We start from the raw sequence: 57,671 nt of genomic DNA, 5'->3' as shown, positions 1-57,671 counted from the left end.
CCGAAGGCCCCAAAACTAGGTGCACCTGTTCCAGGTGCAACGCCGACATTGGGGACAGGGCCTTGATTTGACATTGTGTTGTCGCTAGCTGTGGAAACAGGGCTTGTTGAAGCCATGGTGGGAACCGAAGCCATGGTGGCGTTGTTGAAATCTTGCGGAGGCACGTTCGCTGGGGGAGGCAGAGCCACTCGTTGGCCCTGAATGATAAGCCTTCCCGCCAGTGATGCTGACGGCGGACCAGCCGCATAATTCAGCGCAGTTCCTTCCATCAGTTGGTCAACAACTTCGCTCCAAGTTCCACGAAGCGTTGACGAGGCGACATTATAACCGGCGGTTTGTTCAATGCCACTACATTCCGCCTGCGTCTGCTGGCACAGCTCTTTTAAAACAGATTGCAACGAGGAAGATTGGCTTACGACTACTGTTAATTTTGGGAAAACGTAATGAACGCTAATATCGGATGATTTGGCAACTTGTGTCTGCCCCATGAGCATGCTGCAGCTTGCAAAACCACAAAGAAATATCTTCAGAACCACTTTTCGCCATCTCATTAGCGCCATAATATTTTTTTCTCACACCCTTCCGGGTATTGCGCGAGGAAAAGTCAATTCCTCGCGCAATCTCCCAGAAATTTACGGAGACCTTACTAGCCCTTGCTTAGTGGGCGGATTGCCGCACTGGTGAAATCGTGGACGGTACAACAATTGTGGCAGTGCCGTTTATGAAATAGCAGTCAGGCAGTACCGCTCCCGGAGGTCCGTCCGTAGTTGCAAAAGCAGGACCTCCGTGCTGCGCTGGAGCAGCGACGGTAGACGGCGTAAGCTGAAATACTTCGCTGCCGGCGGCCACACTGAACGAGACAACTATGGGGTTAGGGTTCATCAGGGGACTCCCCAACGTATCGATAACTGTCAAGGTGACGGCAACAGGCTGCGAACTTGTGTTCTGGTATGCCCACTGCGTCGAAAAGCCGCTGAAGGTGCTCCAGCGACTGTAGAAAATAGTCGTCTCGGCCACCGTGATAGAAACGTAGCGGCCAGTAGAGGCATTGGAGTTTGTAACCGCCAGATATACGGTTCCTGAAGCAGTTGGGGTAAAGCTGAAACGCTGCGAGTTAGCAGGAAGCGCCGGGTCGTTGTTTTCAGTGTGGTGCACGTTATTGTTAGCAGCGAGGGTATTTGCATTTCCCAAGGCCACAGAGCAGGCGCTGTCTGTAAACGCCGCTGTGGTGAGATCCGGCGTCCCCGACTGCAGGTCGTCGTAATCCTGACGCACTTCGACAGAATACGAGTGGTTCGCAGACACATTGAACTGATAATAGTTAGCACTCGTGGGAGCGACAAAATCAAAGTCCAGGATTCTGCCATCTCCATTGAGCACGGTCGCCTTATTGCATGCGCTACCTGCAAAGGCGAACACCGAGAGCGATACTACAAAAAGAGTAAGTAACAACCCACGTACGTTCATTCTAAGCCTCCGTAAATTTTCGAAATTGGGACAGAATATACTTATTGACATTCTGTGAGGGGAGAGTAGGCTCCCCTTTTATACTCAATTATGAGCCGGATTGTCAAGCAGAATTCTCGATGCCTTTAGTACATGCCCAGTTAGCGCGGTGAGGATCGAACTTGTAGACAGATAGAGTCTGCTAGCAAGATTGCGAATCATAGTGCCCCGTCAATAATTGTATTTGTGAAGAAGTGGTGCTTACCAGGGAGCAGAGGTATTTTACTACATCACTTCCTAACTCTGCATTCGAACGATTGCACGTCCTCCGTTTACAACCTTCCTCTGCACCACGAAGTTGCACGTTTCCAACATTGCCGTAAGGTACCTAAGGTTGGGTGCCCACCATTTGCAGTGGAACGTTCCAGGAAGCGCAGGTGTTCAACTACAGGATTGCTTCCAACTTTACATTCGACGATTGCACGTCCTCCGTTTACAACCTTCCTCTGCACCACGAAGTTGCACGTTTCCAACATGGCCGTAAGACACGCAAGGTTGGGTGCCCACCAGTTGCTCCCGTCTTTGTTAAGCTCGTCTTTGGGATAAAACTGCATGATCGGCATTTCTTTCATTAAGGGGGCAATCTTATCGAGGGCCATCATTTCACCGGTTGACATGTTAAGAAATGCGTTGTCTATGACCTGTGATTCCAGCCACAGGCGATCTCGGCAGACGTTCCAGATCCGGTCCAACGCAAGAAGTGGATTCCGTAAGTGATACAGGACCCCCAGAAACAGCACAATATCGAACTTCCCGTGAGTTGCAGGAGATAAATCATACACGTTAAGAACCTCGTACCGTACGCGGGAGTGCAACAACTCACTTGCGATCGCAAAGCCTGTTATAGTTGGACCAAAGTAGTCTATCGCTAACACTTTTGCTCCACGGCGCTCAAGCTCGAAAGAAAAGAACCCGTCGCGCGCTCCGATGTCGAGGACCCGCATCCCCCTGCAGTCCTGGGGGAGTTGCAGCAATTGCAACGCTTCCGCGCTGGCGTGAGTACCGGGGGTGCTAATTCCTGGTTCGATTTCGATCTGATGATACCAATAGGGAAAGCTATTGATTTTTTGTCTTATAGATTCCTGCTTCGCCGTGGTTGCTTGCTCTTTCATCTTTCAGATTCCTCAAGATATTCGTAATTCTGCTACAAAACACTCTTCCATGAATCTTATTCTAACCAGCGCCCTCTTCCAGACTCATGGCAACTTGCTGAATTTCACATATGAAGTGGCCGCTGAACGAATTGACGCAACGCAGCACTATTGTAAGACCTTAGGATAGGCGGGACTCAATCAGCATTTTAAGAAATACGCGATTTGTTCCGTTTCGGGCCATTCAAAAATGGGCATCGGCTTTATTTCTCAACGCTGCCGATCCTGGATAATTCCACCCCCCCTCGCCAAACTCAATGTTTGAAACAAAGTAACATTTTGTATTGGTTGTACCAATGCGAGGGCAGCCATGACTGGCGATGGGGGATTTCTAAAATTGTTGTGAATCCCATGCGCTGAAGACCCAACGTCAAAAGAGGAAACGAAATGGAGTGGTTATCGAAACAAAGCGGGAAGTCATCCTTATAAAATTTGTTAGCGGTTATGTAGTGGATGATATGGTCAGGCGAATCATTGACCAGCGTGAACAAAAACAAACATTTTTTGGTAATAGACCCCAGGAAATGCAGAAAATAAAGCGGATCACTCAGGTGCAACATGATTGCCGAAGCAATCACAATATCGTGCTGAGCGCAGCCTGGAATTTTATGGGTCCAGGAATCATAACTCTGGTGAATAAATTCCACGGATGTTCCCACTAGCTTGTTGATAAATTGAATCGCCTCTGAAGTGTCCAGGCGATCGTATCCAACTGTTTTACGGTGTCCCTTCAAGGCGAAACGGTGGAGGAAGTAACCCGTATTGCAGGCTATATCAGCAACACTGCTTTCGGTGCCGCAAAGACTCGACATTTGATCAATCCAATCATCGTACATTTGGCGCAATTGTGCGTTTGCCGCAACAAACCTCTCCCAAGTTGATTTAGAAACCAATCGACGATTGGCGAGGTAGCGATTTGGATCCTCCGCTGCATACAAAAAGTCATAGGCTATGCCAGTCTGAATATCATCAGAGAGGATATAAGGTTGATAGTCAAACAAATGGGTTGCTCTCTCGATTTGTTCCGGTGTAAGGCTGTAAACTCGTAAATCCATTGCGCCCCCTTGTCTCGATCTTTTGAAAGTCTGACTGCAAGTCTCCACATATTTCTATTTCACAACGACACTGAGATCTGCCATGAGATTGAACGGTGGATCATCGAACCAGCGCACAAATTCTTGTACGAGGGTCATTCGGAGAATATAAGAACCAGGATGAGCGGGTGTCTGGACATTTACCAAATAAGCGCGTGTATGGCCGGGGCGTAAAGCGGGAAACAGATTCGTGCGCAATCCGTCGTAAACAATAGAATTGGAACCCTGGCTGTTCAGCCAGTGATAGCTGATCCGGACGGGATTTGGCATGAAGCTATTCAGGAGCGCCTTAGTTGAATTTTTAAGCGTTACCTTGACGTGAAAATCGGAATTAGCATGAACCTGCCCAGGAACCTGCTCGGCGGCAAGGCTCAGACCGTTCAACTTGAGATCGTGCAATGGATGGGTTTGTAAAAGTGCGGCAATTTGTTCCGGTTTGACCCTGGATTGCGAGACAACCGCAAACAGATCGGGCGTAGCACGCAATTCCTGTTTCGTGAATTTGCGAAGCAAATTACTTACCGGATCTTCCGGCTTCGCAAACCACAGTAGCACGTGCGCGAAATGGCGGTGCAGGCTTTTCTTCATGATCCGCGGCGACTGCTCATTGATATGCATGAGCTGTTCATACCGGCTCCGCGGCTGCGGAGACAAATATGCTCCCACCGATGCAGCTACTCTTCTTTTGCGCGCGTACTCATACTGGTAATACCAGCGGTTCGGGAAGGTGTGCAGCACAAAAAACCCATCGTGAGCAAGATGCGCGGAAATCCTGGAGTAAAGCTTTTCCAACTCTTCTGGCGAAAGATGCTCAATCAAATCAGAGGCCACTGCCAGATCATATTTGCCTGACAGCTTGACGGTGCACACGTCGCCGCAGATAAACTCTACTTTGCGTTTTAAGTCCTCATCGCCATCGAAACACTTTTCCGCCAGTTTGATTGCATCAGCGGAGTAGTCAATTGCGGTCACCTCAAAGCCTTCTTGAGCGAAATAGTAGGAAAGCTCTCCGCGACCGCATCCCAGGTCGAGGACCCTGCCTCCTCCTTTCAGACCGGCAACCGCCGCTACATCAATAAGACGGACATCTTCTAAATTCTTGCCTTGGTTTTGTCGGTACTGAAGATATCCCCCACAATCATGCAAGTAGTAATCACTTGTATATGTACCCTGCAACGCAAGGCTGTTGGCGCTCTGGGCGTCTTGGTTGCTTTCTTGCCTGGCAAGAGAGGAGTCTCTCACTCGAATGAGCAACTCGCCGGCATACCCAGGAATCACGCCGTAATATTCAATTTGCTCCCGAAACTGGTACAGGAACTCACTGAGGGCTGCAAAGTTCTGCCGGGTCCAGAAATAGCCATCCGCTAGAATGTACCGTCCTTGTTTGGCGGCAAGTTGCATGTCGTGATAGGTGCCATCCCCATCCTGCTGGCCGTCAACATGAATCAGGTCGTAAACATCTCCCGGGAAGCGCTCCATTTGTTGACTGTCTTCAACCAAAAAGTTAGCGCGAAAAGAAGACGTAATCTTTTTGGCCCACTCGATTGCGCCCGAAGTTCCACCAAAAGTATCGATATCCAGGTCAATACCCAGGTACTCTGCGGATGGAAAGCCGTTCAGGAAAGCCGCGGCGGAATATCCGAAACGAACGCCGATTTCAAGAATTGATTTTGGTTTGAGGACTCGGGTAATCGCCCACTTGGTCTTGTAATAGGGCACCCATTCTTCAAACCGGTAAGCCAAAGGATCGGCCGGTTGTGCACTACTCCGAAAGTCATAATCACTCTCGCGAGCTAAACGACAAATGGAATCAAACATTGTTTTTATGGGTCAGCGAGTTGTGACGAGGTTCCCCTCTTTTTCTCTTTGTAAAACTTCAAGCCGCGCCTTCACCTCTTCGCCCAGGATGCGCGGGTGCAGGTTGGCCATGACATCAGCCCGCCCGCGCGCTGCAATTCTAGCGGCTGCTTCAGGGTTTTCAAAAACATAGCGCATTTGTTCCGCTGCGTGATCCAAATCTGGATCTGCCCAAACCCAGCCGGCTTTATACGGACCGTAACTTTGCTCGATTTCCCGTAGTTTGTATCGGACCAGAAAACTGTTCTGTTCGGTCGTGAAGTCCATGTTGCCGGAATATGCAGTGGCGATGACCGGCTTGCCGAGCATCATCGACTCCGAGAGCGTCAGACCAAATCCCTCAGACCTGTGAAGAGAAACATAGCAATTTGCAGCGGAGATCAGGGAATTGATAGCCTCCCGAGGCAGCACTTCATCTAAAAAGCGCACATTGGCGCCGCGGGCTTCAGCCTGCAGAAGCTTGCGGCCGGTAGGATCGAAGTCAGCGCGCGCGGTCTTGATAAGCAACACTACGTCTTTGCGATTACCAAAAGCCTGTTTAAACGCTCGGATCAATCCCACCGGATTTTTGCGTTCCATATAGCTATGGAAGTCGAAGAGAAACAAGAAGACAAATTCATCGGATTTCAGCCCGAATTCGACGCGCCCCCAGGAGGACGAAGGCTTGGTCTCAGGATCAATCGAACAGGGTACACGGTTCACCGGAACGGGAGAAATTGCGCTCAAACAGTCATACATGAACTTGGTCGGGACCCAGAGCTCGTCGATGTAATCAAAACTGCCGTACCACTCCTCCGGGAATTCGGAAAGTTCCCAAAGCCAGTAACCTATGTTGTAGCGCCCGCGAAGGTAATCCTTGTTCTTTTGCGCGAAATACGGTGTCTGATCGGCATTTACGCAGATCAGATTAATGCTGTATGGATTCGTGCTGTGCAGGTTTTTGGGAGGGCTCTCCAGGTTCTTGGAGCCGGTATCTACGAAACTGTTGGCGATGCAAGGTACGCCCACCGACTGTAGAATGCGCACGTTGCTACGGGCAACCTCACCCACTCCTTTTTCCGACGTAACGTAACCTACCACGTTCACCCCAAAGGGCAGTTTCTCGCCGGCTTGCTGCTGTTGCTCATCCGCGTGCTTTTGCAACCCATTGGCATCCGCCGCGGGCGCCTCACTTGTTTCCATGTTCCCCAGCCAGTTGAATGGATTGCCGTAGCGCACGACCTGCTCGCCTAAACCCCAGTAGTATCGTCGGGCAATTTTGGGGATCCGCACGCCATTGTCGAAATACTCGTACGTATATGGCCATTTGGAACTCTGCTTCCAGCCGCTCGCAGCAACTAGGTCACGATATCGCAGGAAAAGCTCTTTGCCATCGCCCAGCCCTGACATCTTATGACGGGTTTGGTGTTTTGAAATCTCTGAAGGTTTGCCTAGATTGAATCCACTGAAGTGAAAGAAGTAACAGGGTTCATCGTTGATGAAAACATCGTCGTTTTTGATTGTGACGCGCCGCTCATGGAGATTCCAATAGGCCACGTTGTAGCCCGGCTCACGCAAAATGGCTACGTCGTCATAGAGTCCGGGAACCAGGTCAATCCACTTTTGGTCGACGAAAAGGCCCCTTTCAGGAAGAGAAACGCAGTTCTGGTAGACCATGCGCTGCCACCAGCCCAGAAATTCTTGGGTCTGATGGTCTTTGTGCAGTCCAATGAAGCCAAGATTAAAACTTCCAGCCACAAGAAGGTGGTACTCATTGGGCCTGGCTTTGTCGGGATAGGGACGCGTGATGTGAGGCGTAAGAACAATCGAAGAGTCGTCCAATACTTTCGAAAGCTCATGCAAGGGGTTGAGAATCAGAATATCAGGATCGAAATACACGAGTTTCCCCAACTCGTGCCGCTTCAAAAGATACTCCAGTAAATAAGGCTTAACCGCAGTACTGGCTTCCATGACATCATACTTGAACAGCAGACCCTCAAGATGAGGAATGGGTAAATGCCTGGCTTCCAAGAGATGGAACGGTTCCAACTCAGGATTAAAGTATCCCTCAACGGGATCCATCAACAGAACAAAAAAAGGGCAGTCAGGATTGTGTCTTTGGAACGATTCCGCCAGAACCCGCGCCATTGCGAGATAGTTCTTGGCGATGATGGTGCACGCGGCCATGTCTGCCTTGATGGGCGGGGGTTCGGGAAGCATTTTCCTGCTGCGAAATTTGTCGTCGAGCGGGGAAGTTACTGAAGTATGGCTTTGCATTAGGTTTGCCTACAGATTGCTACGGGCGCCATCCGACAATTGCGTAATCCTGATATCCAAACAAAAACTGGTTCATGGTAAGAACTGTGTCTCTTATCTTTTGGAGTTCCGGGAATTGATTTGAAACCGGCAGATCTTGCACATATTTGTGTTCTACCGGAGCTGAAGAGCTCAATTCAACATTATTGAAACCCTTGCTTTCCATTGCGAACTGCAGCAGTTCTGGCGGCACGGGGCGAACATGGGTTGGATCAAGGTAGAAGTTACGCACCAGCGCGAAGACGCACTCCGGGTTGATGGTTTCTATAAGGACCGGTGACCCTGATTTGAGCTTGCGATAACACAAATCGAGCAGCCGCAACTGCAATTCCACAGGCAAGTGTTCAATCACCTGGCTGCTAAAGATCCCGCCCAATGAACTATCGGCCCTGGATTCCAGAACTTCGAAGATGTCTCCCTGAATGATTTCTAATCCCTTCTCTTTGCAGAGTAGAACTGCATCATTATTGGTTTCCACACCGGTTCCCGAAACCCCGTGTTCGCGCAACAATTCCAGGAACTCTCCGCGGCCGCAACCGACGTCCATGATCGCAGTACGGCCAAGAAAGTGCTTCAGATAAGCACGTTGCCGGTCTCTAATCAGCGCCTCGCTTCCTCGAAAGCGCTCCTGGAACCAAGCATAGTCAAAACTGAATTTGTGCGGCTTGCCAGTCTGCATCAGTGGCACGGAACCGGTATTTGGATTTTGTTCGACTTTGCCTTCTACGGAAGAATGGCTTGCCAACCGATGCTCGAGCCTTCGCAGTGCTGCCTCTTGATGTTGAAGGGTTTCGTAAATATGAGCTCGACGTATCTCTTGCAGTTCGTCGTCGATCTGGTGTTGCCGCGACGCATACTCTTCAAAGTCGGCAGTCAAACTGTTGAGCTTGACGATATGTTGTTGGTGCATCGCAACAAACCTCTGCAGAGTTCCCAGAACAACCACGTTCAATTCCTGGACGGGTCGGATATACCATACCAGGAAGCGCCTCATTACTTTCTTCACGAGCTGAATGATCTTATTGTGCAACCCTTGCGGACGCGGATTAATGCTTCCGACCAACAAACTGCGAGTAATGCCTTCATTGACCAAACTCTCGAGTTCTTGCAAGCTGAGGTCGGCAGCATCGGAATAGAACATGCCATTGGAGTTGGAGAGCGCCACGGCAGGAATACTCCCGCCTTGCCCGCCCTCTTGGACAACATGTTCTTGCATTTTCCTCAGTATCTCTTGATCCGTCATGTCATTCCCGCCCATATAACGTAAAGTTTCCTTAGCTCAGCCGTCAAGTTGAGTTTGGTGTGGACGCGCTGCCGAATTCGCTTGGTAGGCTGCTTGCCGGCAAGCGCGGCAAAAAGGCGGGATCAGATGGGTTTTTGAAGTTCTTTCTTCCAGTGACTGTACAGATCACGAAGCGTGGTCTCAAGAGTATACAGCGGCTTCCAGCCTGTTGCCTCACGCAGCTTGTGGTGGCTGCCGTAGAGCTGCTCGATCTCATGCTTACGTGCTCGTGCCTGATCGATCTTCACTTTCACTGGAAGCGCTGCAAAAGAACGCAATGTTTCCACAATCTGTGCCGTAGATGTCGCCCGGTTCGAGCAGACATTGTATGCCTCTCCAGCATCGGCTTTGCGCAGGAGCAATTCATAGGCCCGCACTACGTCACGGACATCGGTGAAGTCGCGAACAGCATTCAGGTTACCCACGGTGAGGGTAGGCGGCTTCAATCTGAGATCAATTTCCGCGATCTGGCGGGCGAAATCGGAGCAGACAAATTCGGCCGACTGTCCGGGTCCGGTGTGATTGAAGGGCCGCGCGCGAACGACATGCAATCCATAACTGCAAAAGAATTGATAGCCAAGCAGGTCCGCAGCGGCTTTACTTGCAGAGTAGGGATTTTCGGGAAGAAGAATTTCCGATTCGGTGATAGGCAGACGCTTCGGCGCAACACGGCCATAACACTGCCCTGAACCAACCAAGAGGATTCGCGCTCGAGGCGCGGCGTCGCGAATTGCTTCCAGCAGGTTGAGGGTACCTATGAAATTGTTTTCATAGACAGCCTGGGGGTCTTTTAACGAGTCCTTCACAGACGAGAAGGCAGCCAGGTGATAAACGCGTTCAGGACGCAATTGACGTACGATTCTTAATACGCTCTCGCGTTGGCACAAATCGCAATGTAATAGCTTGAGTTTTGCTGGAAATTGGGTGCTGTTTCTGACGAGATATGTGCCAAAGATTTCGTGTTTCCGGCCCATCAGAAGACGCGTCAAATGCTGTCCAACAAATCCGGTGGCGCCCGTTATCAAAACTCGCATCAGAGGCCTGCCACGACACTAGCGTATAGGGGCATTCCTCTTTGGATCCGGTAAACGTCATGGTCAACCATCATAGCAATGAGTTCAGCAAATGACACTTTAGGCTTCCATCCCAGTTTTTGAGTGGCTTTGGTTGTATCTGCCAATAGGTGGTCAACTTCCGCGGGGCGCAACAAGGATTCATCAATTCTCACAAATTCTCGCCACTCTAGCCCGACGCTCTTGAACGCGATTTCCAAAAGCTCGGCTACCGAATGGGAAACCCCTGTTCCGATGACATAATCATCGGGTTGCTCCTGTTGCAACATCTGCCACATCGCTTGCACGAAATCCCCGGCAAACCCCCAGTCTCTGCGCGCCTCGAGATTACCCATGCGGAGTTCTCGTTCGCGTCCCAATTTGATTTTGGCCACTCCTTGCGTAATCTTGCGACTCACAAATTCAATACCACGCCGGGGAGACTCATGATTGAATAAAATTCCGGAACAGGCGAACAGATTGTAGCTTTCGCGGTAATTTACGGTAATGTAATGCCCATACACCTTCGCCACCCCGTAAGGACTTCTAGGGTGGAAGGGAGTGGCTTCGCGCTGAGGGGTCTCGATCGCCTTGCCGAACATTTCACTGCTCGACGCCTGATAGAAACGTACATCCAAATCCACTGTTCGAACGGCCTCCAGCAAACGGGTTACGCCTAAAGCCGTAAATTCGCCGGTCAAAACCGGTTGATGCCATGAAGTGGGAACAAACGATTGTGCTGCCAGGTTATAGACTTCCTGGGCCTTGGCTTGACGCAGCGCATTGATAAGCGAGCTCTGATCCAGCAGGTCTGCCTGCAGAAAAGAAATCTTATCGACAAGGTGCGCGATGCGATCGTAGTTTTCAACACTACTGCGTCGAATCAGTCCGAAGACGGTGTATCCACGTTCCAGCAGGAATTCAGCAAGATACGATCCATCCTGACCCGTGATTCCCGTAATCAATGCCCGCAAGCCCATCCACGCCTCCAGAAACTTTTTTTCGAGATCAGCATTAAGAGTACCAACTCTTGCGAAGAACTTCTTTTGTGTATCAGTCTAACTTAATCTATGTAGCCCAGCGGCTTGTGCTTCAACAATTTCGCAGCATGCCACGTATACCGTGCTGGTATTTCCAGGGAAATGTGCGGGTTTCTCAGTCATTCCCAGCCGTACTGGTGGGGCCGGAAGGCACAGGCAGACAATATTCCGCCGGGGCATGATTGTTCATGCGGGAATAGTATTCCTGAATCACTTGTTCTGCTGGCCCATCTGCAACAACCCGGCCTGCTTCCATCAACAAGACACGATTGCACATGCGTGCCACAGTTTCCAGCTCATGGCTTACTAGCACAATGGTTTTGTTGCGCCGGTGAAAACCCGCGATGGATTCATCGCACTTGGCATGAAACTCAGCATCGCCCACCGAAAGAATTTCATCCACAAGGAGGATGTCCGGATCTACCTGGATGGCGATCGAAAAGGCGAGGCGCATGTACATCCCCGAAGAATATTGCTTGACGGGTGAATTGATAAAATCGCCCAGTTCAGAGTACTCAATAATATTTTGCTCGTACTCGCGGATTTTCTTTCGCGTCAGGCCCAGCAGCAAGCCGTTCAGGACGATGTTTTCGCGGCCCGTCAAATCAGGGTGAAACCCGGCACCCAGTTCGATCAGTGGGGCAATCGAACCATCCACTCGAGCAATGCCCGACGTCGGCTTGAGGACGCCAGCGATGATTTTTAAGAGCGTGCTTTTGCCGCAGCCATTCCGCCCGATGATCCCCAGGATCTCACCGTCGCTCACGTCCAGCGAAACGTGGCTGGCAGCCTCCAATTGCATGACTTGGGAACGTTTGCGAAAGATCTTGGCAAAGGCTTCGCGCAATGAATCGGGGCGCTCGTGAATGAGCCGGTAGCGCAGAACAACGTCATCAAGATGAATACGGTTTTTCACAAATGGCAAAATTTAAACATAAAGCGCAAAGGTGTGTTCCAGTCGCCGAAAAAAACTATACCCCAAAAACAGGGTAATTGCCCCAATTCCGATCGAAGCCGCTACCGACTGCAGCGTGGGCAACTGTCCATAGTAAATCGCCAGGCGGAATCCATTCAGAATGTAGAGCATTGGATTTAAGCGGAAAAACATGCGGTATTGCTGCGGCAGAAGCTCCAGAGAAAACATGATGGGAGAGAAATAAAACCAGCCTTGAAGAATGATCTGCACGATATGGGTCACGTCACGAAAGTATACGTTCACGGCTGAAAGAAAAAACCCGCATCCCAGAACAAACATCAAAAGCCCCATGATTGGGATAGGCAGATAAACCCACGTCCAATGCAGCGGGAAGCGCAATGCCACCAAAATAAGCGCCAGCGGAAGCAAAGAAAGCAAAAAGTTAATTGTATTGGAGAGGATGACCGCCACCGGAAATACTGACTTCGCCACTCTGACTTTTTTCAACAATTCGCCATTGGATACCAGGCATTCTACCGAATAAGTGAGTGCCTGCGCGAAAAAGATCCAGGGCAGCAGCATGCTGATGAGGAAAACGGCGTAATGTTCGACGCGGGAGCCAACAAGAGAAGAAAAAACCACCGTTAGAATAATCATCATGAACAAGGGGTGCAATAAAGCCCACAAAAAACCCAGCACCGAGCGCTTGTAACGTACGTGCAGCTCCTTGAGCGCCAAGGCCCAAATAAGTTCTCGGTTCTGATAAGTTTCGCGTATGAGTTGCAACATCTTAAGAGATTGTGGGTGACGTGTTCCGAACGGAGATTATAAGCTATTTGGTCTCGGAGTGAGCCACTTGCCACCGATAACCAGTCATGAAACATCCACCGTGGAAGAGTGGATACAAAATATTAATATTCAAAAAGATACTGCAAGAAATCCGGGTTCCTATATTTGAACTAGATTTGCTGACTTGGAACGGAGTTTTTGCAGCAACAAGACCAGAGCAAGTATAATTGACCCGTTTCGCACTCAGTGACAATGATTGTTCTGTCTTCGCGCTAACAAAACAAATAAATAAGTGAAGCGGCGACTCGTTCTTTTGGCAGGTTCGACAAAGACTAGATCGGGTTTCGAGATCACTTGATTTGAGTTTGAACTTAGGCACCCTTCAGAATGCGACTTCAAGCAAAATTTATTTTGCCTTTCCTGTCTACGGTTGGACTGATCGTTCTTTTTTTCCTGGGACGGCCAATTTGGATGGCGTTACCGCAGCCTCGAACTGCACGTGCCAGCACAAACCAACAACCTCTAAAATTACAGGTTCCGAAAGACCAGCTTGTCATTGGATCGATTGACACCCACGATGAACATTTGCAGATTCATTCCCGATCAGATTCTCTTTTGGAAGTCACGGGATGGATTACCAGCACAAAGCCCGATGATCCCATTAAGAGAGTCGAACTGCTGCTCAATGGCCGGACTGTGGCGACGGTTCAGGCATTTTTCCCCCGGCCCGATGTTGCCGCCGCTTTCGACCGCCCTGATTTCAACATGACCGGCTGGAGGGAAATGATTTCCCTGGACGGAGTCAAGCCAGAGACGTATGAACTTGGTGTAAAGGGCACGACTACCAGCGGCAAAGAGGGGAACTTGAAGCCACTTCAGCTATTTGTCTCGGAGTAAATCATTTGCCACCAATAACAAATCATGAAACGTCCAAAACGCAGGATAGCGTCTCGCCCTCTGCGAGTTTCAAAGGGCGACCTGTTTACTCGGGCCGCACGGGACTTGGTCGCTTGCTGCATTTCGCCTACTCACGTTTGGATCTGATACTTACAATTGCACTGGGCGCGTTGCTTTGGCGAGAAGTGATGCGTCCAGCGGCCGCTGGGCCACCTGTGCTCCCCCCTCTGGCCTATCTGGACTATTCATGGTTCCTTGAAATGGCCTTCAAAGCCCATCACGGCATTCTATTTGGCCGAGATGTTGTTTTCTCGTACGGCCCGCTCTATCAGTGGTTGTGGAGCCTTCCTTCGCGGGCGCAAGGCTTTTCATTGGGTTCGTTCTTCGCGACCCATGATCTGTTTCAGTATGGGATGATTCTTGCTCTCATCTACGGAGCGACGGCATTCTTGCTGCACGGTTACGCTCCCTGGAAAAGGGCATTTTATATTTTGATGATGTTTGCATTCTGGCCCCCGGAACAAGTGCGCGCGTCGTTCCTGCTGTTTGTGGTGGCGTGTGTGATTTACCAGGTACAACGCACAATTGAAGGGGAAACTGTGCCAATTGTGCGTGCCGCGGTCACGTCCATGGTGGTCGTAGGGAGCTTCCTGATATCTCCGGATTGCGGTACCTATGCCTGCGCAATATTTGCTATTGCGGTGGTCGTAAATCTGTGGTTTCTGCGTGCAAACATGAACAAGATACGGCGAATGGCATGGTTTCTGTCTCTGTCGGCTATTTCCGCAGCCGTATGGGTGTTGCTCATCAACAATTTCATGCGCGCCCCATTTTATTTCGGTTTCTGGCGGGATGAGTTCGCGCTGGTCAGCATGTACCGCTGGACAATGGGGCTCGGTATGAACAGGCAGATGTACCATCGGTTTTTTGCTTTCATCGTCTTTGGCATCTGCACATTCATTTTCGCATGGGTGCGGCGGCGTCCGGGCTCAAGGGAGCTCCTTCAAAATCCGGCATCTCTGCTGGCGGCATTCCTTTGTTGCCTGCTCATACTGCAATCAGGAGCTATACGCGCCGACTGGGGTCACATCATGCTGGGGGCTTCCCCACTGATTACTCTCGGCTTTGCTGTACTGATGGGAAGTGCAAATCAAGAAAATTATAAATGGACAGGTGACTTGCCGGTTCTCCTTGCGGTGATCTTGACTGGAGTTTTTAGTGGACCAAGCTGGTATCTCCAGCCGCATACCATGGCTAGCGCTTTTAAGCCTCTCGGAAAAACCGTTTGCCCAGCCGACAGAATTGAATTCGATCACGCCTGCGTCGTCCAGCAGGACTACGCAAGACTGGCCCCGGTTGCCGATTATTTGACGAAGCACACATCCCAGCAGGACCGCATTCTGACCTTCCCTTACGAGAACATCTACGGAGACGTTACCAGAAGAATGGTGTCAGGCGGTACCTTGCAGCTTAACGCGGCTGCGGGTCCATATCTGACCAAGCGTAACCTGGAAGGCATCGAAGCTGATAACCCGCCAACCGCCATTTATTCCGTAGATAACCTCGCCGAGACCATTGGTGGAGTCCCGAATTTCACTCGCGCCCCTGAGCTATGGTTCTACCTGCAAAGCCATTATCAGCAGGAAACTGAAATTGTGCCTGGCATCATTGCATTGCGCTCCAGCCAGGAGCGCCAACGGAGGTGGAATATGCGCACAACGCCGCTGGCCCTGAATCCCCTTGCCCAAACAATCAGGTTGAACAAGGATCTGGTCGTGGCTAGTTCTCTCCGTTGGCCTGCCGATGCAGATTTTTTGCGGCTCCGGGTCACGGTTCAGTATCCTTTCTGGTGGAAGCTTTCTAAGCCTAGCAACGCTCTCATAGAACTACGAAGAGGTGACGGTTCATACGTGGCCATCCCGGTCCTGATCCCTCCGAATACGCCAAGCGAAATCTGGGTTTTCCCCTGGGATGAGCAACAATTAGCGCGTTACTTTGCGCCTGGTGCGGAAACATGGCGAACCAGCGATCGAGCGCCGATCACGGAAGTACGACTCCGCTTCGAACCGATGGACTTTCTGTCTGTTGCACCTTCGAAGGTAGTGGTTGACAACCTGTCAATAGCCAGCGTGACTTTGAATTAAAGTTCAGATGCCCTTGAATATGGGCCATCTCCCAGGTAGGTGGAGTTTGTTCCAATTGTTTAACAACTTCGTTGCCATACGCCGCAAATCTCTCCCAGATACACTGGAATATGTATATCCCCGACCGGTGTCCGCGAGAGCATTGCGTGACCGAGCGACGCCCCAGGTATCCGATGCTGCTTGAGACGATGTAGAACATAGGAAATGGAAAATAAAGCAGGACGTTGGCGAAAATGCACCCAACGCAATTGGGCCTGTGCTCCACAAAGCTTCAGACTCTCACGATTGAAGTAGTTCAGATGTTCAGGCAGCAGCAAAGGCCAGCGCGAACCTAATATTCGTGCTTGCATGCTGTCCAAATTGGGCACATTGAGGAGAAGATAGCCTCCGGGCTTAAGCAAAACGGCGCAATCGTGAAGGAATTTCACGGGTTCCGGAACATGTTCGAGGACATCCCATAGAGTCACCGCATCGAACGAAGCCGCCGGGAAAGATGCCTTTTGTAAGGTAGTGCAGAATACTTCTGCGCGCCTCGAAAGTTTCTTGCAGGCCTCTTCGTAAAATACCTTCGCCGGCTCAATCCCGGTTACAGCCCAGCCCGCTTCTGCTGCAGCCCACAAAAAAGCACCGGAAGCACATCCAACGTCAAGAAGATGCCCTCCCTTGAGATATTGGTTTAGGATTTTCAAGTGCCGCCGCGCCGTCGCATTTCGGCCTTCGGCTTGCGATTCATAGATTTTGTTATCAAGTTGGCCATAGAGCCGCGCCAATTCGTCGTCACTCAACCGTTCCTCAGAAAACCCGAAACCACAGCTCTGGCAACGCAGAATTCTTCCATGTGACACCTCGATTCTAGACGAACCGAGAGTGTCACCGGATAAACCGTTTCCTTTAGATTGAAGGTGCGTTTGTACTTGCGTGGCTCCGCATATAGTACAGGGTTTCACATTAGTCCCAGTTATGTCAGTTCCTTAAAAATCCTACAGACGGTGTCATTTTTTTTGTAGCATTTCATCCCTAAGATGAGCGGGGCTTACGTTTTCTGCGTAAAAAGCTTTGCCGCGCCACGCCCTCCAGAGTGTTTTCAAAAGCGCCAGAAAATAATGGGGGGCCACGTTCAGTATCCGAAAGGAAGATTTGCCCATCTCAATCGTGCGGTTCACCCAAGACATGGGGACTTCGTGGATATCATAGCCGGCCAGCAAAGGTTTGAGTCCAGTCTCTACGTTGGCGGCAAAATGCGCCTCTTCGATCTTGAGATTCTTGAAAATATGGGCGCGATAAAGCTTTAAGTTGTTGGAAATATCCCGCACTTTGCCCAGCAAGAAGAGCTTGACCAGAAGATGAAATGCCCGGTTACAGATGATCTTGAAGAACGGATAGTTGATCAGCATGGAGTCATGTGAAAAGCGGCTGCCAATAGCGCCGTCATGACCGGCGGCAACGACGTCAAACAAATCGCGGAACTCCGGCAAAATCTGGACAAAATCACAGTCCATGCTGAGGATATATTGACCACTGGCGGCGGCGTATCCATCGCGCAGGGCCCGTCCGACCCCGTTGGGTGGCTTTCGATCAACAAGTTTCACTCGCGGTTCTTGTTGCGCAACTTTCAGAGTAACTTCTGCTGTTCTATCCCGGCTGTTATCGTTCACAATAATGATTTCATAAATATATTTGTCATAGAACCGCACGAGCGAGTGTACAAGATTCGGAATATTCATTTCTTCATTGTGGCAGGGGACCACAACCGAAACCGAGCCAAACAGTTTAGGATGTCGCGCGAGGTTGACGGCTGGACGGCGCGCTGTGTCATCTCCGGGCTTTCGCGCCCAAATGTAGAGGGTACCGCAAAGTTCACGAACTACGGGAGCGTGTTCAAACACGAAGGCGATGGATTGGACAAAACGGATAAGAAAACGCGGAGTCAAAGGATGAATAATATCGTAGGGGATGACATCAATATTCGTAAATCCCTGGTGCGACGCCATTTGCAGAAGATGATATTTCCGCATCCCTATCTGGCAGGGGGCCTCGCCGCTCAGCTTCCTTGTGGATGGAAGCAAAGTCTTTAGAAATACTTGCGGGTTCCAGTAGTTATTTTCAAAAAACAGGATCTGGCCGCCAGGCTTAAGAAGGCGGTTGAGAATCCACAGGTTTTGTGGATATTGGTCATGACAAAGGATCCCCGTACCCACAATGTAGTCAAAGCTCTCTGCCGGCAAGTCCTTTAGCAGATCCTGGACATGTGTAAAACGAGTATTAGCAAGCTGCCGGTCAGCCGCAAACAGCTCTTGATTAAAAACTGCCGCCACGATCGGATTTTCCCCGCCAAAAATGGAGGCGAGGTGCTCGGTCCAAAGTCCGCTTCCAGCACCCAACTCGAGGATGGACTCTTCTGGAAGAACATGAAAACAATGCCGGACGGCCAGGGCGCGCCAACGCAGCTTGACCGGTGATGTTGATGGATAGCGCAGCCAATAAGACTCGCGGCTCCATTCCATTGCCTTTAAGTTCTGCTCGACGGAGATTGTCATACTTTGCCAGCGTAACTCGCCGGTTGCCGAAATTGAGGTTCAACTCCGATTGAGAATGAATGGATCTCACGTGAATTGAATCAAGACCTCATGGCTCAGTTGCTGCAGCTCCTTACTATAAGGAGCAGTGGACCATGGTCCATTCCAGAACTGAGGTTGAGACGTGGGCTCTGCGTGCAAACCGGCTGGCATGAATATAACACGGCATGTTCGCGGTCTTCTATTTCCATCCGTTTGTAGTCCGATTCAGGACTGCATCCTGGCGGTTTGGGCTTCAAAAATATCCTGCAGGATACCGCGCATGTCGTATTTATATTTCCATTCGGGATAGTGAGACTGGAACTTTTTCACATCGGAGATATACCAGATGTGATCTCCGGAGCGGTTGTCTTCGGTGTAGCTGTGCTTCAGCTTCTTGCAGGCGAGCTCTTCGCACATGGTAATGGCTTCTTTCATGGAGCAATTGCTATGGCGCGATCCTCCCATGTTGTAGACCTCGCCGCTCCTGGGATTCTTATAAAAATGGTAGAAAGCGTTGACCATGTCATAGCTATGGATGTTGTCCCGCACCTGTTTCCCTTTGTAACCGAAGACCGTATATGGATTGCCCGAGATGGTGCACTGCATCAGATAAGCCAGAAATCCATGGAGCTGCGCGCCGGAGTGCGAAGGACCGGTCAGGCATCCTCCACGGAAGCTGGCGGTCTTCATGTCGAAATAACGTCCATACTCTTGCACCAAAATATCCGCCGCAACTTTTGATGCGCCAAATAAAGAATGCTTCGAGCTGTCAATGGACATTGACTCGTCAATGCCAATCTCATAGCGATGCCCGGGCTCGATCTCCCAGCGGGTTTCCAGCTCCCGCAAGGGCAGCAAATTCGGCGTGTCGCCATACACTTTATTGGTGGAAGTAAAAATGAATACCGCCTTGGGCGCAAACTCACGGGTCGCCTCCAGCAACACCAGGGTCCCGTTGGCATTGACGGTGAAGTCTTCGTGCGGGTCCTTGGCGGCCCAATCATGCGAAGGCTGGGCAGCGGTGTGAATAATGATTCCCAGATCAGAGGAGTGTTCCCGGAAAATATTCTCGATGGTTTCCCGTTCGCGGATATCCACGTCATAGTGCAGATATTGCCGGCCGTACTTTTCCTTCAACAAATCCCGGTTCCACTTGGTGGAAGCGCCCGGGCCGAAGAAAGAGGCGCGTAAATCGTTGTCTATACCGACGATGGTAAATCCCTTCTCTGCAAAAAAACGGACTGTCTCTGAACCAATCAGACCCGCAGAGCCGGTAACCAACGCTACAGCCATGCAATGCTCCTTGTGAATTTGATCTTGATCTCCCCGGCTTACGTGAGAACCGGGCGCAAGATGGTCTCGTGTTCAACGATCCATTGGTGGATTTGTTGTAGCGCCGCTGCCGGAGAAATAACAGGCTGCCAGCCGGTTCTGCGCATGACCCGCGTCGAATCCGTAATAAATACAGGAACGTCGCCGGGACGCTCTTTCTCCACTTTTTCTATCGTAATACGGCGGCCGGTGATTTGCTCGCAAAGCTGCGTAGTTTCGAGCAATGACAGGGCAAAATCCGCGCCTCCGCCCGCGTTGAAGGTCTCTCCATCCAGTTCGGCGAAATGGTCTAACTGATAAAGAACGAGCTGCAGCAGATCGTGAACATGCAAGGCATCGCGCAACTGCTTGCCGCTGCCGCCGTATCCGATATAGCTGAGCTTTCTTTGAAAATAATGCGCCGCCATCCAGAGGACAAATACGCCTTGATCAATTTTGCCCATTTGCCAGGGCCCGGTCACAACTCCGCAACGGTTGATAATGGCCTGCAATCCGTAGGCCTGGCGATATTCTGCAATCAGCATCTCCGACGCCAGTTTGGTGGCTCCGTAGAGTGTGCGGTAGCCGTGCAGAGGGAATTCTTCCGAAATTCCCGCGCTTGAAACCCCAGGCAGGTCCTGCCGCGAATCCCATGTGAAGCGCGTCTCTTTTTCGATCAACTTCAAAGAGTGCATGGCCGGAATGGGATAGACCCGGCTGGTGGAAAGAAATAGCAATTTGGCGCCGGTTTGGCGCGCCCACTCCAGTATGTGGATTGTCCCGACCAGGTTGGTTTGCAGCACATATTGTGGCGAGCTTACCCCTGCCAGCACAGAAGGTTCTGCAGAACAGTCCAGGATGGTGCTGGGCGGCGCCGTTCCCGTTCCGAGGTCCAGATCGGAAAGGAAACGAATATCGCCATGCACGAAGCCTATGTCTTTGGCCTTGAGACGCGGCAGATTCAGCTCAGAACCGCGCCGCCTTAAATTGTCCAGGCAAGTGACGCGCCAGCCGGGGTGGGCTTCTTTAATTCCGAGCGCCAGGGAGCTGCCTATGAATCCTGCCCCTCCCAGCACCAAAATGTGCTCTGCCATAAACCCTTATTTTGTTCCTTGTAAGCGATTTTAGCGAAGAATATTTTTTGAATCGCTTTCCTGCGAAAGCAGTCCTTCACCAACCTCTTCCGGTTTCCGAGCAGGATTATGACGGCGATCATAGTCACCACGCGAAAGGTGCTTCTCCAACCAAACATAAAGCACGATAAATAAATACCGGCTCCCCATTTCCTTGATTTTGAGCTTGGAAACGCCCTCTTTACGGTTGTACCAGCGTATTGGGATGACACTGTAACTGTAACCGCGGGTGATCGCTTTTAAAGGCAGCTCCACCGTGAGATTGAAGTGATGGCTCAAGAGCGGCTGAATGCCTTGAATTACTTCACGACGATAAATCTTGAATGCGTTGGTCACATCGTTGTAACGCATCCTAAAAATGACACGAATAAACCAGTTGGCCATGCGGTTCAATATGAGCTTGTGCCACGGATAATCAACCGTTTTCCCGCCCTTGGAGAAACGCGAACCGAAGATGCAATCGTAGCCTTCCTGCAATTTCCGGTAGCCTGCAACCAAATCCTCGGGATCGTCAGAGCTGTCCGCCATGATGATGGCTACCGCGTCCCCGCGAAACTCTCCTAATCCCCGCCGGACGGCAAATCCGAAGCCGTTGGGAGGAGCATTGTTGACCCAGCGCACATTGCCATAAGCCGCGGCCAACTTCTGGCAGACCAGCGGCGTCGAATCGCTGCTATTGTCATTCACAATGACAATTTCGTTAGGAATGTGTTCCTTTTCCAGGATATCAACTAGGGCGGCAACCGTGGCTTGCAAACTGCCTTCTTCGTTATGCGCCGGAATGACAACCGAGAGCTTCACTGCGTCTCTACCTTGAATTTTTTTTCGACGCCCGACTCTGCCAGGCGAGTAAACTTTTTCTCTGTCGAATCATACACCCATGCTTTGAGAATGCCTTCTCCCGGGGGCAGGAATTTTGCCGGAAAAGATACCGTCCATCCTGAATGTAAATATCTTGAGTCTCGCCGAAGAGCGGCTAGATCAGGCCGTGCCACCCCTCCCACTATCGCTCCAGTGATGAACGTCTTCTGATTGCCGTAAGAAATCAGGATCAGTTTGGGCACTCCGCGGGATTGAGCATCACTGTGTTTCTACTCTGAACTGTTTTTCCCCGCCCGACTCCGGCAGGCGGAGGAATTTTTTCTCTGCCGGATCATACACCCATGCTTTGAGAATGCCCTCTCCTGCTGGCAGGAATTTTGCGGGAAAAGATACCCTCCATCCCGAATGGAGGTATCGTGGATCTCGCCGCAGAGTGGCTATGTCGGGACGACCTCCCCAACCTACTACGGCCCCAGTAATAAAGGTCTTCTCGTCTCCATAAGAAATCAGGACCACTTTGGGCAGTCCGCGGCCTCCCGGCAGAGAGGCCCACCCCGAAACCGTAACTTGGTCCCTGTGCCGCCGTAAATGCATCAAATCTCCCGATCCGTCGGCAGATTCGAACAATCCATAGTCCGGCGAAGGATGGTCCATAAAAACAACACCTGAAGCCAAATGGAGAAAACCAAGATCGTTCAACAGCTCAGCCGGGGGACGAATGCCTGGCCCCGGAAAAACCGAAGCAAAGCGCCCCTCGGGCGACTCGTCCATCGCAGGATCCATATAACGGACGAGCTCCACAAATAATTTCGTATGAGAAAGATCTTCCTTCAAAAGACGGGCCGCAGTGAGGGAACCTGCTGAGCCAAATATCATGAGAGCCGTGAGAGCGCCCACTAAAAACAAATAAACTTGCATCCCTTTGTGCACGCAGGCCAAGCGGCCTAATTGGATGGTAGCAATCGAGACAAATATAGTTCCGGTGATATACCTGGATTGCATGGCGGCGATCACCCCTTCGCCGCTTCTGCCTGCGGTCACCATGGCTGCAAACAACAGCCCGAAGAGAGCTACCGAGAGCCAAGGAACGATTATGTCTTTCCGTTCGTGGCCGCGAAGCAATGCCAGGCATGCCAGAAGGGCCAGCAGAATAACCCCTCCCATCACGCTCGCCATTGCGATGGAGCTGAAGATTTCACCCCACTGGCAAAATGGGGCCCCGAGCAAAGCAAGATAAAATTTAGCGGCCTCCAGCGGATGAGAAAGAAAATGCAGGGGATTGTCTCTCGTAAACCTGAAGTGATAGGTGTAGAGCACAAGCGATGCCGCAAACAAAAGGCCCCAGATGCAAAATTTCCAGATCTTCGGCTTTCCGGCCCGCAAAAAGACGATGCAGGGGCACAAGGCAAACCATGAGAGCAACCCTTGCGCGCTGGAAAAACTGGCAACCAAGCAAAAGAATGCAACCAGGCCGAAGCGCGTCCAAGGGTGCAATTTTTCTATGAAACAAACACCAATGGCAAGCGAAACCGAAGCTTGAACCAGAAGGAACGCGCCTCCTATTCCCCATAACCAGGTTCCATATTGCACAAAGGAAAAGAGAAAAAGGCTGGTTGTGAAATTTGCTAGATTGAACAAGTTGCTGCTGGTCTGTTTCGCCTGGCGTAAGGCAAGCTGATAAAAAACGGCGAAAACAATCAACGCAGGAACCAGATTTAACATCATTTCAACTCTGAGGTTCCAGTGGGTTGCGAAGGCCAACGGCGTCCAGATTAACCGGGGGAAAAAAAGCCGATGCTCATTATTTAGAGCAAAGAAATCATTGAACGACACAGTCTTGTACCGTACTGCATGAAACAGGTAGGCCTGAAACCACTCGTCCATGATGGGGACGTTTGTGCTGAAACGGGAAACAAACCAGACCAGCAGAAAAAAAGGGCTGAAATTGAGAAGATGCCAGATCCAGGAAATTTTAGGATGATGAGTTTTATCGCTTGCAGCCAGAAACTGTCGTGAATCTGAGGCCAGCGAAACTTTAGGTTCAGCCATAGGAACGATTTTTCTTTGCCGAATCATACACTATGCTTTGAGGACGCCACTCCTCTGCCCGACTTTTTTCGTCGCAGTTTATATGTTTATTTATGTGGTTATAATTAACAGCAATGGTTAAAGTTTCCGTCATTGGATCCGGGTACGTCGGTTTAGTCGCTGCGGCGTGCTTCGCTGAATTGGGCCATGAAGTCATTTGCGTTGATAACGATGCGCGCAAAATTGCCGGGCTGGAGCGGGGCGAAACACCCATCCATGAAAAATTTCTGCCTGAGCTTTTGGCCCGCCATCGCGGCAAGCGGATCCGTTTCTCGGGCTCGGTGAAAGATGCAACCCGCGCCAGCCAGGCCATCTTTATCGCCGTGGGTACGCCGCCGTCGGAAAACGGTGAGGCTGACCTTTCCTATGTGGAGGCTGTTTCCCGCGAGATTGCGCAGGCGATTGCGGCCAATCCTAACGAATACAAGATTGTTGTGGAAAAAAGCACCGTCCCGGTGGATACCAGCCAGGGGGTTCGCCGTGTCATGGAACTGAACGGCGCTCCTAGCCACCTGTTCGATGTGGCCTCCAATCCAGAATTCCTGCGGGAAGGCACCGCAGTGACAGATTTTCTGTATCCCGACCGTATTGTTATTGGGGCAGACAGCGAACGCTGCATCGCCCTGCTGAAGAAAATTTACGAGCCCTTGACCGACGGCAGCTACTACAAAGACAAGAACATTATCCCTGAACCGGATGACGCGCGAATTCCTGCGCGGCTGATTGCCACCAGCGCCAAGAGCGCGGAATTGATCAAACATGCTTCCAACGCTTTTCTGGCGATGAAAATTTCTTTTATCAATGCGGTGGCGGCGGTTTGCGAAAGCGTGGGGGCCGATGTTGGTCAGGTGCGTGAAGGAATGGGGGCTGATATCCGTATTGGCAAACGCTTCCTCTATCCGGGTGTGGGCTACGGCGGCTCGTGTTTCCCCAAAGATGTAAAGGCATTTCGCGCGGTTGCGCAGCACTGCGGATATGACTTCCGCCTGCTCGACGAGGTCATGAAGATCAATGATGACCAGCGGCAACGGTTCATCAAGAAAGTGCGCAATGCTCTTTGGATCCTTAAAGGCAAGCGGCTGGCGGTGCTGGGCCTGGCGTTCAAGGGCGGGACGGATGACATTCGTGATTCCCAGGCCATCGCCATTGTGCAATCGCTGCTCAAGGAAGGTTGCACGATTGCGGCGTATGATCCTGCCGCCATGCCGAAAACACAGGCGAGCGGAGCGTTCTCCAGCGAAGCTGTGTTTTTTGCCGCAAATCCTTACGATGCAGCCAAGGACGCTGACGCTGTGCTGGTGCTGACCGAGTGGGAGGAATTTGCTTCGCTCGATCTTGAGCGGCTGCGGACAGCGCTCAAGCACCCCATCATGGTGGATGGACGCAATCTTTATCAGCCGCAGATCATGGCAGAGCTGGGATTCACCTATATCAGCGTTGGCCGGCCAGATGTTTCTGCCAAGAGAAATGCGGCAGTGCCTGCTCCTGGCGCCGACTAATAGACGAACCATTGAGGAATGCTTTGCAGCCAACCCAAAGAATTTTAGTCACAGGTGCGGCCGGCTTCTTGGGCTCGCATTTGTGTGACGCCTTACTTGGCAGTGGCCATTCGGTCGTTGCTGTAGATAATTTGCTGACGGGACGAAAAGAAAACCTGCAGCACCTTGCGCGCGACTCAAAGTTCGAGTTTGTTGAGCAGGATATCTGCAAGCCCTTCGATCTCGGCCATGTAGATCAGATTTACCACCTTGCCTCTCCCGCCAGCCCGGTGGACTACATGACCCACGGCATCGCCACGCTGAAAGTCGGATCGGAAGGAACTTTTAATGCGTTAGAGCTTGCCAGGAAATATTCGGCGCGGTTCTTTCTGTCTTCCACTTCGGAGTGCTACGGCGATCCGCTTGAGCATCCGCAAAAAGAGAGCTATTGGGGCCATGTGAACCCCATCGGCCCGCGGTCGGTCTATGACGAATCCAAGCGCTTTTCTGAAGCGGCGACCATGGCTGCGCACCGCTACTGGAAGGTGGATGTTCGCATTGTCAGAATTTTCAACACCTACGGGCCCCGGATGCAACTGAACGACGGGCGAGTGGTACCTAACTTCATGAAGCAGGCACTGCGGGGAGAGCCGCTCACGGTTTACGGCGACGGAAGCCAGACGCGCAGCTTTTGCTACGTCTCCGATGAAATTGATGGGTTTGTGCGGCTCATGGCGTCTTCAGAGGTGCTGCCGGTCAATATTGGCAATCCGTCCGAGTTCACGATCCTGGAGTGTGCAAAGCAGGTGCTGAAGATCACCGGCTCCAAGAGCAGCATCAAATACGAGCCGTTACCGCAAGATGACCCCAAGCAGCGCCGTCCCGATATCACCAAAGCGCGTCAGTTGCTGGGCTGGGAGCCCAAAATTGACCTGGAAGCCGGACTTAAGCTTTCACTTCCATATTTCCAGCAGGCAGTCGCCCAGGAGAAGACTCCGGTTCGAACCGCCTGATTCTTTGTTTTAGGTCGTCCCCCCACCCCACTTGCTGGCTTGTGGTTGAAGTGCCCAAAATCACGTCTGACCCGCGTCATTACTGGCTAAGATCGATCGGGGATGGGGGACTTGCTGGCAGTCTGGGGGACGTGATGAAAGCAAATAATGAAGACAGCCCCAAGAGCGCAAAAACTCACCCGTTCGATCTTACTGGCAACGAATTTTCAAAGACCATTTCGTTCATCGGCCTAAGCCACGCATTCTCAAATGCTTTAAGAAATGCCTCAAAGAGAATGATGATCTACAGATCCTCGAAATGCAACGGTTTGATATCACTTCTCAAACCCGGAATTTACTAGAACAAGGGATGCTCAACCCTTGTTCAGATGGGTGGAGAACTACCCCTCTCAGGTACAATGCAGCCATCATATGAAATATTGCCGCTTCAAATTGGGAGACAAGACCCGCCACGGACTTATTGAGACAGTGGATGGCGCGGAGATGATCTCATGCATGTTGGGCGTTCCACCCAGCGAAACCGACCCTTGGGGAACAGTCATCCCGGATTTTATTCCGCCGGAGCGCATCCCGCTCTCGGAGGCCAAGCTGATGGCGCCGGTGCATCCGCACAAGATCGTATGCGTTGGGCGCAACTACCACGACCATGCCAAGGAGCTGGGGAACGAGGTCCCCACCGAGCCTTTGCTCTTCCTGAAGCCGCCTTCGAGCATCATCGGGCCGTTGAATGATATTCGCCTGCCTGAGATTTCCGAACGTGTGGATTACGAGGGCGAGCTGGGCGTCATCATCAAAAAGACCTGCCGCAAACTGCGCGACGACCAGGACGTGCGTCCGTTCATCTTCGGCTACACCTGTGTTAACGACGTTACCGCGCGCGACTTGCAGAAAAAAGACGGCCAATGGACGCGGGCCAAAGGTTTTGACACGTTCTGCCCGGTCGGTCCTATCGTGACCGATGAAATTGATCCGTGGGCGGGAATTAAAGTGGAAACCATCGTCAACGGCGAGCTGCGCCAGAGCGGGAGTACGCGGGACCTGATTTTTTCCCTGGATGTGGTTATCCGCTACATATCGCGGATCATGACGTTGTTCCCCTTCGATCTCATTTGCACCGGTACTCCGGCAGGCGTGGGGCCTTTGAATAAAGGCGATGTTGTAGCGGTGAAGATTGAGGGCATCGGTACGCTCAGTAATCACGTTGTTAGTGATTAGTAATCGCAAAAGCCTTTCGCCGCGGATCAACGCTGATTTTTCTGTAAGGTGTGATTCTCGAGGATCTCAACATGCTCATCAAGATTCTTCGGAGAATGCCTTGAAATAGTATGAACAACCGAAACATTCTCGGGGTCCTTCGACTCGGGCGTTCGCCCTCGCTCAGGATGACAATTTTGGAGAGTGCTGGTTTTTCGCGGGCCTCAACAACGCTAGACAGCTTCTAGCTTTCTATGGCCAGGCAGTTGTAACATCTAATCAGGACAAAACTTATGAAATTTTTTATTGATACCGCCAATATTAACGAGATTCGCGAGGCTGCTGCGCTGGGCATTCTCGACGGGGTCACCACCAATCCTTCCCTGGTATCCAAAGAGGGTAAGCCGTTTAAAGAAACCATTCTCTCTATCTGCGAAGCGGTCAACGGACCGGTGAGCGTAGAAGTTGTGGCCACCGACGCGGGCGCCATGTGCACAGAAGGCCAGGGATACGCCAAATGGCATAAGAATGTAGTGGTCAAGCTACCCACGACCCGCGACGGAGTGAAAGCCTGCAAGTGCCTGAGCGAGCAGGGCATCAAAATCAACATGACGTTGTGTTTCTCGCCCACGCAGGCGCTGCTGGTGGCCAAGGCGGGCGCGACCTACGTCAGTCCTTTTGTCGGGCGGCTGGATGACATCAGCCAGAACGGCATGGACCTGATCCGCCAGATCGTGCAGATCTACAAGAATTACAACTATCCAACCCAGGTGCTCACAGCTTCAGTGCGCCATCCGTTGCACGTGGTGGATGCGGCATTGGCCGGCTCTCACGTGGCCACCATTCCGTTCAAAGTGCTGGACATAATGTTCAATCATCCGCTCACGGATAAAGGGTTGGCACAATTCCTGAAGGATTGGGAAAAGGCCAAAGTTTAGAGCTGGTTTTAGTAAATCAGCACGGTGGCGGGTTTTGAAAAACCTCAGGGGGCTAGTATAAAGCGCGTGTGGGCAAGATGCCCACACGACAGCCGGCTGGACGCCTGCGCTGCTTCAAAGCACAGAGAACCGCACTGGATGGTTGTGCATCCAAGAAAATTGATGGTTCAGCTTGGCCGAGTTCTGTAGTAGTTTAGATATATTGCAAGGTTAGCTCGCAATGACGCAAGCCCTTCAACCCCCCAAAAAGCACGCACGATGAGCGCATTCAGCTTCTATCCCATTGTTATCGCCGTCGCCGTCGCCCTGGCCGCGGGCTCAGTCTATTGGCTCTACAGCCGGCGCAAAACACCGGAGGAGCGTGAGCGCGAACGCCGCCTGTGGCTGGCCAACAATGGACGCATCATTGACGGAACCATCATTGATATCTGCGAGCTGCCGGATGCCCACCATCCTAAAAATAAAACGAAGTCTTCTGCGGGCCTGGCGCAGATGCTGATCTTTCACTATGACGTTGCCGGAGTCACCTATGAAGCCTCGCAGGACGTTACGCACCTGCAGGAATATGTAGACCCCAAGAACTGCCGCATTGGCGTGCCGGCTTCGATCCGATACGATCCGCAAAATCCGGGGAATTCCATCGTCGTGGCTGAAACGTGGACGGGGTTGCGAAAAGCTCCTCCAATTCGTCTAGGGATCATGGAAGATGACCCGACGCTGGAGTCGCGGGAGTGATTGATGCCTTACCCCTCCGCTACTAACGGCCTACACTTGTGCGAAACCGCCATCCACGAACAATTCCGCTCCCGTGACGTAGCTGCTGTCGTCGGACGCGAGAAACACCACGGCCTTGGCACGCGCCGTATCGGATGATGCGCTTTCGCGCGAAATCCTCAAGACCGTGGCAGAGCTTTTGAAGAATCAGGCCGCATAGAGTCACACTGCGACATCACCGCGCTAGCTTCTTAAGACAACTGCCCTGCCCGCCGGTTCAATGAAAAAATATTCCGCCTAGCGCAATAATCCCCAGCAGACAACATGAGACCGACGCGGTAACCCGCAACACGCCCAGGGGAAGCCGGTTGCGCAGGCTTAGGCCAAGCGTCATGGCTAAACCTCCTTTGGTTGCCATTGCCAGTGTTCCACCCAGCCAACTTCCCAGAAGAGAATGGGATTTCATGGTCAAGGCCGCCAACGCAATCTGGCCGGGGTCTCCCCACTCGGTGAAGAAGAGCGCGCCGAAGCAGATTGCGGCCGCTTTCCACCAGCCGGTGTTCACCGGATGCTGCCTGGGCATGGGTTCGGGTTCCTTGAACCAAATGAACAATGCAGAGAAGAAGAAGGCCGCGGCACTCAGGACGTCTACCCACTGCGAATGCAGTTGGACCAGCACTTGGGCGAGCAGTACGGCCGCCAGGGCCTTGGCCGCGAAAGCCGCTGTTATCGCCACGAAGACTACTCTTGGCCGAAAGCGCAGCGCGAGCGAGGCGACACTGTAAATGGATTTGTCGCCTACTAGCTCGGCCACCAGGACCGTCCAGAAAGATAACAGCACGACATAGCCGAACGACAAGTTCAGTCCCATACTCACACCCCGTTTTACCCTCTCGCTGAACCGCTACATGTCAAACCCACTCGATCTTCAGAACGGGATGCAGCTCGATCACGTTGGGCGCGGCGCCGGTCGCTCCGTGGGCCCGATCGAAGAAGCCTACACCTGTGATCCGGGCTTGCGTGGGAGTGATTTGTGTCGCGAACAACGGCTGTATGACTCCCGACCCTGGCTTCGGCGTCGTGAAAGACAGCACTGCCGGCGCGGCTGCTTGCGGCTGGAACGTCAGCGCCCCGTGGGGAACGTACTTGCCGTTCAGCAGCGCAAAGGTCGCGGGGTTAAGTTGTTTCACGAGTTTGTCGTCAATCTGCTGCCGCGCCTCTCCGATGTTGGTTAGCCAAGGGCTGTCGCCCACAAATACGGAAGTCGGAGTCGGGATTTCGCCCACCATGTTCGCGCCGCTGGCGCCCTGGAGTACCAGATGGTAGTCGCCATCCTTCTCGTGCTTCAGCGCGATGATCGTGACCTCGATTCTCCAGATGGTGATTTCCGTGACTCCAGCCCGAACGCTCTTGAATGCCGGCGGGTCCTTGCTTGGATCTTCCAAGCCGGGCGGCCGCGGAAAGGTAATCAGCTCTTCCAAGCTGGTCTCGACAATGCCGGCCCCGAGATTATTTCCATCAATCACGTTCTTGCCTACCTTCGCTCTGTCTGGATCGGTGCCGGTCTTGACCGGCCAACGTTCCGACCCTGGACTATCGAGCGGCGCCGGCGCCGCTACCGCTGCCCACGGAGCTGCTTGGGGCGCGCCGCCAGTAAACCCGCATGCTTGCTTGATCTTGGCTGCCACACTGGGGCTCACGACCGGCAGTGCGTTCACGTCAGTAATCGGTCCGCCATCTGACGGTGGTGTGGGCGGCAAGGGACCCGGCGGCATAGGCGGCGTCGGAGGTGGTGTGGGCGGTCCCGGCTGAATTGGTACAGGGCCTGGGCCCGGCGCAGCCCCGGCATCGCTGGCGCGTCCAAAAACAACATAGCGTGGTGTCGCGTCGCGGTTCGATCCGTCGCCAGCTCCCTTCATGGTGTATCCTGTCGCCGCAAACAGCTTCTGGTCGGGAAACACTGGCCGCACGGTTAAGTAGTCTCCCCACTGCGCGTCCGCTGTTCCCCTCTCACCCGGCGCAGTCAACATGTCTTTACGCGTACCCGTCAAAATACCCACCATGTGCGATGGGAACTGCTGGTCGCCGCCGATCATGTAAGAGATTCCGACTTCCTTCTCAGCGTTGGAAGACAATGCGCCGTAGGCGGTTGCCGCATTGAGATCGAAAACGTTGATGTTGTCGAGCAGCGTCAAGTTGGTAGCATCAATGCGCGCAATCTGCACAAACGCATTCGGACGCTGATTCGAACCTTTGTCAACGGACCAGGCGAACCACACCTCATCACCTGTAAAAGTTGCGCCGGTAATACGCGGATCGGCCCGGTCCAGCCAGCGCTGCCCGTCAGGCGTACGCGACTGATATCCCTGGCCGCCGATCCAGCGGGCCACGCCTATATCGGTAGACATGGGCGAGGCCTGGCTTTCATCCCAGGAGAACACTCTCAGCGTGCTGGTGTCGAAGTGGGCTGCAAAAAACGCAGTCGTACCGGAATTCTGTGCCACGCGAAAGCTGTTTAGATCGTTCGAGAGAAAAACCTGTATCCTCACCTGCCCACTATCAATGCCATCAAAGGGCAGGCGGACTACCGCTGCACCTGCAGACTGTCCCTGAGGGGTAAAGAGATTAGTCGTGACGTAGAGAGCGTTTGCCCCTACCGCGATATCGGGGAAATCCATGAACTGCCCGGCGACGCCCAAGCTTTGCGTGGTGATGTCGAATAAACGCCAACGCCCAGCCACTACGTCAGCTGACTTGGCGAAAGCTAAGCGCTGAATGTTATCTGCCTGAGGGCCGGTTTTGGGGCCGTATTGCAGCAACCATACGAAAGTATCTATCGCGGCGATGTAGTTCACCACCTGGTCGCAGCAATAGCCCAGGTTAGGAGGATCTGGAAACGCAGTGAAAGGATCAATGTATTGAAACGTCTGACCGCCGTCTGCGGAGCGGGCTGCATACCAGTTCCCGGTGTAGACCACCACCTGGCCATTGGCAGCAACACTGGGTTCTCCGACGCTGGAGGCTAAATCCTGCTGTCCGGGCTGGACTAGTTCGGTGTTGGTCACCACCGTCACATCATCGGTCGCAGCTCTTATGGTCGGGGAAAATGCCTGCGATTGCAGGTGGAAGGAAATCTCGCGTGTGGCACTGTGAAACGCCCGTTCCTTGCCTTCCCGCACCCGCGGCAAAATGCGTCGAGGATGAATTCTTTCCCGCTTCACGCGTGGCTGTGGCGGAGCATCGAGATGTTTGACCTTAACTGGCTTTGCCGTCACAGCCTTCAACTGGACACTGGCTTTGATCACGCCCCGCGGCTTCTTTCCAACTGCTCTCTTGGCATCGCGCTTCTTCATTGTGTTCTCCTCTAACCTGGTTGCGGTTGCTCGCTTGTCTGGCCCGGCCGTCGTGCCGGACTCGGAGCGCATACGCAGGAAATTCTGCGGATCGCTTTACTGTTCTAGTGTCATGAATCAGAAGTTCGTTGCATAGAAACAGTCCTGTTTCTACTTACTTCTTCGTTTTCTCTTAAGGTCGCCTCCGGATAACGTCTGCAGTTGGCTGAGCCGACTGCGACAGGACTAAAATGGCTTTAAGAGGTACGCTATGAAGGACCGACCCGCACGCCAAAACGACAAATCCGAAGAGACAGATCAGGTCACTGAAACTCGTTTGGAATCGGCTGGTGAAGTTGTCGTGGAGCACCATGACAGCCCACCCCCAGGACCTCCGGACCAACAGATACATCCTCGCCGTCCCCTACCCTTGGTTCCCATCGCTCGCCCCGAACCGGAAGAGAGTAAGGGCAAAAATACTGATTCGGATAAAGGCACGAGTACCCGGTAGCGTTTTTCCATTCCCGTTCGATGTTGTTCAAGCTAGTGGTTGCTACACCCAGCCGCATGGTTGCGGCACTTGTACGTGACCTAATGAACGAGAATGAGTGAAGATAAAGTATCTGGCTTGCTTCCGGCAAGATTTTTAAAACGTGGAAGCTTGAAGTAATTCCCAAAATAGTCCTCTGTCAATTCGGGACTGGCACCGGAATAATCGTCCAATTACTGGACGTTGGGGGCGCCCCGGGATTCGCAAAGTGTAGAATACCCAAGAAAATATGCGACTGCGCCCTTCATCCAACGAGTGACAGAGGATAGATGATTTCGAGACGCGAGTTCATGGTTGGTTCAGTTGCTCTTGTGGTTTCATCGCGTGCCTCTGGAAGACTGGTGCAAGAACCTGAATCGATCCAGGTCAACGACATTCATTCCCAACTCAATTCCACCCGGGTGCTGCGAACTCTACAGCCACGTTCTCTGGAAGATGTGCAGAGCATAGTTCGTGCTGCCCGCAAAGATCGAAAGGCAATCTCAGTTGCGGGTGGGCGGCACGCGATGGGAGGGCAACAGTTTGGTACTGACACGTTGCTGATTGATATCCGGAAGCTGAGCCAGGTGCTCAATCTGGATTGCAAGCGTGGAATTATTGAAGTTGAAGCGGGGATTGAGTGGCCAGAACTGATTGACGGTTATCTCACCCTGCAAAATGGGGATGGCCAGCCTTGGGGAATTGCCCAGAAACAAACCGGTGCGGATCGCTTGACGCTGGCCGGTACAATTGCGGCGAATGCGCATGGCCGCGGTCTGAAAATGAAGCCCTTTATCAGCGACGTCGAATCCTTTGTTCTTGTAGACGCGACGGGGACTGCCCGCAGGTGTAGCCGAACGGAGAACCCTGACCTATTTCGGCTGGTTCACGGTGGATATGGCCTCTTTGGAGTTGTTACTTCAGTGCAATTGCGCCTGGCGCCGAGAAAGAAGGTCGAGCGCGTGGTGGAAATTCGGACCGTGGACGACCTGATTGTCGCGTTTGAGAAGCGCATTGCAGACGGATTTCTATATGGCGATTTCCAATTCTCCATCGAGCATGACTCGGAAGACTTTCTACACAAAGGTGTTTTCTCCTGCTATCGGCCAGTAGCCATGGAGACGCTAATACCCCCCACAGAGAAGCAACTGACCGATGAGAACTGGAGACAGCTTTTGTTTCTCGCTCACACAAATGAGAAAAAGGCATTCGAAAGATACGCAGATTACTATCTCTCGACGAATGGGCAGATATACTGGTCGGACACCCACCAGTTGAGTAGTTACCCCGACAATTACCATCGCGAAATCGACCGGAGGCTCCACGCTCCTTATCCTGCGACTGAGATGATCACTGAGATCAACGTCCCAAGGCCGATGCTGAAGGGCTTTCTCGATGAGGTGCGGGAAGACTTTCGCAAAAACAGGGTCGAGCTGATTTATGGCACTGTGCGGCTTATCGAGCGCGATGATGAAAGCTTTTTGCCCTGGGCGAAGCAGCCATATGCGTGCACGATCTTTAACCTACATACGGTTCACAGCCCCAAAGGGCTTCAGCGTTCGGAGGATGCCTTTCGAAGGCTCATCGACATGGCAGCACGCCGTGGAGGTACGTACTATCTGACCTATCACCGTTATGCCAGCCGGAAGGAGGTTGAAACCTGCTATCCACAATTCGCAGAATTCCTCCGGCTGAAAAAGAAGTACGACCCTGAGGAGCGTTTTCAAAGCGACTGGTACAGACACTACAGAACTATGTTCGCGGACAGCCTTTGACCCAGTTCACGGTTTTATAAGGCATCGCCCCCTGTGATTTATCCGGGTCCCATACGTCTAAAAAGCCAAGGATTGTTACAATTAGAGTTGCTGGCATGTCCTCATTACCTTTACCTATTGCTGCATTTTTGGCGGGGCTGATTTCGTTCCTCTCGCCGTGTGTTCTGCCGCTGGTTCCCGGGTATGTGTCGCTGATCTCGGGGGCCGGGATGGAAGAGCTGAAAGAAGGCACCCCGCAATTGCGGAAAGTGGTGATGCTGAATTCCATCATGTTCATTCTGGGGTTCAGCGTGATATTTATCTCTCTGGGAGCCGCCGCCGCCGGCGTGGGATCGCTCTTCGGAAGCCATCGCAGCCTCTTGTTGCGGATCGGCGGTGTGGTCATTATCCTGTTTGGCCTGCACCTGACCGGACTGGTTCCTATCAAGATGCTCTACGCCGATAAGCGCATGCACAGCCTGAAGGCCAACGCGTCCCTGGCCGGGGCCTTTTTGGTAGGACTGGCATTCGCCTTCGGATGGAGCCCATGCGTAGGACCGATCCTGAGTCTTATTCTGGGCCTGGCCGCCGTACAAGGGGGGGTGACGAAAAGCGTTTTCCTGCTGGGGCTCTACTCGCTGGGATTGGCCGTGCCCTTTCTGCTCACCACGGTTGCCATTGGACGTTTCTTCTCTTTTTATACCCGTATTCGCCAGCATCTGCACAAAATTGAAGTGGGCAGCGGCGTGATCATGATGGCACTGGGAGTGTTGATTGTTTCCGGGCATTTTTTAAAAATCAACGGTTGGTTGAATAAGCTCCCTTTCTTCCAGAACATCGTAGAAAAATTTTTATGAAGGCAGGGTCTTTTTGTGAAACGTAACGTCGTTGTTCTGTTCGTCATCATCTTTACGGTAGCGTTCATGGTCTACCTGGGCGCGCGACTTTCACGCAAAAATGTGCAGGTCAACGGCATTGTGCCGGAGCAGGCATCGGCTATGAAGGGCAACGTGGCGCCGGATTTTGAACTCAGCACCCTGGATGGCAAGCCCGTCAAGCTTTCTGGTTATCGTGGGAAAGCGGTACTGCTGAACTTTTGGGCGACCTGGTGTGGTCCGTGTAAGGTTGAGACCCCGTGGCTGGTCGATTTCTACAAACAATACCAGCCCCAGGGGCTGGAAATCGTTGGGGTCGCCATGGACGACGCCGGCAGTCAGGACGAGATCGCCAAGTTCGTCAAAGATATGAACATCAACTACACCATTGTGCAAGGCACGGAAAAAGTAGGCGATGCTTATGGAGGAGTTGATGGACTTCCTTCCAGTTTCTTCATTGACCGCAACGGCAAAATTGTAGACATGACGCTCGGGCTCAGAGGGCGTAGCGATTTGGAAGACGATATTAAGAAGGCCTTAGGGGCGCCGTTGCAGACAGCTTCTGCCAGCAATACTGTGGCAAAATAGATTGCTTTTGAATTTCAGCCTTATGAAACTAACCCGCTTCTTTTTGTGCCTGCTTTTGGTTTCTTTGCCGGTCTGCCAAACGCTGGCCGATGATTTATCCACCGGCCCGGCTTCTTCCAGTTCTGGCTACGTCTCTGCCCTGCCCGCGACCGAGATCACGGTGAGCGCCGGCAGACCGGGAACAGCAAAACTGAACTTCAGCGTCAAGAGCGGCTATCACATCAATTCCAACCATCCCAACTCTGACCTGCAGATTCCCACGAAGCTCAGGCTCGATCCACCGACAGATATCGGCATTGGAGAGGTCACCTATCCCCAGGGCACGGAGCTTAGCCTCACCTTTGCACCCAACCAGAAGTTCAGCGTATATACCGGTGAATTCAGCATTGTGGCCAGCGTGAGCGCGGTCCGCTCGGCCACGCCGGGAAATTATCGCGTCCACGGAGTCCTGAACTATCAGGCTTGCAGCGATCGCGCCTGCTATCCGCCAAAACAGTTGCCGGTGAGCTTTGATGTCAAAGTATTGCGCTCGCGGATTCCTTCCGACAAGCCCCGGGTGCGTAATCCGCCGCAGAGCCCGCATATTCATAATTGAGTCATCGGGTCATTGAGGAATTGGGTCATTGGGTTATTGGATCATTGGATCATCGGGTCATTGGGCCATTGAAAAGAAGAAAATTGGATAGTAGATTGCGCATTTATCCTGGGAGAAGGACATGAAAAAACTGGCATTGATTTTATTTGTGGCATCGGCCATCAGCGCTTTTGCTGCCGACAACGTGGTGAAAGGCTACCTGCTTGATTCTTCCTGTGCCGGCGAGCTTCAGAAGCACGCAAGGAGCGGCGCCGGGCACACCAAGGGATGTCTGCAGATGCCCGATTGTGTGAAGAGCGGCTATGGCGTGCTTACCGATGACCTGAAATTTATCAAGTTCGACAAAGCGGGGAACGAACAAGCCAGCAAGTTCATTGACGGTCTCACCAAGAACAAAGACATCAAGGTGACAGTAAGCGGCGAAGTGATCGGCGACACGATGACGGTCAGCAAGATTGAGCTGCAGTAGCAGATTCCTTCCGAATTGAGGCATGGAATCATCGGGTCATTGCCACATTGGGTAAAGGCGTTCAATCGTGTACGCAGGTCTTTAATTACCCAATCACCCGATGACTCAATGGATCAATGCCTCAATGCCTCTCCAGCGTGTCATACAGAGGTTGGGCCGGGCGCACTTTTTCACTCTCATTCGCCACAGTGACCGCCAGAATGCGGATCTTGTCGTTATCGGGCAGGGTGAGCGTCTTCGCATTAGCCTGAATTTCGATTGGATACGCAAATAAATACGAGTATGCGTAGGGCTCATCAGAGCCGTCGGCATTGTGGTGATGGGAAGCAAACCATGCCAGGGGCGCACGTTTGATGAACCCGGGCGTAAGGCCGGTGTAGTCGAGCACGGTCCTCATGCGTGGCGGTGTTCCAGGCGCCGGGGCAGGAGCGCCAGGCCTGGGCGGGACCGGCTCTTCGCGCTTGTTCCAGATGCGGTTATCCCACTGCCCGATGTAACCACCCCAATCTTGAATCGTAAGATCGACAGACTGGTCGCCAATGCGAAAAGCGGCTTTTTGATCGCCGTCTGCTGATGCGGCCAGCAGATACACACGGTTGAAGTTTCCATCGGGGAGCGTAATGGTCTGGCCTTTGGCAGTAACGGCGTTGGGCTTCGCCTCCCCGCCAGGAGCAAGGCTGAAGTGAATGCCATCGTAGCTGATTTCACTGGGCAGCATCTCAGCCGGCAAGGCACGGCCTTGAGAATCGAAGCCGATATCGGATTTCGTCTTCGTTTCGGGCACGGTGGCTACGGGACGGTCGTAAGCCAATGTGACCGGTTGCGATTGAGGAGCTGCGGCCTTTGCGGGCGGTGGGCTGAGCTTCACAGCGAAACTGTGCACTTCGTAGGGATTGAAGCTTACGAGCAATGCGCCTTTGCTTAGAGTAGCTTTGCCCAAGGGCATCTCCTGGCCGTTGACTTTGCGCGCGGCGGTGATTGGAGAAGCAAAGGAGATGTGAACCTTGGGCGCGGGTTTTCCATCGAGCTCAACCAGACGGACGATAAGCTCATCGCTCTGCTCGGCTTTTTTCAGCGCAAGGACGCGCACGCGGCTGTTATCGACCTTGAAGAGAGAAAAACTCTTTCCCAAAGCGCCCGGATGTTTTGAGCTCTCAAATGCAATCAGCGGCTGATTGAGGCGATAAGCCTGCCAGTCAGTCTGCGCCTGCTTCCAATCACCGGCATGGCCTGCAAGACCAAAGATGAAATCGTGATGTCCCCAATCCTGCGTGGTCTGGTCGCTGTAGCCCCTGCCGTTGCCTTCGCCCAACCCCGGAGTGTAGACCAGCGTGAGACGCAACGTGTTGTCGTCAGGTTTATCGGAGCCGTATTTGCAGTCGGAAAGCACGGTCACACCGTAAGCTCCGCCCTTGTCGGTAAGATCGAACCACTGGTGCGAAGCAACTTCAAATTTCTTTTCATCATTGTTGCCGCGCTGAATTGTACCGATATCCCAATTGTAGGTTGCCTGTGGATTCGAGGCCGTCAATGGGAATGTGGCTTTTAAGGCGGCTGCTTTTGCCTTCCAGTCGATGACATTGCCAAACTCCACGCGATTGCCGGCATCACCTGCCGCAAGACGGATGGACTGAACAAAGTTCGAGTCCTCAGCCTGGCGTGAGACTTCCACACTTACACGCGCGGGGCCGTTCTCGACGATTCGGACCTTCGGCGGTCCTGAGACGTAAGTGCGCGGCGGCTTCTGTTGGTCGGCCCAATCCATGTTCCAGGCCGGCCAGTCATGCGGATGTTCGGTTTGAAGAGCCAAACGCGCCGGAGCCGAAAGCAATTCTTTGTTGATACTCTTGTCGAAGATGCTGGCCACATCGCCGTTGTCATTAAGCTTCACGCGATAGCGAGCGTTTTCGAGCGACGATTCGGAAACCTTAAGAGGAGAATCTGCCGGAGGAGCAGAGTCCGCGGGCTGCACATCGTACACGGAGTATCCCACGGAAGGCGTTTTGGCAAGAAAGAGCACCTTAAGATCGCCGCTCAACTGCGCAGCAACCTCTTTGCCATCGGGGCCAAAGACGCGAACGGCTTTCGGCGTTCCATCCGGAAATGAGACCTCAGCTTCAACCAAGTCTTCGCGCTCAATGTTCAGCGGATTGTAGACGACAATCGGCGTGCCTTTGGTCTGTGTGTCCATGGCCGAGGCTACGGCTTCGGTAGCGCTGGTCAGCACATCGGCAAACTGGTTCATCGCGATAACGTCATCGTTCCAGGAAAATTCATAGGCTTTGGGAGTTGCGGTTCCAGCCATGATGTCGTGGAATTGCCCGCCCATCACCAGAGTCCAGGCATTGTTCAGACGTTCGAGCGGATAAGGACGAGCACCCAGCCAGGAAGCTGCGAGCGAAGCTTTTTCGGCCGCATCGGCCAGCAGCTCGTTCTTGCGGTTCCAGCGCTTACGGTAAGCCTGAGAGGAGAGCGAACCAGCAGAGTGATTGGTTAACTCAAGTTCACCTTTGTAACGCGGCAGCTTTGCAGTTTGCTCCGGACGTATGTCGAGAAACATCTGATCGGCATTCGAGGAGATGATATTGACCGGGCCATCGCCCACCTTGACCGGAGGGCCGGACTGTGCGGAAGCTGCCTGCTGCGGCTGGCCAGGCATGCGCGGTCGGGGCAGCACGGCTTCACTCTTGGTCAAAATTGCTTCCAGCAGGTTTACCGCAGGCTCACGCGGCGAGCCGCCGATATCGCCGGTCCCGTAGTAGTGGTAGTCGGTGAAAAGGCCGCTGACTTCTCCATTGTGCTGAACTCGGCGAGCCCAGTCTCCCTGGTATCTTGCCAACTCCAACTGCTGCGGCGTTATGGAGGAATTGGGCGGCGGATTTATGGAAGGCGCAGGCGGAAGCGGCTTGCTGAGATCGGTGGTTATATCCGCGCTGTAGCTGCCGGGATTAAAGCCGGCCAACACGCTCTTTCCGTCGGGGCCCTCCCAAATGCCAACGTCGAAAGGAGTGCCTACCGGCGTTTTTTCCGGTGAATCAGGACCGCCGACCGGAGCCGATGATCCCCAGGTTAGTTTTTGCGTGGAAAAACCTTTGATGCCGGCGTGAGCGAGAATGCTGGGCAAAGATGCCGGAAATCCGAAACAATCGGGCAGCATGTATTCTGCGCTGGCCTTGCCGAAGTCGCGGCGAAAATACTGGTTGCCATAAAGGACGTGACGCAAAATCGACTCCGCCGATGGGGAGTTGACGTCGCCCTCTTCCATCGAAGAGCCCGCCGGGAACCAGCGGCCCGCGGCCACATATTGCTTAAGCTTTTCGTAGTCGGCGGGATAATACTCCTTCATCAGGCGATAGCGGTTGGCGCCGCTGAAATTGAAGATGTAATGCGGATACTTCTCAAAGAGATCGAAGTTGTCGTGCAAAGTCCTGGGCAGATATTCCCGGATGACCTGCGGATATTCCCATCGCCATTGGGTATCGAGATGGGCGTAGCCAACGACGTAGAGGGTTGGCTGTTTGGTCAGGTCGGGGGCTGATGATTTTTCGCTTTGGGCTTTTTTGGTTTGGGCTTTTTCTGTTTGGCCCTGGGCTACGCCCAACATCATTAGGAATACCAACAGCAGTAAAGGCAAACGGTTCTGGTTTTGCACCATAAATGTCTCCTGTTCTTGACGCTTCGCTGATCTCTAGGGCTCACAATCTTTTCGCTGCCACTCCGCGGAGCGGCAAAAAACACAGCCGAGGACGCTGTGCCACACGTTTATTTCAAAGCAAAATCTCCGATTACCCGGATAGGTTCAGTTGCTCGGCCAGATAGGCCAATACGGAACCTGCATCGGCGAGACGGCTCAGCCCTTCGCGAAACTCCTCATCCATCAACTTTCGCGCGAGCCGGGAAAATACCTGCATGTGCCGGGTGTTGGCTTCGCTCTCGCGAAATGCCAGCAGGATTACCATTTGCACCGGTTCGCCATCTGGGGAATCCCACGCGACGGGTTTTTTCAATTTCATGATGCCGAGAGACCCGGCCATGACGGCATCGGTCTTGCAATGGGGAACGGCAAAGCTGTGTCCCACTGCGGTGGAATACACCGCTTCACGCGCCCATATGGCTTCTTCCATGGCGTCGGGATCCGCCGTTCTGCCCGCGACATACAGCGCATTGGCGAGTTCCCGGACCGCCTCTTCTTTATTTGCGCTTTCGCTGTCAAAGATGACCAGCTCCCGATCCAGAAGCGGTGGAGTTGATTGCACGGTCGGTTCACGCACCAGCAACTTTTCCACTCCTGCAGTTTCCCGGCAGATAAGGACACGTAAGAGAAGTTCTTTGCAGTTTTTGCCGGAGAGGCGGGAGACTCTCTCCTTAAGTGTTGGAATTTCCGAAGCGGTCACGCTGATCTCATCGAGCCCTAAGGCCAGCAGCAGAGGCAGATGACGAATGTCGCTGGCCATTTCACCGCACATTCCTATCCACTTGCCGTGCTTATGGACCTGCTCAACGATGTGCTTGAGAAAACGGATAAAACCCGGGTGCCTGACATCGGAAAGGCGGGCGACCTTGGGGTTATCGCGGTCGACGGCCAGGAAATATTGCGCCAGATCGTTGGTGCCGATGCTGAAGAAATCGAGTTCCTGGCAGAGCTGATCGAGGATGAAGGCCACGGAAGGCACCTCAATCATGATGCCGATCTGCATGGCGGGATCAAAGGCAATGCTCCGGCCCTTGAGTTCCTCCTGGACGTGGGCCAGGTGGGCCTTGATCCATAACACTTCCTCAAGAGAGGAGATCATAGGCACCATCATCCGTACAGGGCCGAAGGCCGAGGCCCGCAGGATGGCGCGAAATTGAGTGCGGACCAGCTCCTCATGTTCAGCGTAGATGCGGACCCCACGATAGCCGAGGAAGGGATTGGCCTCCTGTGCTAAGCCCAGATGCGGCACGGGCTTGTCGCCGCCAATATCAATGGTGCGAATGATTACGGGCCTGCCACTCGCTGCGCGCACGGATTGCGAGTAAGCCTCGAACTGCTCCTGCTCTGAAGGCAAGCTCGCGCGCTCCACAAAGAGCATCTCAGTGCGGAACAAACCAATGCCGTCGGCGCCCTTCTCGAATGCGGAGACGACTTCCGCGCTGGAGGAAACATTGGCCCCAATCTCGAGTGCCTGGCCATCGCTGGTGACCGCCGGGCGCAGTGCATAGCGAGACAACGCATCCCGGCGGCGGTGCTGCATTGCCAATTCGTGCTCATAAAAGCGGTCTACCTGCGCGGTAGGTTGCCGAAGAACGACGCCGCGAGTGGCATCCACGATGACCTCTTCGCCTGAGGTCAGCACAAGAGACGCATCTTTTACACCCACCACCGCGGGTATTCCCAGGGCGCGCGCAAGAATGACAACGTGCGAGGTCAGACCGGCCCTCTCAAGCACCAGAGCTTTCAGACAGGTGCGGTCGAGCGCAAGCAACTGCTGCGGCCCCAGAGTCTCGGCCACAACAATCGAAGGGCCTTGCAACAGTACGGAGGATGGCTGGAATTGAGCGCCATAGATCTCTTCCAATAACTGGGAGCAGACTTCTTGCATATCAATGGCCCGCTCACGAATGTAGAGACTTTCTGAGCGGCGAAGCATCTCGATGAAGAACTTGCCGGCTTCGACGATTGCCTGGCCGGCTGACCGGCCATCAGCGATGATCCCGGTCATCTTATTTTTGAGTGAAATATCACCGGCAATAGCCAGGTGCGCCTTAAGGATCGCGGCTTCCGTGGATACAGGTTGCCGCAGCAGCAGCGCTTCGATCCGGGCACGGACGGCGGCGATGGCCTTCTCTATCTTCTCCTGCTCATGAGGAAGATCTGAGGGCTGGTTCACGTCAGGCGCGAAGCTATCAGGAAGGACGCTGCTGCCAAGCGAAACCACTTTGCCTTGCGCGATTCCTTGACTCACTCCCACTCCAAAATGACAACTGGCTTCCATCTGCCGCAACGATCGCGGCAGCGCCCTGCCATGTCCATTGGTCAGGAATTCCGCTGGGGTCTCGTCGAGCGAAGGCAGGTCCTTTTCAATGAATTGGCGCAGAGTGGCGTAGACCACCTCATCGTCGGCACCGCTGACGCGTACACGGCATTCATCCCCCTGCCGGACGTCGGCTGAGATAATCGCCAGCACGCTCTTTGCATTCGCGAGCAAACCGTTGCGCAAATTTGTAAGAGCAGAGTCGGAAGCATACTTGTTCGCCAGATCGGCCAGATGGCTTGCCGGCCGGGCATGAAGTCCACTCGGCAAGGTGCAAGTAAATGTGAACTCCAGCGACCTGGAAACATCGGGGGGCATAAGCAAACTTAGCTGTCCTTTGTCGTTATTCTTTTATCCATTTTCGTTATTCTTTTATTCTGGCAAAAACACCGCGCGGATTCTTGATGGCCTCCTGCACGGGGACCTGGATGATCTTTACCTTGTTGAATCGTTCGCGCTTTTCCACTTCTATATCAACCGCAAAGATGGCGACTTGCGCCTGTCGTATGTCACTCTCTGACAGCTCGTTTTCGATGCCCATCGCACCCTGGGTTTCCACTTTGATCTGGTGGCCCAGGGCCTTGGCGGCCTTCTCTAACTGTTCGGCGGCCATGTAGGTATGTGCAATACCTGTAGGGCACGCGGTTACAGCAACGATCTTCATACAGTTTCCTCAGCTTGTGCGGGTTTGCTTTTGGTGAAAGACTTCAAAATGTTGATCGAAATTGCGGTCACGGCCGTTCCGGCAAGGATGGCCAGAACATAGGCCCAGCGGTGAATTACAACGGGAAGAACAATCGGCCCACCGTGCGGCGTCTGGTCCCCGACTCCATTCAGGATGGCGATGACCGCAGCCACCATGGAGCCGAGCATGAGGCAGGGAATTACCCGCAGCGGATCGGAAGCGGCAAATGGGATGGCGCCCTCGGTGATGCCGATCAGACCCATGGTCAACCCGGCGATGCCGGCTTCCTGCTCCTCCTGACTCCATAGCTTTCTTCGCAGCAGGGTCGCCAACCCCATGCCCAAGGGCGGCGTGCAGATAGCCGCAGCACACGCACCCATGATGCTGAAGTCTCCCTCGCGGATCATGGCTGCTCCGAAGAAGAAGGCGGTCTTGTTCACCGGTCCACCCATGTCAAAGGCAATCATCGCTCCCAGAATCATTCCCAGAATTACGCTGCTGCCCGTGCTCAGGGATTTGAGCATTGCGCTGGCGGCGCTCATGAGATGAGCGATAGGCACGCCGAGAACCTTCAGCATGATGACGCCGATGATGGTTGCCGAAACAATGGGAATGACGAGGATGGGCATCACCGGCCGGATATATTTGGGAACAGGGATGCGTTTAATGAGATCCACCACGTAGCCGGCCAACAGTCCCGCTAGCATCGCTCCCAGAAAACCGGCGTTAACCTGGCCGGAAAGATATCCGCCGATGAAACCCGCGACCAGGCCGGGCTTGCCGGCGATCGAATAAGCAATGTAGCCAGCCAACACCGGTAACATCAGACTGAAGGAGGCTGAGCCAATGTCATTAATCAGCTTCAAAGTCGGTAACTGAGAAAAATCGGGCCCCTTCGGCGTCATGTGCCCGGAGGCGACGGCGAAGGTGGTGGCGATGGCGATCAACATACCGCCGCAGGCGATAAAGGGAATGGCGAACGAGACTCCAGTCAGCAAGTGCTGCCGCAGCTTCCTCAGCTTCTCAATCATGAGTTCCTCGTTGAATCGTTAATTTAAGGGCTTCGCAACGGAACATTTCGGAAAAAACTCGCATTCACGATTTCTGGGGTAAAGTCCTGCGGTGCGATAGTATGCGCGATCAGGGCAGAGAGGGAAAGAGTAGACAGGAAACATTTGTTGTACTAACGTAACATTTCGTCAAGCTGGCCCCTATGACGCCCCAAGACCTGTCTACTCGAACCATCAGCCGCGAACTGGAAGATTTTCTTCGCGGCACGCGAATGCGCCGCGTGCATTTCGCCGAAGGCAGCATTGCTCCGCCGGTGCTGGCTTATGTTACGCACTTCCCCCGGCTCTCCATTCCGCTCGAAGGATGCCACAAAATGGAGATCGCCCACAACGGGCGAACCGAAATTATCAAGCCGGTGCGCGGCCATGCCGCGTTCGTGCCCGGTAATACCTGGAACAAGCCCGATTGGTCGAGCCCGGTGAAGGTGCTTACATTCCTTTTTGGGACAAAGCAGATCGGCATCAGTCTGGTGAACCACAAGGGGAAAAGCAATATGCCCGCGACCGCGCTGAAAACCAGCGTCCACGGCGCCTATGACGCTCTGACCCACAGTCTGCTGGCCGCACTGATGGCGTTTGCCGCCGACCAATCGAAGGGGCCCATGGCGTTGCTGCTGACGGAATCGCTGCTGCATTCCTGCCTGCGGCTGCTTAAAACTCCGCAGATGCATCCACCGCGCAAAGCGATTCGCACCTATGAAACCCTCTGCCTCTACGTCCAGGAGAATTTTCAAACCCCTATTACGCGAGAGAGCGTTGCCCGACACTTTGGCCTGGCGGCGAACCATGTATCGCGGGTCTTCAGAAGGGAAGGACTGATGCGATTCAACGATTACCTGAATCTGGTGCGAATCAATCGGGCAAAGTTTATGCTGCGAAACTATAACATCACCCTCAAAGAGGTGGCGGCGAATTGCGGATACAACGACATTGCCTATTTCTGCAGGATCTTTAAACGCATCTGCAAGGCCACGCCGACACAGTATCGTATAGAGATTGGGTCATTGAAGAATTGATTCATCGGATCATTGCACCTGCATATTTTCATCAATGCTCAAACTGGAGGCAGCTTCAGGATTGGGCGGGCCGGAATAGGTGGCTGTGATGCGGAAGCTGTTGTCGGTAAAGCTGACAGAGTAGGTGTAGGGGCCACGGTGGTTCTGGAAGACGGTCAGATCACCCGAGGCGTGCAAATCTTCGAGCGACGCGTAATGGTTTTCGCGCGCAAAAAATGCTCGCTCGGCCTGGGCCATGTGCAGCAGATCCATCTTGACTCCGGTGATATCTATCACCGCTCGTGGATTGCCGGTTCCCATGGAAGAGCTTTTCGTCTGCTGGGTGTAGATATACGCTCCCACTACCAGAACGATGAGCAATCCAATCAATCCTAATGAGCGTCCCATAAAGCCCTCCTGAATTCCTGAATTATGGCAGAAATCGGGGGAATTGAGTAATCGGGTAATTGCAAAACTAAGTCATCAATTCCTGAATCACTCTCTTGCCCTGTTCTTAATCCAGATCGGCGTCCCTATAAAACCAAAGCTCTTGCGAATCTGGTTTTCCAGAAAACGCTGATACGAAAAGTGCAGCTTAACATCGCGATCGGTGAACAGAATGAACGTCGGTGGGGCCACGGCAGCCTGGGTCATGTAGAGAATGCGTACGCGACGCGAGCTGGGAACCGAGGCGCGTTCGAAGTCTACGTGCTTCAAAAACCGGTTCATCTCGCCGGTGGTGATGCGTTTGCGCCGTTCGGCGGCAACTTTTTCGAGGGTGGAAAAGATTTTGTCTGTCCCAGAGCCTTCAGTGGCGGAGACAAACAAAATAGGAGCATAGCTCAGAAATTTGAGCACATCTCGCGACTGCTGCTCGAAGACATCGCGGTCGGCGGGGGGACGTCCATCTGTGCGTTTGGTTGTCAGCAGGTCCCATTTGTTGACGACAACAATTAAAGACCTGCCGCTCTCATGAGCATAGCCGGCAATGGTGGCGTCGGTTGCGGTCACGCCTTCGGCGGCATCCACCACCATAAGAGCGACATCCGCCGCTTCGAGATGTTTGCGCGCCATCACTACCGAGAGCTTTTCTGCCATCAACTTGGTCTTGCCCTTGCGACGAATGCCAGCGGTATCTATAAAACGGAAACGTTGGCCGTCGCGCTCTACGAGTTCATCTACTGCGTCGCGTGTAGTGCCGGGAATGGGTGAGACAATCGCGCGTGAGCTTCCCGTAAGCCGGTTGAGCAGAGTTGATTTCCCCACATTCGGCCGGCCAATGATGGCAACGTTGGTCTCGCGCGGGTCTTTGTTCTGTAGTTCAGGGTTCTGTAGTTCAGGGTCCCCTAATTCAGGGCTCTCGGGCTCTGATTCCTCATCCTTTGGTTCTTGATCCAGCACAGGCGGGGACGCCTGTGCCACACGAGTATCCGCCTGTACCTGTTTCGGCAGGGATTCCAAAACTGCATCCAACAGGTCGTCAAGTCCTACTCCATGCTCGGCAGAAACCGGAAACAAGTTCTTGATCCCCAGGCGGCGGAAGTTTTCTGCGGCGGGCTGCATCTTGGGGGTATCAATTTTGTTGACGGCAAGAAACAGGTTGGTTCCCGAGCGCAGCAACATGCGCGCCAGATCTATATCAGGCGCCGCCAGTTCGCTGCGGCCATCCACGACCAGAACCACCGCCTGTGCCTCTTCCAGCGCCGTCTTTGCCTGCTTAAGAATTTCAGAGGGAATCAATTCGTGATCGTCAGGAATGATGCCGCCGGTATCAATCACTCGCAGCCTGAAGCCGCGCCACTCGGTCTCGCCATAGAGGCGGTCGCGGGTGATGCCGGGCTCATCGCCAACGATGGCTCGGCGCGAGCCGATGATCCGGTTAAATAATGTGGATTTGCCTACGTTGGGCCGGCCAACAATGGCGAGGGTGGGAATACCGGGTTGCTGCAAATTGTAGTCAGGTTTTTTCAGAAAAAAAGCCTCGGGGCTCCGATTGCGATGCTGCGCAAGCAAAGAAGCTCTATTATAAGGGTGAGTGCGAAGCGAGCGCCGGAACCGCGCGAGCGAAGCGCGAGGGCGCAGCAGCAGATCCCGCAAAAGCGGAGCTGCGTTGCGGAGCCCTTAGATACTAAGATTCGGACCAGATTTATTTTGTCGGCTACGCCTCAATCCGCTCAAGCACCTTCTGCCGACCACTCAGCGGCAAAAACCGGGTACGAAGTTTCTCTGCACCAGTTTTTTGCCCCAGGAGGCTTGCTGGCCAGGACGCATCCGGCATACGAATTCCGCCGCGGACAGTTGCAGATGGCGCAGGCTGTAGAAGAAGCTTTGCGAGAAAAACGCCATCTGCTGGTTGAGGCGGGGACGGGGACGGGCAAGACGCTAGCCTATCTGGTTCCGGTGATCCGCTCCGGCAAGCGCGTGATTATTTCCACCGGAACAAAGAATTTGCAGGAGCAATTATTTTTTAAGGACGTTCCGTTTTTAGAGAAGCACTTCCCCGGTCTGCGGGTCTCCTATATGAAGGGCCGCAATAATTATCTTTGCCGGCAGAAGCTTTACGACCTGAATGAGCAGCCCGTCCTGAATGGACTGGAAGAGATCAACCAGTTTCGCGCGATTGCAAATTGGGAGAAGACAACCCTGAACGGCGACCGCGCCGAGATTGCCGACCTGCCGGAAAACAGCGCGCTCTGGCACAAACTCGATGCCCGCGCCGAAGCTTGTACCGGCTCCAAATGCCGCCAGTTCGACCGCTGTTTTATCACAGAGATGCACCGGCGAGCGATTGAAAGCAACATCATCATCGTAAACCATCATCTTTTTTTTGCTGATCTCGCCATCAAGCTCATGACCGAAGACGCGCCCGATGCCGGCATTTTGCCCGAGTATGGCTCGGTGATCTTTGATGAGGCGCACGAGCTGGAAGATGTGGCCGGCAGTTATTTTGGGATCACCGTCAGCAACCTGCGCTTCAACGATCTGGTGCGCGATGTTGAAACCACGCTTAAATTAAAGGGAGGGTTCCCGCCCGGGGTGCATTCTGCCACGCGCAGTCTGTTCGAGCGCGCACAGTTTTTCTTTTCACTCATACCGCAGGGCGAGGGCCGGTTCGCTTTTCAAAACCGGCGCGAATTCCTGGAAGAACATGGGGCTGAATACAACGGACTGCTGAAGACGCTCGAACGGTTGCAGGCTGAGCTCGAGCTTATCCCGGAAAAACCTGAAGAGGTTTTCAACTTCTCCCGGCGCACGCAGGAGTTGCGCATGCAGCTTGCGTTTCTTCTCGAATCCACCGACCGCAATACCGTCTTCTGGATCGAGCGTCGCGGAGGCGATGCGCCCGGCAGGCGTACGTCTGGGGGCGGAAGCAGAAATGTTTTTCTGCAGGCCACGCCGATTGACGTCTCGCAAATTTTGCGTGAACACCTGTTTTCTGGCCTGGAAACTGCCGTGCTCACCTCGGCGACCCTGGCGGTCAGCAATGGCTTTGACTATATCCGCAAGCGCCTGGGGCTGGAAAATGCGCGTGAAGTAGTTGTCCCTTCGCACTTTGATTATGCTTCGCAGGCGATTTTGTACACGCCTCCGGATTTGCCCGATCCGCGGACGGCGCAGTTTGTTCCGCGGGCGGCAGACTGCATCCGGCGCATGCTGGAAATTTCTCGCGGACGCGCTTTTTGTTTGTTCACCAGCTATGCCCAGATGCATCAGATTCACGACCGCCTGCTGGGAGAGCTCGATTTCCCTATGCTGATACAAGGTCGAGCGCCGCGCAACGCGCTGCTGGAAGAATTTCGCATGACACCAAATGCGGTCCTGTTCGCGACCTCATCTTTCTGGCAGGGAGTGGATGTGCAAGGAGAGCAACTGAGCTGCGTCATCATTGACCGGCTGCCGTTTGCCGTGCCCAACGATCCAGTGGTGGCGGCGCGTATTCGCGCGATTGATGCCGACGGTGGGAACGCCTTCTTCGACTACCAGGTACCCGCCGCCGTCATTTCGCTGAAGCAGGGATTCGGAAGGTTGATTCGTTCGCTGAAGGACCGCGGCGCGCTCGCGCTGCTGGATAATCGCATCACGAAGAAAGCCTATGGCAAGGTTTTTCTGGAGAGCCTGCCGAATTATCGCAAGACGAGTGACATCGGCGAGGTAGAAGCTTTCTTTCAAAACATGAACGAGCGCTGAGAGAGCTTTAGCCGTCTGAAATCGGCAGATGTATTTCGAGGATTAATCCACCTGTAGGACAATTCTTGGCCTGGATGCTGCCTCCATGCAGCTTTACCGCGCGCTCTGCGATGGTAAGACCCAGACCGACCCCTCCGGTTTGCCGTTCGCGGGAGGCATCCAGCCGGTAAAAGGGACGAAACAGGTTTTGCAGCTCGGCTTCCGGGACTCCCGGGCCGTGATCGCGAACCCGAATTACGACTTCAAGCGGAGGCGTGGAGTGGGTGCGCTCCGCGCTGACTTCCACCGTGCTCCCTTCGGCCGTGTAGCGAATGGCATTGCGCATGACGTTTTCGAGCGCACTGCGCAAGAGCTCGAAGTTGGCAGCGATGTTGTAATCGCGCGGCGCGTTGTACTGGATAGAGCAGTTGCGCATTTTGGCTTCGATCTCAACATCGGCAAGGATGGTATGCATCAGCTCCGTCAGGCTTACCGGGGACTTCGGCGGGGGCTCAGTCGCCGATTCCAGACGGGAGAGCGTCAAAAGGCGCTCAATCATCTCATTCAGGCGTTCAGTTTCTTTCTCCATGCGGTCGAGTGCAACCTGATTGCCGTTGTCGTTTTGGCGTGCCAGACCCAATGCCAGCACCAGCCGGGTCAGCGGAGACCGCAGCTCGTGTGAGATGTCGCGAATCAGGCGCTGTTGCGCTCCGATCAGGATTTCGAGGCGTTCAGCCATGTGATTGAAGTCGCCCACAAGTTGGCCGACTTCGTCTCCGCGCTTTCCCGTTTTGGCTGCGGCGCGGGCGCTGAGGTCTCCTTGTGCGATCTGCTGCGCCGCCGTACGCAGACGTGTAATAGGCGCCGTAAGATAACGTGCCAGCACGAAGCAAACCAGGCCCGAGATGGGAACCGCAATCATGAGGCGCTGGAGCGCAGCCCAGGTCCAGAGACGAATCTGGGGTGGGGGCAACATAACCACGAAACGATAAGCATCACCCTCCGCAGTAACAATGCGCTTGGCGGCAACTCGCGGCCGGTCGGCGGTTATGAATTCGACGCTCCCGGTCTGGGAAACACGATTGGCCGCCTCTTTAGCTTCTTTGGGTACCCCATTCGGAGGCTGACCACAAAGAGGGTTGCCGCTGTCATCGAGAAAATAGCTTTGCAGATGCGTGGTCTGCTCCAGGCTCTTCTGTTGCTGGCGCAGGCCTTCACAGCCCTGACTTTCATACGCTTGGGCAAAGGTGTAGGCATTGACCGTGGTTACACCGGTAAACATGTTGCGCCAGGATTCGTGTACCTCGGCCGAGCGCCGGGTTTCAGCGGTGAGCGCCAGAATTGTAATGATGAGAATCGTGCTTATCCAAAAGGAAAGGAAGATTTTGAAAAACAAGCTGCGCATGGTTTATCTTTCAGCAACCTTTTGCTCAGCCGCGGGCAAAGCATAAAGATAGCCGGCGCCACGAACCGTCTTGATGCGTTCGCCTCCGCTGACCATTTCGCCCAGTTTCTTGCGCAACTTGCTGATATGCACGTCAATACTGCGGTCAAATAAGTTCAGGTTCCGGCCAAGCACCTTCTGCGCCAACTCCTCGCGGGAGACGATTTTACCCGCCGAGCGCAGCAAGGCCTCCAGAAGGCTGAATTCCACCGAGGTAAGCTCAACCGCTTCGCCATTCCGGGTGGCCGCGCGCGAACCGAGATCGAGTTCAACGTCTCCGACCGACAGGCGCTCTCCTGACTCGGGAGAGCCTTTGCCATTCTGCGGACGGCGCAAAATTGCCCGCACGCGCGCCAGCAGTTCGCGAGGATTAAATGGCTTGGGGAGATAATCATCAGCGCCAATTTCAAGACCTACAATGCGATCAACGTCGTCACCGCGTGCGGTCAACAGCAGGACGCGTAAATCAGACGAGGTGCGCAGTTGCCGCAGCAGATCGAATCCATTCATGCCTGGCAGCATTACATCCAAAAGCAAAAGATCATGATCGCCGGAAAGAGCACGCTGCAAACCGCGCTCGCCGTTGTGGACAGCCTCTACGCTGAAACCTTCCGGGCGCAGGTATTCAGCAATCATGCTGCACAGCTCTACATCGTCATCAATAATGAGGACTCGTTCCATATGCTCTCTATATAGTTTAGTTCTACTGTAGCCAGAAGTCAGTCTGCGTAAATATTTGCAAAAATTTCTTTACACTTCTTTACACGGTCTCGCCCCTTCTTAACCATAGAGCGCTCGTGGCAAACGTCTTACTAAGTGAGCAGGAAAATTGGTGAGGGCAGAGCGGTTTTTTGGCCGCGGAGTTTTGGTGACCAAGTAGCCCTGCAGAAAAAAGGAGTCAATGAAAGTTATGAGTAAGAAACGTGTGATTATTATTTCCGTCATTCTGGTGGCGCTGCTCTTGACCGCAGCGGTCGCGCAAAATGTCGTGAAACATGAGCGCTATAAGAACGCGGCCATGATGTTCCCCTTTGGAGGCCATGCGGTCCAGTTCCTGACCGATTACCTGGACCTCAGCGATCAGCAGCGGACTGCGATCAAATCCATCCTGGAGCAGGAACGTACGCAAATGCAGCCGCTCTTGAGCAATGCAAGGCAACTGCATCAGCAGGTGGAAGCCCAGGCGCTTTCCGATAACTTCGATGCTAACCAGGTACGGGCCACGCTTGAGCAAAACAAAGAGAATCTCATCAACCTGGCTGTGGCAGCAGCCCGCACACAGAATGAGATCTACAAAGTCCTGACTCCGGAGCAGCGTACCAAGCTGGCAACGCTCCGCGAACGCCATCAAGAACACATGAAGAGATGGATGGACGAGCACAAGGAGCAGGAAAACAAAAACAACTAAGAGTTTTTCTCCCCGAAAGCACGAAGGGCGGGATTGCTGCTTGGGTCCCGCCCTTTGTGTTTATTCGCTCTTTTATGCCACCGGAGCTTTTGCGCGACGCTCTCGCTTTTCGGCACTGCTGCCGGCACGGTTGACCTTAAAGATCATCTTGCGCTCTTTACGATCGGCATCCACGAGCACGTGGTCGCCGTGCAGCACTTCGCCATCCAGAATCTTGAGCGCCAGCGGATCTTGAATCAGGCGCTGGATGGCCCGCTTCAGCGGACGCGCTCCATAGGTCGGATCATAACCTTCGCTGAAGAGCAGTTCGCGGGCGGCGTCAGTGAGTTCAATCGTCACCTTGCGGTCCGAAAGCAAGCGGCGCAGATCGTTCAGGCGTAGCTCCACAATGTGCGTAAGCTGCTCTTTCCCCAGCGGATTGAAGACAATAATGTCATCCACGCGGTTCAGGAACTCAGGCTTGAAGTGGGAGCGCAGTGCATCCATCACTTTTTCAGTGGCTTCGTAAAAATCCTCACGGTTGTCGGGCCGCACGGCTGCCAGATAGGTAGCGCCGAGGTTCGAGGTCATGATGATGACCGTGTTCTTGAAATCCACGGTTCGGCCCTGGCCGTCGGTCAGGCGGCCGTCATCCAGAATCTGCAGCAGCACATTGAAGACATCGGGATGCGCCTTTTCAATTTCATCGAACAGGACTACCGAATAAGGCCGGCGGCGCACCTGCTCGGTGAGCTGTCCACCTTCGTCGTAGCCGACGTAGCCGGGAGGCGCTCCGATCAGCCGCGAAACCGCGTGCTTTTCCATGTACTCGGACATATCAATGCGCACCAGTGCGTGTTCGTCATCGAAGAGAAATTCAGCCAACGCACGCGCCAGTTCGGTTTTTCCCACACCCGTTGGTCCCAGGAAAATAAACGAGCCGATAGGACGGTTGGGATCGCTCAGCCCCGCACGTGATCGGCGGACGGCATTGGCCACGCGCTCTAAAGCTGAATCCTGGCCGAGCACACGCTCGCGCAGACGGTTCTCCATCGCTACCAGCTTTTTTACTTCGCCCTCCAGCATCTTGGAAACAGGAATCCCCGTCCACTTGGAAACGATGCGGGCAATATCCTCTTCATCCACTTCTTCTTTCAACATGCGGGAGCGACGGGTGTTGCCATCCGTTTCGGCATTCAATTTGGCCAGTTCGGCCTCGGCCTGGCGCAACAGACCGTAACGGATCTCGGCCACGCGCTGCAGATTACCCTTGCGTTCTTCTGCCTGCTCTTCGAGCTTGAGCTGCTCGATGCGCTCCTTGAGCTGGCGCACTTTGGTGATCGCCGCCTTCTCCTCCAGCCAGCGGGCCTTGAGAGCATTGGCCTGTTCACGCACACCGGCCAGCTCTTTCTCAACCACGGCCAGACGTTCGCGCGAGTTGGGATCGTCTTCTTTCTTCAGGGCCTGCTTTTCGATTTCAAGCTGCGTGGCGCGGCGCTCAAGCTGATCAATTTCCGTTGGCATGGAATCAATCTGTATGCGCAACGATGCAGCCGCCTCGTCTACCAGATCAATGGCTTTATCGGGCAGGAAGCGATCGGTAATGTAACGGTGCGAGAGTGTGGCTGCGGCGACAATCGCGGAATCCTTAATGCGGACTCCGTGATGCACCTCGTAGCGCTCTTTCAATCCCCGCAGGATTGCGATGGTATCTTCGACGTTGGGCTCACCTACATATACAACCTGGAAGCGGCGTTCGAGCGCAGCATCTTTCTCGATGTATTTGCGGTATTCATTGAGCGTAGTCGCACCGATGGCGCGCAGCTCACCCCGGGCGAGCGGCGGCTTCAGCATATTGCTGGCGTCAATTGCGCCTTCGGCAGCGCCTGCGCCTACCAGCGTGTGCAGTTCGTCAATAAACAGGATGACCTGCCCTTGAGATTCCTCAATTTCTTTCAGCACGGCCTTGAGACGGTCTTCAAACTCGCCGCGGTACTTTGCTCCTGCGAGCATAGAGCCCAAATCGAGGGCGACGATACGCTTGGAGCGCAAAACCTCAGGCACGTCGCCGGAGATGATGCGCTGCGCCAATCCTTCTACGATGGCGGTCTTTCCTACTCCGGGTTCACCGATCAGCACGGGATTATTTTTTGTGCGGCGGGAGAGCACTTGGACAACACGGCGGACCTCTTCATCGCGTCCGATCACGGGATCGAGCTTGCCGCGGCGCGCCAGGTCGGTGAGATCACGAGCATAGCGCTGCAGGGCCTGGTACTTCGCCTCGGGGTTCTGGTCGGTAACCTTCTGACTGCCGCGCACCGTGGTCAGCGCCTTCAAAATCGAGTCGCGGGTCGCTCCCTGGGAGGCCAACAATTTGGCTGCTTCATCTTTTCCATCGGCGATGGCCAGCAGCAGATGCTCGGTAGAGACAAACTCATCTTTAAAACGTTCGGCTTCTTTGAAGGCGTTTTCCAACACCTTCGAGGCGTTAGCCGAGAGATTCGCCTGGGTAGCGCCTCCGCCCGACACTTTGGGCAAGCGTTCGATAAGAGCACGCGCATTCGCCTGAACGGCGGTTGAGCTCGCGCCGATCTTTTCCAGCACGGGCGGAACGATGCCTTCAGTATCTTCCACCAACGCCAGCAGCAAGTGCGCCGGTTGCAGTTCAGGGTTGCCGTGTTCGGAGGCAAGATCGTTGGCGCGCTGTACTGCTTCCTGCGCCTTCAATGTCAATTTGTCCCAACGAATAGCCATAATCCCTCCTTACTCTCAAACATCAACTATGAAATTAGAACTCACAGTTCTTCTAACAAGAAATCAGATGTACGCGGTACGACACAGGTGCAAAATTCATTAATCGTACTTCTCAAATCGTACTTTTCAAAATTGTATTTCGAATATAAAAAACAAGGGGAAATGGGGCCCTGTGGAACTGCCCATCTCCCCATTCGGGTACTGCAGTTGTGAGAATTACGCGGCTTGGATCTTCTTGCCGGCTTCGACTGTCTTGGGACCGATGCCTACCTTGATCTGCTTCGGCTTGGCTTCGGCGCGCTTGGCAAGCTGGATCTTCAAGATGCCGTTTTCATAGGTGGCGTTTACGTTCTCGGTATCCACCGTGTTGGGCAACGTGAAGGAACGCGCAAAAGCACCATAGCGGCGCTCAATGCGATGGAAGTTCTCTTCTTTTTCTTCTTTCTCGAAGTTACGCTCGCCCCGAACAGTCAAGGTGTTGTTTTCCAACTTGATGTCCAGATTCTTTTCCTCAATCCCGGGGACTTCCAGCTTCAGGGTGATGCTGTGCTCATCCTCATAGACATCAACCGGGGGCACGAAGGTGCCACTGGTCAACAATTCATCACTGCCTCGGCCATAGTCCTGGAAAATTCGGTTGATCTGGTTCTGAAAATTCGCTAAATCACGGAAAGGTTCAAAACGGGTCAGATATGCCATTTTAGTTTCCTCCTAAAATTTTGGGGTTCAAAGCTTAGGTTTAATAACCTACTAAGGCTTTAGACTCATACTTAGTCTAAAAGAATCATAAAATCTTAGTGTGTTATTGTCAATATAGACTTTAGCTTTACTTTCAATAATTTACATGAAAATAAGCGAGGCAATTCTTACGTTTTACGGGTGTTTTGCCCAACAATGGCCCCACCTCTACCGTGATTCCAAAGAGTGAGGAAGCGTTGTCTTGCCGGTTGTGGAAAAAAAGAATTATCGTACGGTGCAGATCAGGCACTTCAGGTAATGGGTTTCGGGGATTCCCAGCACGATGGGATGGTCTTTTGATTGGGTGCGCATTTCGAGAAGGCAAAGGGTGCGGCCGGCATCAACCGCGGCGGCAGTCAGCATCTGACGAAAATCCTGTTCACTGACATGGTAGGAGCATGAACAGGTGACCAGGACTCCACCCGGGCGCAACATTTTCACCGCGCGCAGGTTGAGCTCTTTGTATCCCCGCAGCGCGGTTTCGAGATTGCGTTTGCTCTTGGCAAAGGCGGGTGGATCGAGAACAATCGTGTCATATTGCTTTCCAGAAGCGGAATAGTCTTTGAGAAGATCGAAGGCATTGGCTTCAATCCACTCGATCTCGGGTTGACCCTGGATGTGATTGAGTTTTTCGTTTTCCTCGGCTATTTCGAGCGCTGGGCGTGAGGTATCGAGCGCAGTCACTTCAGTACAAGCGCGGGCGAGATGCAGGGCGAAGCCACCCTGGTAGCAGAAGGCGTCAAGCGCTTTGCCGTGGGCATATTTTTCTGCGGCAGCGTAGTTTTCGCATTGGTCAAGGAAGGCGCCGGTTTTTTGTCCGCTGAGCGCGTCGTAATGAAAGTGGACACCGTTCAGTGTATATTGCGTCGAAGTTTTTTCGCCATGAAGCAAATGGTTTTCGGCCGGCGGTAACTGCTCGAGTTCGCGGATGTGCGGCTCGACTCTTTCCACAATATGCGCCACACCGCTGGAGGCGAGCTGGGTCTGCAGTTCCGCAACCATG

46 protein-coding genes (2 of these 46 cut by a window edge) are annotated in these 57,671 nt (G+C 53.4%); 15 read left to right on the top strand and 31 right to left on the bottom strand.

All coding sequences use genetic code 11. The features are described from left to right. From VK738_13560 to VK738_13510, 11 genes are all read right to left on the bottom strand, one after another. A protein-coding gene (locus VK738_13560; protein HTD23679.1) for a hypothetical protein crosses the window boundary here: on the bottom strand, positions 1-488 show its 5' portion. Its footprint begins 256 nt before the window's first position; only the first 488 of its 744 coding nucleotides appear in the window; its start codon is at positions 486-488; the stop codon falls past the left edge of the window. Positions 489-657: 169 nt separating this feature from the next. Beyond that, on the bottom strand, positions 658-1,467 hold the full coding sequence (locus VK738_13555) for a hypothetical protein (GenBank protein ID HTD23678.1): 810 nt from the start codon (positions 1,465-1,467) through the stop codon (positions 658-660). A gap of 311 nt (positions 1,468-1,778) precedes the next feature. After that, positions 1,779-2,618: a methyltransferase domain-containing protein gene (locus VK738_13550; GenBank protein ID HTD23677.1), complete on the bottom strand. Its 840-nt coding sequence runs from the start codon at positions 2,616-2,618 to the stop codon at positions 1,779-1,781. 293 nt (positions 2,619-2,911) lie between these two features. Further along, complete coding sequence (locus VK738_13545; protein ID HTD23676.1) at positions 2,912-3,712, bottom strand: class I SAM-dependent methyltransferase; 801 nt, start codon at positions 3,710-3,712, stop codon at positions 2,912-2,914. 54 nt (positions 3,713-3,766) lie between these two features. Continuing rightward, entirely contained in the window at positions 3,767-5,470 is a 1,704-nt protein-coding gene (locus VK738_13540; GenBank protein ID HTD23675.1) for a methyltransferase domain-containing protein, read from the bottom strand. Between the two features lie 111 nt (positions 5,471-5,581). Beyond that, positions 5,582-7,807, bottom strand: coding sequence for a glycosyltransferase (locus VK738_13535; protein ID HTD23674.1), 2,226 nt, complete (start codon positions 7,805-7,807; stop codon positions 5,582-5,584). A gap of 76 nt (positions 7,808-7,883) precedes the next feature. Further along, the gene (locus VK738_13530; GenBank protein HTD23673.1) at positions 7,884-9,119 is read right to left on the bottom strand and encodes a class I SAM-dependent methyltransferase; all 1,236 of its coding nucleotides are present in this window, start codon (positions 9,117-9,119) and stop codon (positions 7,884-7,886) included. Between the two features lie 149 nt (positions 9,120-9,268). Then, the gene (locus tag VK738_13525) at positions 9,269-10,219 is read right to left on the bottom strand and encodes a GDP-mannose 4,6-dehydratase (protein HTD23672.1); all 951 of its coding nucleotides are present in this window, start codon (positions 10,217-10,219) and stop codon (positions 9,269-9,271) included. Further along, positions 10,219-11,217 carry a GDP-mannose 4,6-dehydratase gene (gmd, locus tag VK738_13520; protein HTD23671.1) on the bottom strand — a complete coding sequence of 333 codons (999 nt, stop codon included), beginning with the start codon at positions 11,215-11,217 and terminating at the stop codon, positions 10,219-10,221. Before gmd ends, VK738_13525 begins: the two co-directional genes overlap by 1 nt. Before the next feature lie 175 nt (positions 11,218-11,392). Then, positions 11,393-12,193, bottom strand: coding sequence for an ABC transporter ATP-binding protein (locus tag VK738_13515; protein ID HTD23670.1), 801 nt, complete (start codon positions 12,191-12,193; stop codon positions 11,393-11,395). A 12-nt stretch (positions 12,194-12,205) separates the two neighbouring features. Then, positions 12,206-12,982, bottom strand: coding sequence for an ABC transporter permease (locus tag VK738_13510; protein ID HTD23669.1), 777 nt, complete (start codon positions 12,980-12,982; stop codon positions 12,206-12,208). Positions 12,983-13,393: 411 nt separating this feature from the next. Here VK738_13510 and VK738_13505 point away from each other — a divergent pair, with 411 nt between their 5' ends. Together VK738_13505 and VK738_13500 are read left to right on the top strand one after the other, a co-directional pair. Beyond that, positions 13,394-13,879 carry a hypothetical protein gene (locus tag VK738_13505; GenBank protein HTD23668.1) on the top strand — a complete coding sequence of 162 codons (486 nt, stop codon included), beginning with the start codon at positions 13,394-13,396 and terminating at the stop codon, positions 13,877-13,879. 188 nt (positions 13,880-14,067) lie between these two features. Then, the gene (locus VK738_13500) at positions 14,068-16,023 is read left to right on the top strand and encodes a hypothetical protein (GenBank protein ID HTD23667.1); all 1,956 of its coding nucleotides are present in this window, start codon (positions 14,068-14,070) and stop codon (positions 16,021-16,023) included. A 59-nt stretch (positions 16,024-16,082) separates the two neighbouring features. On the opposite strand, the gene VK738_13495 is transcribed toward VK738_13500, so the two are convergent. The 6 genes from VK738_13495 to VK738_13470 all read right to left on the bottom strand — a co-directional run bounded on the left by VK738_13495 (position 16,083) and on the right by VK738_13470 (position 23,896). After that, the gene (locus VK738_13495; protein HTD23666.1) at positions 16,083-16,808 is read right to left on the bottom strand and encodes a class I SAM-dependent methyltransferase; all 726 of its coding nucleotides are present in this window, start codon (positions 16,806-16,808) and stop codon (positions 16,083-16,085) included. A 207-nt stretch (positions 16,809-17,015) separates the two neighbouring features. Then, the gene (locus VK738_13490) at positions 17,016-18,560 is read right to left on the bottom strand and encodes a glycosyltransferase (protein HTD23665.1); all 1,545 of its coding nucleotides are present in this window, start codon (positions 18,558-18,560) and stop codon (positions 17,016-17,018) included. Positions 18,561-18,806: 246 nt separating this feature from the next. After that, on the bottom strand, positions 18,807-19,874 hold the full coding sequence (locus VK738_13485; protein HTD23664.1) for an NAD-dependent epimerase/dehydratase family protein: 1,068 nt from the start codon (positions 19,872-19,874) through the stop codon (positions 18,807-18,809). A gap of 38 nt (positions 19,875-19,912) precedes the next feature. Continuing rightward, positions 19,913-20,986, bottom strand: coding sequence for an NAD-dependent epimerase/dehydratase family protein (locus VK738_13480; GenBank protein HTD23663.1), 1,074 nt, complete (start codon positions 20,984-20,986; stop codon positions 19,913-19,915). Between the two features lie 30 nt (positions 20,987-21,016). Then, positions 21,017-21,826 (bottom strand): glycosyltransferase family 2 protein, encoded by an 810-nt coding sequence (locus VK738_13475; GenBank protein HTD23662.1) that lies wholly within the window; start codon positions 21,824-21,826, stop codon positions 21,017-21,019. A 279-nt stretch (positions 21,827-22,105) separates the two neighbouring features. Continuing rightward, positions 22,106-23,896 (bottom strand): hypothetical protein, encoded by a 1,791-nt coding sequence (locus VK738_13470; protein HTD23661.1) that lies wholly within the window; start codon positions 23,894-23,896, stop codon positions 22,106-22,108. Between the two features lie 113 nt (positions 23,897-24,009). Here VK738_13470 and VK738_13465 point away from each other — a divergent pair, with 113 nt between their 5' ends. From VK738_13465 to VK738_13445, 5 genes are all read left to right on the top strand, one after another. After that, complete coding sequence (locus tag VK738_13465) at positions 24,010-25,434, top strand: UDP-glucose/GDP-mannose dehydrogenase family protein (GenBank protein ID HTD23660.1); 1,425 nt, start codon at positions 24,010-24,012, stop codon at positions 25,432-25,434. 11 nt (positions 25,435-25,445) lie between these two features. Further along, a complete protein-coding gene (locus VK738_13460) occupies positions 25,446-26,426 on the top strand; it encodes a UDP-glucuronic acid decarboxylase family protein (GenBank protein ID HTD23659.1) in 981 nt (326 codons plus the stop codon). A gap of 411 nt (positions 26,427-26,837) precedes the next feature. Continuing rightward, on the top strand, positions 26,838-27,641 hold the full coding sequence (locus tag VK738_13455) for a fumarylacetoacetate hydrolase family protein (protein ID HTD23658.1): 804 nt from the start codon (positions 26,838-26,840) through the stop codon (positions 27,639-27,641). A gap of 272 nt (positions 27,642-27,913) precedes the next feature. Beyond that, entirely contained in the window at positions 27,914-28,558 is a 645-nt protein-coding gene (gene fsa, locus VK738_13450; GenBank protein ID HTD23657.1) for a fructose-6-phosphate aldolase, read from the top strand. Positions 28,559-28,816: 258 nt separating this feature from the next. Further along, the gene (locus tag VK738_13445) at positions 28,817-29,293 is read left to right on the top strand and encodes a hypothetical protein (GenBank protein ID HTD23656.1); all 477 of its coding nucleotides are present in this window, start codon (positions 28,817-28,819) and stop codon (positions 29,291-29,293) included. A 30-nt stretch (positions 29,294-29,323) separates the two neighbouring features. On the opposite strand, the gene VK738_13440 is transcribed toward VK738_13445, so the two are convergent. The 3 genes from VK738_13440 to VK738_13430 all read right to left on the bottom strand — a co-directional run bounded on the left by VK738_13440 (position 29,324) and on the right by VK738_13430 (position 32,625). Continuing rightward, on the bottom strand, positions 29,324-29,455 hold the full coding sequence (locus VK738_13440; GenBank protein ID HTD23655.1) for an SDR family oxidoreductase: 132 nt from the start codon (positions 29,453-29,455) through the stop codon (positions 29,324-29,326). A gap of 94 nt (positions 29,456-29,549) precedes the next feature. Continuing rightward, positions 29,550-30,143: a TMEM165/GDT1 family protein gene (locus VK738_13435; protein ID HTD23654.1), complete on the bottom strand. Its 594-nt coding sequence runs from the start codon at positions 30,141-30,143 to the stop codon at positions 29,550-29,552. Positions 30,144-30,183: 40 nt separating this feature from the next. Further along, the gene (locus VK738_13430) at positions 30,184-32,625 is read right to left on the bottom strand and encodes a hypothetical protein (GenBank protein ID HTD23653.1); all 2,442 of its coding nucleotides are present in this window, start codon (positions 32,623-32,625) and stop codon (positions 30,184-30,186) included. A gap of 819 nt (positions 32,626-33,444) precedes the next feature. On the opposite strand from VK738_13430, the gene VK738_13425 reads away from it, so the two are divergent. From VK738_13425 to VK738_13405, 5 genes are all read left to right on the top strand, one after another. After that, a complete protein-coding gene (locus VK738_13425; GenBank protein ID HTD23652.1) occupies positions 33,445-34,908 on the top strand; it encodes an FAD-binding oxidoreductase in 1,464 nt (487 codons plus the stop codon). Between the two features lie 95 nt (positions 34,909-35,003). Further along, the gene (locus tag VK738_13420; protein ID HTD23651.1) at positions 35,004-35,744 is read left to right on the top strand and encodes a cytochrome c biogenesis protein CcdA; all 741 of its coding nucleotides are present in this window, start codon (positions 35,004-35,006) and stop codon (positions 35,742-35,744) included. A gap of 15 nt (positions 35,745-35,759) precedes the next feature. Next, entirely contained in the window at positions 35,760-36,350 is a 591-nt protein-coding gene (locus tag VK738_13415; protein HTD23650.1) for a TlpA disulfide reductase family protein, read from the top strand. Positions 36,351-36,372: 22 nt separating this feature from the next. Continuing rightward, positions 36,373-36,945: a protein-disulfide reductase DsbD domain-containing protein gene (locus VK738_13410; GenBank protein HTD23649.1), complete on the top strand. Its 573-nt coding sequence runs from the start codon at positions 36,373-36,375 to the stop codon at positions 36,943-36,945. A gap of 121 nt (positions 36,946-37,066) precedes the next feature. Next, positions 37,067-37,414 (top strand): hypothetical protein, encoded by a 348-nt coding sequence (locus tag VK738_13405; GenBank protein ID HTD23648.1) that lies wholly within the window; start codon positions 37,067-37,069, stop codon positions 37,412-37,414. 121 nt (positions 37,415-37,535) lie between these two features. On the opposite strand, the gene VK738_13400 is transcribed toward VK738_13405, so the two are convergent. From VK738_13400 to VK738_13385, 4 genes are all read right to left on the bottom strand, one after another. Then, positions 37,536-41,069, bottom strand: a complete 3,534-nt coding sequence (locus VK738_13400; protein HTD23647.1) for a glycoside hydrolase family 38 C-terminal domain-containing protein — start codon at positions 41,067-41,069, stop codon at positions 37,536-37,538. Between the two features lie 130 nt (positions 41,070-41,199). Beyond that, positions 41,200-43,746 carry a phosphoenolpyruvate--protein phosphotransferase gene (ptsP, locus tag VK738_13395; protein ID HTD23646.1) on the bottom strand — a complete coding sequence of 849 codons (2,547 nt, stop codon included), beginning with the start codon at positions 43,744-43,746 and terminating at the stop codon, positions 41,200-41,202. A gap of 46 nt (positions 43,747-43,792) precedes the next feature. Beyond that, positions 43,793-44,092 (bottom strand): PTS fructose transporter subunit IIB, encoded by a 300-nt coding sequence (locus tag VK738_13390; protein ID HTD23645.1) that lies wholly within the window; start codon positions 44,090-44,092, stop codon positions 43,793-43,795. After that, positions 44,089-45,144: a PTS fructose transporter subunit IIC gene (locus VK738_13385; protein HTD23644.1), complete on the bottom strand. Its 1,056-nt coding sequence runs from the start codon at positions 45,142-45,144 to the stop codon at positions 44,089-44,091. The genes VK738_13390 and VK738_13385 overlap by 4 nt, the downstream gene beginning before the upstream one ends. A gap of 182 nt (positions 45,145-45,326) precedes the next feature. On the opposite strand from VK738_13385, the gene VK738_13380 reads away from it, so the two are divergent. Then, a complete protein-coding gene (locus VK738_13380) occupies positions 45,327-46,199 on the top strand; it encodes a helix-turn-helix transcriptional regulator (GenBank protein ID HTD23643.1) in 873 nt (290 codons plus the stop codon). A 9-nt stretch (positions 46,200-46,208) separates the two neighbouring features. Here the strand turns inward: VK738_13380 and VK738_13375 are convergent, their stop codons facing one another. Together VK738_13375 and der are read right to left on the bottom strand one after the other, a co-directional pair. Further along, positions 46,209-46,586, bottom strand: coding sequence for a hypothetical protein (locus VK738_13375; protein ID HTD23642.1), 378 nt, complete (start codon positions 46,584-46,586; stop codon positions 46,209-46,211). Between the two features lie 87 nt (positions 46,587-46,673). Then, positions 46,674-48,191 carry a ribosome biogenesis GTPase Der gene (gene der, locus VK738_13370; GenBank protein ID HTD23641.1) on the bottom strand — a complete coding sequence of 506 codons (1,518 nt, stop codon included), beginning with the start codon at positions 48,189-48,191 and terminating at the stop codon, positions 46,674-46,676. Between the two features lie 138 nt (positions 48,192-48,329). Between der and VK738_13365 the strand changes: the two genes are divergently transcribed. After that, positions 48,330-50,366, top strand: a complete 2,037-nt coding sequence (locus VK738_13365) for a helicase C-terminal domain-containing protein (protein HTD23640.1) — start codon at positions 48,330-48,332, stop codon at positions 50,364-50,366. 7 nt (positions 50,367-50,373) lie between these two features. On the opposite strand, the gene VK738_13360 is transcribed toward VK738_13365, so the two are convergent. Together VK738_13360 and VK738_13355 are read right to left on the bottom strand one after the other, a co-directional pair. Continuing rightward, the gene (locus tag VK738_13360; protein ID HTD23639.1) at positions 50,374-51,750 is read right to left on the bottom strand and encodes an ATP-binding protein; all 1,377 of its coding nucleotides are present in this window, start codon (positions 51,748-51,750) and stop codon (positions 50,374-50,376) included. 3 nt (positions 51,751-51,753) lie between these two features. After that, a complete protein-coding gene (locus VK738_13355) occupies positions 51,754-52,470 on the bottom strand; it encodes a response regulator transcription factor (GenBank protein ID HTD23638.1) in 717 nt (238 codons plus the stop codon). A 229-nt stretch (positions 52,471-52,699) separates the two neighbouring features. Between VK738_13355 and VK738_13350 the strand changes: the two genes are divergently transcribed. Next, positions 52,700-53,197: a Spy/CpxP family protein refolding chaperone gene (locus tag VK738_13350; protein HTD23637.1), complete on the top strand. Its 498-nt coding sequence runs from the start codon at positions 52,700-52,702 to the stop codon at positions 53,195-53,197. 72 nt (positions 53,198-53,269) lie between these two features. On the opposite strand, the gene clpB is transcribed toward VK738_13350, so the two are convergent. The 3 genes from clpB to VK738_13335 all read right to left on the bottom strand — a co-directional run. Next, positions 53,270-55,930, bottom strand: a complete 2,661-nt coding sequence (clpB, locus tag VK738_13345) for an ATP-dependent chaperone ClpB (GenBank protein HTD23636.1) — start codon at positions 55,928-55,930, stop codon at positions 53,270-53,272. Between the two features lie 216 nt (positions 55,931-56,146). Beyond that, on the bottom strand, positions 56,147-56,629 hold the full coding sequence (locus tag VK738_13340) for an Hsp20/alpha crystallin family protein (protein ID HTD23635.1): 483 nt from the start codon (positions 56,627-56,629) through the stop codon (positions 56,147-56,149). A gap of 264 nt (positions 56,630-56,893) precedes the next feature. Beyond that, positions 56,894-57,671 carry the 3' portion of a class I SAM-dependent rRNA methyltransferase gene (locus tag VK738_13335; GenBank protein HTD23634.1) on the bottom strand. Its footprint extends 407 nt past the window's final position, so only the last 778 of its 1,185 coding nucleotides appear in the window; its start codon lies off the right edge, out of view; its stop codon occupies positions 56,894-56,896.

Source organism: Terriglobales bacterium (assembly GCA_035487355.1).
Classification (GTDB): Bacteria; Acidobacteriota; Terriglobia; order Terriglobales; family Acidobacteriaceae; genus QIAW01.
The sequence above is the reverse complement of the archived record's forward strand: the minus strand, read 5'-3'. Positions and strand labels throughout refer to the sequence as shown.

Excerpts from the sequence above, each read along its gene's own strand:
- VK738_13555 (HTD23678.1), bottom strand. The coding sequence starts at position 1,467 with ATGAACGTACGTGGGTTGTTACTTACTCTTTTTGTAGTATCGCTCTCG.
- VK738_13550 (HTD23677.1), bottom strand. The coding sequence starts at position 2,618 with ATGAAAGAGCAAGCAACCACGGCGAAGCAGGAATCTATAAGACAAAAA.
- VK738_13545 (HTD23676.1), bottom strand. The coding sequence starts at position 3,712 with ATGGATTTACGAGTTTACAGCCTTACACCGGAACAAATCGAGAGAGCA.
- VK738_13535 (HTD23674.1), bottom strand. The coding sequence starts at position 7,807 with ATGCTTCCCGAACCCCCGCCCATCAAGGCAGACATGGCCGCGTGCACC.
- VK738_13530 (HTD23673.1), bottom strand. The coding sequence starts at position 9,119 with ATGCAAGAACATGTTGTCCAAGAGGGCGGGCAAGGCGGGAGTATTCCT.
- VK738_13525 (HTD23672.1), bottom strand. The coding sequence starts at position 10,219 with ATGCGAGTTTTGATAACGGGCGCCACCGGATTTGTTGGACAGCATTTG.
- gmd (HTD23671.1), bottom strand. The coding sequence starts at position 11,217 with ATGGGCTTGCGGGCATTGATTACGGGAATCACGGGTCAGGATGGATCG.
- VK738_13510 (HTD23669.1), bottom strand. The coding sequence starts at position 12,982 with ATGTTGCAACTCATACGCGAAACTTATCAGAACCGAGAACTTATTTGG.
- VK738_13500 (HTD23667.1), top strand. The coding sequence starts at position 14,068 with ATGCGTCCAGCGGCCGCTGGGCCACCTGTGCTCCCCCCTCTGGCCTAT.
- VK738_13490 (HTD23665.1), bottom strand. The coding sequence starts at position 18,560 with ATGACAATCTCCGTCGAGCAGAACTTAAAGGCAATGGAATGGAGCCGC.
- VK738_13485 (HTD23664.1), bottom strand. The coding sequence starts at position 19,874 with ATGGCTGTAGCGTTGGTTACCGGCTCTGCGGGTCTGATTGGTTCAGAG.
- VK738_13480 (HTD23663.1), bottom strand. The coding sequence starts at position 20,986 with ATGGCAGAGCACATTTTGGTGCTGGGAGGGGCAGGATTCATAGGCAGC.
- VK738_13470 (HTD23661.1), bottom strand. The coding sequence starts at position 23,896 with ATGGCTGAACCTAAAGTTTCGCTGGCCTCAGATTCACGACAGTTTCTG.
- VK738_13465 (HTD23660.1), top strand. The coding sequence starts at position 24,010 with ATGGTTAAAGTTTCCGTCATTGGATCCGGGTACGTCGGTTTAGTCGCT.
- VK738_13455 (HTD23658.1), top strand. The coding sequence starts at position 26,838 with ATGAAATATTGCCGCTTCAAATTGGGAGACAAGACCCGCCACGGACTT.
- fsa (HTD23657.1), top strand. The coding sequence starts at position 27,914 with ATGAAATTTTTTATTGATACCGCCAATATTAACGAGATTCGCGAGGCT.
- VK738_13445 (HTD23656.1), top strand. The coding sequence starts at position 28,817 with ATGAGCGCATTCAGCTTCTATCCCATTGTTATCGCCGTCGCCGTCGCC.
- VK738_13435 (HTD23654.1), bottom strand. The coding sequence starts at position 30,143 with ATGGGACTGAACTTGTCGTTCGGCTATGTCGTGCTGTTATCTTTCTGG.
- VK738_13430 (HTD23653.1), bottom strand. The coding sequence starts at position 32,625 with ATGAAGAAGCGCGATGCCAAGAGAGCAGTTGGAAAGAAGCCGCGGGGC.
- VK738_13425 (HTD23652.1), top strand. The coding sequence starts at position 33,445 with ATGGTTGGTTCAGTTGCTCTTGTGGTTTCATCGCGTGCCTCTGGAAGA.
- VK738_13420 (HTD23651.1), top strand. The coding sequence starts at position 35,004 with ATGTCCTCATTACCTTTACCTATTGCTGCATTTTTGGCGGGGCTGATT.
- VK738_13410 (HTD23649.1), top strand. The coding sequence starts at position 36,373 with ATGAAACTAACCCGCTTCTTTTTGTGCCTGCTTTTGGTTTCTTTGCCG.
- VK738_13405 (HTD23648.1), top strand. The coding sequence starts at position 37,067 with ATGAAAAAACTGGCATTGATTTTATTTGTGGCATCGGCCATCAGCGCT.
- VK738_13400 (HTD23647.1), bottom strand. The coding sequence starts at position 41,069 with ATGGTGCAAAACCAGAACCGTTTGCCTTTACTGCTGTTGGTATTCCTA.
- ptsP (HTD23646.1), bottom strand. The coding sequence starts at position 43,746 with ATGCCCCCCGATGTTTCCAGGTCGCTGGAGTTCACATTTACTTGCACC.
- VK738_13390 (HTD23645.1), bottom strand. The coding sequence starts at position 44,092 with ATGAAGATCGTTGCTGTAACCGCGTGCCCTACAGGTATTGCACATACC.
- VK738_13385 (HTD23644.1), bottom strand. The coding sequence starts at position 45,144 with ATGATTGAGAAGCTGAGGAAGCTGCGGCAGCACTTGCTGACTGGAGTC.
- VK738_13380 (HTD23643.1), top strand. The coding sequence starts at position 45,327 with ATGACGCCCCAAGACCTGTCTACTCGAACCATCAGCCGCGAACTGGAA.
- VK738_13375 (HTD23642.1), bottom strand. The coding sequence starts at position 46,586 with ATGGGACGCTCATTAGGATTGATTGGATTGCTCATCGTTCTGGTAGTG.
- VK738_13360 (HTD23639.1), bottom strand. The coding sequence starts at position 51,750 with ATGCGCAGCTTGTTTTTCAAAATCTTCCTTTCCTTTTGGATAAGCACG.
- VK738_13355 (HTD23638.1), bottom strand. The coding sequence starts at position 52,470 with ATGGAACGAGTCCTCATTATTGATGACGATGTAGAGCTGTGCAGCATG.
- VK738_13350 (HTD23637.1), top strand. The coding sequence starts at position 52,700 with ATGAGTAAGAAACGTGTGATTATTATTTCCGTCATTCTGGTGGCGCTG.
- clpB (HTD23636.1), bottom strand. The coding sequence starts at position 55,930 with ATGGCTATTCGTTGGGACAAATTGACATTGAAGGCGCAGGAAGCAGTA.
- VK738_13340 (HTD23635.1), bottom strand. The coding sequence starts at position 56,629 with ATGGCATATCTGACCCGTTTTGAACCTTTCCGTGATTTAGCGAATTTT.